Raw genomic sequence first — 56,978 nt, 5'->3', positions numbered from 1 at the left:
GCTTCGTGCGATCAACGTCCTCTGGCGCATAAACCAATACCTCCGCCTTCTCTATGAACGGGGCGTAATTCGTGTACACGTTAAACAAAACAGGCTCGGCTACCTTGCCATCAGAAAAACCAACGCTAGATGGCGCACTAACCGATAAATTAGGCGTGATAACCGCTGGATCTTCCGTTACCCATATCTTGCCCTTCTCCGGTAAATTCAAAACCTTATTCAACGGTCGGACAACCGCAGAACGACCATCTGCCGCTTTTCTTTCAGGCGGCACATCAGTCACTACGTCAGATGTTTGTGAGTTCGTATCTCTATCACCACGTCCAACTGGCTCGCGCCCTACAGTTTTTCCATCTGCCCCAGAGGGTGACGAAACCACCAGCGTAGACTGAACAGCGACATTTGGCTCACTCAATGAAACAACCTCTTGAGCATAGCCAGGCAATACGCCAGATGAAACCAATAAACACATTAGAACCGACAACTTCATTTTGTTAGAGTGCATTTTCAACCTCTTCTTTGTAAACAACCTGACATAATCGAAGAATAATCTTACAAAAAACTTACTCAACAGAATAAAATCGATATAATCACGTAGACTGTTGTAAAATTAATGAGAAATACCCTCAGATAAAATAAGTTTTAACAAACTTATTGCATATTTCAAACCATGCAACATCAAGTGAGTATGACAAAGCAAAGTGCCTGATAGCCCCAAGCGTATTGGCTGGATTACTGAAAACCCCTGAAGGTTTGGTTAATTGGCGCAAGGTGTATTAAACAAAATACTGCAAGCGAAAATAAGTAAACGCGTCACAGACCACAATCATAGTACGATGCCATCGAACAATTTTTTATAGAAGATATCCCCATGATTACCCCCACACTCAGCTGGATCAGTGCAGATCAGGTAGCGCTTGCAACGCCTCTGTTTGACGATTATCGTCAATTTTATAGACTACCTTCAGATTTATCACTGTCACATGATTTCCTACATGCCCGACTGAGCCAAAACGAATCGAAAGTTGCCATTGCACAAAATGAGCAAGGACACGCTATCGGCTTCATGCAGCTTTATCCTTTACTCTCTTCGCTGACTCAGAGTTTGGAGTTCTCTAAGGTTTGGCTGCTGAACGACTTATATGTCACCCCTGAAGCACGCGGACTGAACGTCGGAAAGGCTTTATTGGATTTCGCACAACAACTCGCTCACGACAGCGACGCCGCCGCTCTGATGTTGGAAACCGCAAAAACCAATATCATCGCACAATCGCTCTATGAAAAATGCGGTTGGCAACGTGACAATGAGTTTTACGTGTACCACCTCGACTGTACAAAATAGACTGCAAAAAACCACAAAACCAGTAAAAAACACTGGCAAAATCAAGTAATCTTGGTCAATCCGACGTTTAAATATTTTGGGTTGAAAATGCTTGTGCTATAATTTTGTGTTCTTTAGAACTTGATTTTATTGGTTTTTTTGAAATTTTCTTAACACAACAAAGGAATGGCAACATGGCAATCGAACGCACTTTATCTATCATTAAACCTGACGCAGTCGCTAAAAACGTCATCGGTCAAATCTACACCCGCTTTGAAAACGCTGGCTTAAAAGTCGTTGCAGCGAAATTCACCCAATTGACTCAAAGCGAAGCAGAAGGCTTTTACGCTGTTCACAAAGAACGTCCTTTCTTTAAAGACCTCGTGAAATTCATGATTTCAGGCCCAGTGATGGTAACAGCACTCGAAGGCGAAAACGCTGTTTTGAAACACCGTGATTTGATGGGTGCAACCAATCCTAAAGAAGCCGCTGCTGGCACCATCCGTGCTGATTTTGCTGAGTCTATCGACGCAAACGCAGTTCACGGATCTGACAGCTTGGAAAATGCTGCGATTGAAATTAAATACTTCTTTGGATAATTCAAAAAAAAGTAATCCTACTTTTTTGAGTCAACGTTAGCAAATTTTCACGGGCAAAGCTCGAAAAAATTGAACAACAACGACAAAAAAGCCCCAGATGAATACCAATTTATTGAACTTCGATGCCAAAGGCATGAACGACTATTTCGCTGAACTCGGCGAGAAGCAGTTTCGTGCCCGTCAAGTCATGCGTTGGATTCATCACTTTGGGGCGCAGCGATTTGACCAAATGACTGATTTGGCCAAATCATTGCGCACTCAGCTCGAACAAAACTGCTCTTTGCCTTTACCTGAGATTTTATTTGATAAGACCTCCATCGATGGCACACGCAAATGGTTGATTGACGTCGGCCAAAACAACGCGGTTGAGGCGGTTTATATCCCAGAAGCGAATCGCGGCACACTGTGTGTTTCATCGCAAGCAGGCTGTGCGGTCAACTGCCGCTTTTGTTCGACAGGTCATCAAGGCTTTAATCGCAACCTTTCGACAGCCGAAATCATCAGCCAACTCTGGTGGGCGAATCATGCCTTGGGCGCTGATCCAAAAGCTGAGCGAAAAATCACCAACGTGGTCATGATGGGCATGGGAGAACCACTGCTCAATTACAACGCGCTGGTACCTGCATTAAATCTCATGCTCGATGATAACGCTTATGGCCTGTCGCGTCGTCGTGTCACCGTCTCCACATCAGGCGTTGTGCCCATGATGGATCGACTCAAAGATGACTGCCCTGTCGCACTGGCGGTTTCGCTTCATGCGCCGAACGACGAGCTGCGCAACGAGCTTGTCCCTCTGAATAAAAAATACCCATTGCGCGAACTCATGGCCGCATGTCAGCGCTACCTCACGCGCGCACCTCGCGACTTCGTGACGTTTGAATACATCATGCTCAAAGACGTGAATGATAGCGTCGCACACGCCCGGGAATTGATTGAACTCGTGCGCGATGTCCCGTGTAAATTCAATTTGATTCCGTTCAACCCATTCCCAGAGTCTGGCTTGACCGTCTCGACACCCCAGCAAGTGCGTGTATTTGGCGAAATTTTGCTCGAAGCTGGCATCGTCACCACGATTCGCAAAACACGCGGCGACGACATCGATGCGGCCTGCGGTCAGCTTGCAGGCCAAGTGCTCGACCGTACACGCCGCAACGAGCGCATGACCGAGCAAGAGCTGAAATTCACACCTTATGTGAAAAAGGAAGAAACCCTCACAACCTCTGAAACGCAACGAGCGGTGATTTCGTTCGAACAAATGCAAGCACAAATTGAACAGCAAAACACCACTGAGGTGAAATGATGTGGCGCACTCTTTTTTGCTTCATCTGCTGTACCTCGATGCTGACCACAGAGGCCAAAACAGCCAAAGAGTCAAAATCACACGCAACCGCACGCATTCACTCTGAGTTAGCGGCTCACTACCAAACCGCAGGCCAAGTGGCTGTGGCAATTGATGAGTTAAACCTCGCGCTAAAAAGCCGCTCTGACTACGTGCCTGCGCACACGCTTTTGGGTATTATTTACGAACAACTTCGTCAAGACGAACCTGCCAACACACACTTTTTAGCTGCCCTGTCCAACGCGGGCAACCAAAAAATCAACGACACCGATATTCGCAATCATTACGCAAGATTTTTGTGTCGCGCGAATCGCGGTGATGAAGCTCTGGCTCAATTCACGCTTATTTTTAATGACCCAGTCTACCCCAATATGGGGCAAGCGCTAACCAATGCGGGCATCTGTGCCGCGCGTCTCGGCCGAGATGAGTTAGCACTCGCTTACCTAAATGCGGCATTGGAGCGAGACTCTGTCAATGCAGAGGCACGCATTTATCGCGGCCACGTATTCGTACGCTCAGCCCGATTTGACGAAGCACGTGCTGATTTACGCATCGTACAGACACAAAATAGCCATTCCGCCGCTGTGCTGTGGCTAGGCATTCGACTCAACCAGATTCAGCCTCAAAGCAACACCGACGGTATGATAGCAGAACTCATTGCCCAGTTCCCGACCAGCCCAGAAGCTGTGTGGGCACGTGAGCAGCAGTATCAATCTTTCTAAACACTAAGACAACAAATTAGAGCGCGCCATGAGACAAGATACACAATCCGACTTGAATTTAGAACCCCCATCGATAGAGCCCTTATCAGACAACATGACTGCTGGTCAGTGGTTGGTACACATTCGCCAGTCCAAAGGTCTAACCGCACAAGATATCGCCTCCCGCACCAACCGAGCCTTGGCCCAAATCATAGCATTAGAAGCGGAGGACTACAGCCGCGTCGGCGAAGGTGTCCTGCTACGCGCCATCGTTCGCCACTACGCAAAAGTCGTCGGAGCAGATCAAGACGAAGCCATCCGTCATTTGCCGCTCAAATACCAAGCAGCACAGCCCACATTGCCCGACGCCATCACAACAGAGCACCCAACACGCGGAACACCTCTCAAATCCCCCTGGATTGGCCGTATTTGGCTGATTTTGTTGGCATTGGTGGTTTTCGGTTTGCTCGGTTACTGGATGTTTGTGTCTCGTTTTTTACAAACCAACGAAGTCGCCCAAAAAGTCACAGAACCCAACCAAGTGCAAGTAGTCAGCCAACCTGCAGCACCCACAACCAACACAGAAACCGCCCCCCCTGCGACAGCACCAGCCACAGAGCCGCCCATGGTTGATTCAGACACAGCGGCACTGAATGCACCGACCGTCGCGCCTAATGCAGCCATTAATTCAGGGGACACCCTGACACTCAAGTTCAAAGCAGACAGCTGGGTAGAAATCAAAGATGCAGAAGGTAAAGTACTCCTCAGCGGCTCACAAATCGCCAACACCGAACAATCCGTATCTGGTAAAACACCACTTAAGGTCAAAATCGGTGGTGCGTCACAAGTAGACGTCACGTGGAAAGGTGCACCGTATGATTTAACGCCACTCATCAAGGGTGATGTTGTGCGCATCAACGAGTTGAACTAATCACGAAAACCATATGAGTCAGCACATCACCTCTCGCCACCACACACACACTGTTAAAGTCACTCATGCGGACCACACCGTCCACATTGGTGGCTCACACCCAGTGATCGTGCAGTCCATGACCAATACAGACACCGTTGACGCATTGGGCACAGCATTGCAGGTAAAAGAATTGGCGCAGGCTGGCTCCGAACTCGTGCGCATCACTGTCAACTCGCCCGAAGCGGCTGCGGCTGTGCCGTACATCCGCGAGCAACTCGATAAAATGGGTGTGTATGCGCCGCTCGTTGGCGATTTTCACTACAACGGTCATAAATTACTCACCGATTATCCCGACTGTGCGCAATCCTTGAGCAAATACCGCATCAATCCAGGCAATGTCGGCAAAGGCGCAAAAAAAGACGCGCAGTTTGCGCAGATGATAGAAGTCGCCGCAAAGTATGATAAAGCCGTGCGCATTGGCGTCAACTGGGGCAGCCTTGACCAAAGTGTGCTTGCCCGCATCATGGACGAAAATGCCCAACGCGCACAACCATGGTCGGCGCAACAGGTCATGACCGAAGCCCTAATCACCTCGGCTTTAGAATCTGCCCAAGCCGCGCGCGACATCGGTCTATCTGAGAACAAAATCGTCATTTCGTGCAAAGTTTCCAACGTACAAGACTTGGTCGCGGTTTATCAACAACTCGCACAACGTTGCCACTACGCACTCCACCTTGGTTTAACGGAAGCTGGCATGGGCAGCAAAGGCATTGTCGCCTCCACCGCCGCATTGTCTGTCTTGCTCCAGCAAGGCATTGGCGACACCATCCGCGTGTCATTGACACCAGAGCCGAACGGCTCACGCGCAACGGAAGTTGTCGTCGCGCAAGAGATTTTACAAACCATGGGATTCAGACAATTCACCCCCATGGTCGTCGCCTGCCCTGGTTGCGGACGCACCACCAGCACTGTTTTCCAAGAGCTCGCCGCCGACATCCAAACATACCTGCGCGAACAAATGCCAGTGTGGAAAACTAAGTATGCTGGCGTTGAATCGATGACCGTCGCCGTCATGGGCTGCGTCGTGAATGGACCAGGCGAATCCAAACACGCCAACATCGGTATTTCGTTACCTGGCACGGGCGAAGTACCCGCTGCACCTGTATTTGTCGATGGTGAGCGGACGGTGACGCTGAAAGGTGACAACATTGCCGTGGAGTTTCAGGCGATTGTAGATGCGTATGTGAAGCGGAAGTATGGTGGGTGAAACGGGTATGTGGTTTTGTAGTGTGTAATAAGCGCATCGCATTGCATCATTTTTTGAAAAATGGGCAAAGCAAAAACATGCGGCGTACATTACCGAAAAACGTTTATTGCGCACTACGGGTTCCGAGTAGCAAATTAATTTCAAGTGACGGGGAGTAACGTATTATGGATTTATACCCAGAAAGATTTAATGCTGGCTCTATTCAGTCAATTTATCTTGAAATATATTTTTCTGATGAATTACACAGAGAGTCGATATGCCGTAGTGGGACAGGTTTTTTAGTTGCCAATTCAAGCGAAAGTCCTAGAAAAGTATTTTTGGTGACGGCAAAGCATAATTTTACGGGGTTGGATTTTTTCACTAACGATCCTTTAGGCGATCAGCCAAGGTTAATAAAAATATTTTTACCACATCGGAAACAACTGAGGTGGAAGCCTATTGAAATACCGCTCTACAATAGGGAAAATAATCCACTCTGGATTGAGCATCCAACCAAAGACACTGATATAGCTCTATTAGAAGTACATTGTGACGAATTGCTGGAATATGGTTTGCCTTATGTTGATCATATTGTTGTTAACCCCAGATTAAATGTAACAGATTCGATAAGCGTCGTTGGTTTTCCTTTAGAAAGAAAAGGGCAATATTTGGCAATATGGACTACGGGCTTTGTCGCTACTGATCCTGAACTTGACTTCCACTTTAAAGGTGAGGAATATCCATTCTTTTTAATTAGCGCAAAGACTTGGCACGGACAGTCTGGTTCACCAGTTTATACAGGACCATTCGCTTGGTTTTCAAGGTCTAATGAGCGTTTCTATTGTGATAGTGGTGGCTTTATTCATTTGCCCCATATGTACTCAGGTCGTTTAAATCCAAAAGAAGACGGCAAAAGTTCAGATGTTGGTATAGTTTGGAAAAATACGGTAATTAGAGAGATTTTTCATCATGCCATAGGCACTACGTAGCCTAACTTGAGCCGTAGACAAAACACGGGTTACGTTTTTCTTCCTAATTGTTTATTTCACCCTACATGATATGATTTTATGAGTAAAGAAAAATTTAACGCCGTCAAAGGCATGAACGATATTTTGCCTGAGGATGCGGCTTTATGGGAGCACCTCGAAGAAGTGCTGCGCGGTTGGTTGAAAAGCTATGGTTACCGCAATATGCGCGCGCCGATTTTGGAAAAAACGGGCTTATTTGCCCGTGGGATTGGCGAGTTCACCGATGTGGTTGAGAAAGAGATGTTCTCGTTCATCGATCGTCTCAATGGCGATGATTTGACCTTGCGCACCGAGTTCACGGCTGGTGTGGTGCGTGCGGCGATTGAGTCGAATCTCACCTACAACGGCCCGCAGCGCGTGTACAGCATGGGTCCCGTGTTTCGTCATGAGCGGCCGCAAAAAGGCCGTTATCGTCAGTTTCACCAATTGAGCGTGGAGTCGCTCGGCTTCGGTGGCGCGGATATGGATGCAGAGCTGATTGTGATGTTGCGCGACTTGTGGGATGAGTTGGATTTACGCGGTGTGCGTTTGGAACTTAACACATTGGGGCAACCTGAGGAGCGTGCGGCGCATCGAGTGGCGTTGATTGCGTATTTTGAATCGCACAGTGAGTTGCTCGATGAGGACGCACGCCGTCGCTTACACGCCAATCCGCTGCGGATTTTGGATACGAAAAATCCTGCGATGCAAGCCATGGTGAACAATGCACCGCGTTTGACCGAGTTTTTGGGTGACGAGTCTAAGACACGCTTTGAGCAGGTGCAACGGTTGCTCAAAGACGTCGGGATTGATTTCACGATTAATCCGCGTTTGGTACGTGGCTTGGATTATTACAATCACACCGTGTTTGAGTGGATTGTCGATGGCGAAACACTCGGCTCGCAGGGTACAATATGCGGTGGTGGTCGTTACGATGGTTTGTTTGAATTGCTTGGTGGTAAGCCGACGCCTGCGGTGGGTTTTGCGATTGGTTTGGAACGTTTGATTTTGCTCACGCAAGAATCGCTCAAACTCAATTTAGATACAGCGTGCGACGTTTATGTATTACACCAAGGCGACGCAGCAGCACGAGCAGCATTTGCAAGTGCGAATCAATTGCGCCAAATGGGTTTGTCGGTGGTTTTACACTCGGGTGGCGCAGACGGCGCGGGCAGCTTTAAATCGCAGATGAAAAAAGCCGATGCCTCGGGTGCTGCCTATGCGTTGATTCTCGGTGAAGACGAAGTGAAAAATCAAACCGTGAGCATTAAATCTTTGCGTGGTGATGGTGGGCAAGTGAACGTCGCTGCGGCGGATGCCGCCAGTTACTTGATGCAAAAAATAGCAGGACAATAGAGACAATGGAGTGTGGCTAGTGCCACGCCATTTGAGTTTTAATATTTGATTTTAATTTTAAGGATGGTTATGGCTTTCGATTTAGAAGAACAAGAGCAGTTAGAAGCTCTCAAGGCTTTTTGGGCAAAATGGGGTAAACTCATCAGCGGCTTAGTTACGCTGGTTTTGGTGGTCGTTTTGGGTTGGCAAGGCTATGGCTGGTATCAGTCGAGTCAATCTGCCGCTGCCGCCAAAGTCCTTGACGTCTACAACTTAGCCATTGAAAAAAAGGATGGTTCTGAAGCAGCATCATTGACCCAACTGCAAAAAGACTACCCGACATCACGCTACGCTGCATTAGCCACATTCAATACCGCAACAATCGCCGCGACGAACAAAGAGTGGGACAAAGCCGCCACAGCCCTGCAATGGCTCGTGGCAAACAGCACGCCTGACAATCAATCAGCGGCACGTATTCAACTGGCTGATGTGCTGGTCCAGTCCAATAAAATAGACGATGCACTGAAAGCTTTAGACACCTTGCCTCAGTCCGAGTTCGCAGCGGCCTTTGCGAATAAAAAATCCGATGTCCTCATTGCCAAAAACGACATCTCAGGTGCGCGCGCCGCACTCGAAGAAGCCATTAAGCTCACCGAAGCACAAGGCGCCTCTGCGAAAACGCTGAACGAGTCTCTCAAAAGAAAGCTCAATTTTTTGCCAAAATAATTGGACAATCTGTCACACCAAAATAGATGGATACTCAAGCCAGCCTGAAAGCTGGCTTGTCTCACTCTGATACAGCAGTACGATAAGCGCTTGGCGTTTGAATCGCTTATCAAAACCTTTGAAAGAAACATCATGAAACCAGTCATCGCGCTGGTCGGACGCCCTAATGTAGGCAAATCGACTTTATTCAACCGCTTAACCCGTTCGCGTGACGCCATCGTCGCAGATTTTCCAGGGTTAACACGAGACCGCCATTATGGCCACGGTCGCATGGGCGATCGTCCATTTCTCGTGATTGACACAGGCGGTTTTGAGCCAGTCACTAAAGACGGCATCTACCACGAAATGGCCAAACAAACACGCCAAGCCGTGGTGGAAGCCGACATTGTGATTTTTATCGTCGATGGTCGAGCGGGTATGAATGCTCACGATCAAACCATCGCAGATGACTTGCGTAAAACAGGTCGCACCGTCATTTTGGCTGTCAATAAAGCCGAAGGGATGCGCCATGCGAATGTCACCGCAGACTTCTACGCCCTAGGCTTGGGCGAGCCTGTGGTGATTTCGAGTGCGCATGGCGAAGGCGTGCGCGAGTTACTTGAGTATGCACTCGACACCGTATTGGCACCTGCACAAGACGATTGGCTCGAAGGTGCGCCAGAGGCCAATGATCCGTTCGCGCATTTGGATAAATTGGCTCGTGATGCTGCCATCGAAACAATCCTCAAAGACAAAAATGGCGAAGCGGACGACAGCGATGAAGACAGTATTGATGTAGAAACCATGCAACATGCCATCAAAATCGCCGTGGTTGGCCGCCCAAATGTCGGCAAATCCACGTTGATTAATACCTTGATCGGTGAAGAGCGCGTGATTGCCTTTGACATGCCAGGAACCACACGTGATGCGATTGAGATTGAATTTGAGCGTCAAGGTCGTCAGTATGTATTGATTGATACGGCTGGTCTACGCAAGCGCGGTAAGGTGTTTGAGGCGATTGAAAAATTCTCTGTCGTCAAAACTTTACAAGCCATCTCAAACGCTAACGTCGTGGTGCTGATGCTTGATGCGTCACAAGACGTCTCCGAACAAGACGCCCACATTGCAGGCTTCGTGCTCGAATCAGGCCGCGCACTCGTCGTTGCGGTGAACAAATGGGATGCCGTCAACAGCTACGAGCGTGACCGTATCAAAGTCGATATTGTGCGCAAACTCGTTTTCCTCGACTTCGCCAAATTCCACTACACCAGTGCACTCAAAGGCAATGGTGTTGATGCCCTACTGGCCTCCGTACATGAAGCCCACGCAGCAGCGTTCGCCAAACTGTCCACGCCACGCCTGACGCGCGTCCTCTACAATGCTGTAGAACACCAAGCGCCACCGCGAAAAGGTAGTGGCGGTGCACGCCCAAAAATGCGTTATGCTCATCAAGGTGGCCAAAACCCACCAGTGGTGGTTATTCACGGCAACACCCTTGACGACGTCCCTGAGTCTTACCGCCGCTATCTCGAAGGACGATTCAGAGACGCCTTCAAATTGCAAGGTACGCCGCTGCGGATTGAGTTCCGCAGCACAAAAAATCCTTATGCCGATCGCAAAAAGCGCTAATCAGTCGGCTGCGTGGCGTTGAATTTTTGACACAACGCAGTAATCACAATAAGTAAAAATACTTACCTCGACTGGCTTTGGTGTATCCTTTAGGTCTGTTGTAAGTCTGGCACTTTTGCCCAAACTGGGTTATGATGACCAGTATTGATGTTTTATCTGGTTTTATTAACAATAATTTTTTTGCTACTTGGAGAATATAAAATGAACAAAGGGCAACTTTTACAAGATCCTTTCTTGAATGCATTGCGCAAAGAGCACGTTCCTGTCTCGATTTACTTGGTCAACGGTATTAAATTGCAGGGCAATATTGAGTCATTTGACCAATACGTCGTTTTGCTGCGCAACACAGTGACCCAAATGGTGTACAAACACGCCATTTCGACCATCGTTCCATCGCGCCCTGTGAATATTCAAGAGATTCAACAAGCGGCTGAATAATTCTATTTTTGCATCATTGCAAAAACGCCCGCTTTTTTAAGCGGGCAATTTCGTTTTTATGTGAACCATTAACGAAATATTTAACCGCACAATAAAAAAGGAACATCCATAATATGCGAACCATCATCGTCGGTTTAAATTTCGGTAAAGGCGACTTCGACGCCTCCATGGAAGAACTCCATCTACTCGTCAACAGTGCAGGCGGCGAAGTCCTCGCAGCCGTCGCAGGTACGCGTAAAGCCCCCGATGCCAAACTCTACATCGGCTCGGGCAAAGCAGACGAAGTCAAAGTCGAAGCCCAGATACATCGTGCAGACTGCATTGTTTTCAATCACGCCATCAGCCCCGCCCAACAACGTAATCTCGAAGAGTTTTTCGGTGTTCGCGTCATGGACAGAACTGCCTTGATTCTTGATATTTTCGCTCAACGCGCCAAAAGCCATGAAGGCAAACTCCAAGTTGAAATGGCGCAGCTCGAATACATGCAATCACGTTTGACAGGTCTGTGGACCCACTTGGAGCGTCAGCGCGGTGGTATCGGCATTCGCGGTGGTATGGGTGAGTCACAGCTTGAAATCGATAAACGCTTGATTTCAGAACGACGCATGAAGCTCAAAGCAGAGCTCGCCAAATTTGAGCGACAACACAAAACCCAACGTCTTGCTCGCACACGCGGCACAGGACTGAATATTTCGCTGGTTGGCTACACCAACGCAGGCAAATCCACTTTATTTAACCACCTGACCAGCGCAAAAACCTACGCTGCAGATCAGCTATTCGCCACACTCGACACCACTACACGAAAGGTATTTGTCGAAGGCGCTGGGCAGCTCGTGGTCTCTGACACCGTAGGTTTCGTGCGTGATTTGCCGCACCAGCTTGTGGCCGCGTTTCGTGCGACATTAGAGGAAACCATTCAAGCCGATGTCTTGTTACACGTCGTGGACGCCGCCAGCTCAGTGCGCATGGAGCAAATTGACGAGGTCAATAAAGTGCTCAAAGAAATCGAAGCCGAACACATTCACCAAATCCTTATCTGGAATAAAATCGACCTCACCGCCCACGAGGCAGGCATTGAGCGAGATGAAAACGGCAAAATCGCCCGCATTTACATCAGCGCGAAAACTGGCGAAGGTATGGCTCAGTTGCGTGAAGCATTAGTTGAGCTGGCAGAGAACCACACACCCGACTGGAAACGCGAACGCGAACAAGCCAATGAATGGGCGAACGATCCGAGGTTCCGTAGCAATTAATCAAGGCTGACAAATAACAAGCCGACAGCAGCACCTGTACTGATAAAGACTGGGAGCGAGGACAACAATGGCATACACACCCATTTGGCACTCTTTGAATGAGACAGGAACGCACAGCGCGCCCGTGTACAGTGAACACGAACGCTTTGAGATTCGTGGGCATTTTGCTTTCCCTCCCCAACATCTACTGGATATTGGTTGCGCTCAAGGCTCTGTCAGTGCAGCCCTTAAACGTGACTACCCCGAATTATCAGTATGGGGCATTGAGCTAAACACAGAAGCGGCTGATATCGCTCAGCAGCGACTCGATGTCGTTTCTCGTCTCCCCCTCACCGAACAGACACCGAACGAGCTAACTGAGTTGGCCAATATCGACACCGTTCTGTTGCTTGATGTGCTCGAGCATATGTATCAGCCGTGGCAAACGTTACAATTTTTGTCACATCATTTAGCCAAGCATGCCCAAGTCATCGTCATTCTACCCTGCGTGATGCACATCAATCTTTTGCATGATTTAAGTCATGGAGATTGGCAGTATCAGCAGTGGGGCTCACTGGATGTCACACATCTTCGCTTTTTCACGCCTTACGAAATGCGCAAGATGTTTTATGAAACTGGCTTTAAAGTCGAAAGTGTCAGCCACCAAGTGCTTCAAACCGAAGCAAACCAGTCGTTCAGCGCAGACAGCGTTTATCCACAATGGCTGGAGTTTGAACACATGAAGTTGAAGGTTCGAGATTTTGAGCACTGGTATGATCTTCATGCAGTCGGCTTGATTTTCCGCATTCGCATCGCGGATGACAACGAGCTGAGCGCGGATGAGTATGCGTTACGCCATAGCCCTCATCGCCCTACCCTTGCCTTCGGCGGTTGAAGCTAATTTTTTGTTTGATGTGACCACTCCCCAAGCACGTGTATCGATTCTCACTTTATGATCTCATCGCAATACATCCGCCAAATCAGCTTACGTCGAGACGCCATTGATGATTTCAACAGATATCCCTTTTCATTACCGGCTGTTCATCACTTAGACACCATCAAATTTCACCCCAAAGTGACGTATTTTGTCGGTGAGAATGGCTCAGGCAAATCAACACTGTTAGAAGCTATTGCCGTGAGTATGGGCTTTAATCCCGAAGGCGGTACTCGCAACTTTAATTTTTCCACCCGCTCATCGCACTCCCAGCTGAGTGATTATTTACGTGTGGCAAAAGGCTTGCGTTCGCGTGATGGTTTCTTTCTACGGGCCGAAAGTTTCTTTAACTTGGCAACGAATATTGAGGATTTGGACAATGCGGGCGGCCTCGGCCCTCCGATTATTAGCCACAACGACAACTCGCAGCAATGGCACGCATGCACCAACTCATTAAGCAGAACTCACAATTTATCATCGCCACGCACTCACCCATTTTAATGGCGTACCCAGATGCTTTGATTTACCAATTCGGTAGCGATGGCGTGACGCTGGTAGATTATAAGAGCACCGAGCACTTTAAAATCACTCGCGATTTTTTAAGCAATCCCAAGCGAATGCTTGACATGCTGTTTGAGGATGAATAAATCCCTGAGGTCTTGTACCTACCGCTTCTTTTCATTTCACCAAGCACATTTATAAAAGAGTAAAAGAAAAACCTGCTGAAAAAATCAGCAGGTTTTTTTGCATCGCTTGGTGCCCGGGGCCGGAATCGAACCGGCACTCCTTTCGGAACCGGATTTTGAGTCCGGCGCGTCTACCAATTCCACCACCCGGGCAACGCAGAACCGAGATTATGCCAAGGTTTACGGATTTTGGCAAGTCAAGTTTGATTGATTTCACAAAAAAATACGGTTAATTCGTAAGAACCGCTTTAAAGCGATGAAAGACAGAAGCATTTGAGCGTTATGTACCAATGACGCCATCAATCACAGACGTGAGAACTTGTTCTAAATGCTTCGTATGTTCATTAAGACAAGGAATGTAATGATACGTTTGTCCGCCCTCACTCATAAACTCTTCGGCAAGCTCGTGTTGAACCTCCTCAAGTGTCTCTAAGCAATCAGCGGCAAAGCCTGGGCAGAGAATATCAATACGCTTCGTACCAGCCTGAGCCAAGGCTTTCAACGTGGGGCTGGCGTAGGGTTCGAGCCATTTTTGCGCCCCAAAGCGAGACTGGTAAACAATGTGAGCTTGTTGCTGATCAATCCCCAACTCGGCAATGAGTGCATCAAAAGTGGCTTGGCACTGTCGCTGGTAAGGGTCGCCTTTGTCCACCAGTACCTTGGGGATACCATGAAAGCTGACCATGAGTTTATCACCCGCTAGCCAATTTGGCACCCCGACTTTAGCCCAATGTGATCGCACACTCTCAGCAAGTGCCTTTACGTATGATGGATGCGCATAATAGTCGGTGATGGTGGTGAGCTTGATGTTTTGACCACTGTAGGCTTTGAGACTGCGCTCGACTTCGTCAACAACAGACAAGGTCGTGGTGGTTGAGTACTGTGGATACATGGGCAACAAAACAAAGTGACGAATGCCATCTCGGTGCATTTGCTCAATGGCGCTCTCGATACTGGGGCTTTGATAGCGCATGGCCCAGTATACTTTGTGTGGCATCTCGGCAGCCAGACGAGCGGCTTGTTCCGCCGTAATGCGTTTGAGCGGTGCGCCATCAGCATGGTGCTCACCCCTCCAAATCGTTTGATACTTAAGTGCGACTTTTGCAGGACGGGTACGCAGGATGATACCATGCAAAATCGGTTGCCAGAGTATTGCAGGCAGATTCACAACCCGTTTATCACTGAGAAATTCTTTCAAGTAGCGTTTGACCGCGTCAGGTGTGGCCGCGTCAGGCGAGCCGAGATTTACAAGTAAAATACCAATAGATGCGCTCATAGGGTCAATACTCAATGTTCGTGGTTGTAGAGGTATGGCTCAGCACACGCGACAATATCTGTGCGGTGACATTGACCAAAGGAATCATTTTGTCATAAGCCATTCGAGAGGGGCCAATGACACCAAGCGTGCCAATAATCTGATTGTTCTCTGAGTACGGTGCAGAAATAATCGACACCCCGTCAAACGGCAAAACATCGGACTCACCGCCAATAAAAATCTGCACACCATCTGCCGTACTGGCCTGCTCAAGTAACTGCAGCAATCGTGTTTTTTCATCAAACAAGTGAAATGTCTGGCGCAATCGGTTCATGTCACTGGTCAGTTCATTGACGTTGAGCAAATGCCGCTCACCCTTGACAATTAAAGCATCTTCCAGCTGTGTGGTAGCATCCTGCACGGGCTGACTAATAGCCGCTTGCATGAGGTCTGCCACACGTTGCTGCAAATGCGACAGCTCCTGCTTGATGGTCTTTTGAATTTGAGACAAGGGTATGCCTGCATAATGGCTATTTAAGTAATTCGCCGCCTCAACCAATTGAGACGCGCTGTAGGGTTCTGCCACATGCAACAGACGGTTTTGTACATCGCCATCAGGCGTGATCACGATGACCAAAATACGTTGCGTGGACAACGAGAGGAATTCGATTTGTCGAAAAACTTGTTGTCCCGATCGTTTGGGTGTAGAAATCACACCAGCAAATTGTGACACCTGCGATAGCAAACTCGCAGCGGTGGCCACCAGACGCTGTGGTGTATCAGGCTGCAACTGGGCTTGTAACAAATCATCTTCCACTGACGAATACTGCCCCACCGTCATCATCGCATCCACAAAAAAACGATAACCCTGTGGTGTCGGTACACGCCCTGCAGATGTGTGAGGACTCACAATCAAACCCATGCGTTCTAAATCAGCCATCACATTTCGCACTGTCGCAGAAGACAGCTCCAAACCTGCATGCTCAATCAAGGCTTTAGAAGCAACAGGTTGCCCCTGCCCAATGTATTGGGCAATCAAGGACAGCAAAAGCTTTTTGGCGCGATCGTCAAGCATGGTTATGGTGTTTGTTTACAATGGGTGTATTTTAACTGAAATGCCACACACAGCCTTGTTAAATGAAAAACGGCGCCGATTTTTCGACGCCGTTTTTTTTAATGTGAAGAATAATCAACCTTCTTCATTAACCAGTACCTGTTTACCACGCAGTTTGAGCAATAAAGGCACCAAAACCCAAGCTGCTGAAATCACCAACAAAACACAAGACAATGGTCGCTCAACAAATGTCATCCAGTCACCTGAAGAACGCACAAGGGCATTGCGCATATTGTTTTCCATCATCGGCCCCAAAACCAGACCGAGCAGAACGGGAGCCAATGGAAAATCATTTTTCACAAGGAAATAACTGATAATCCCTGCTGTGAACAAAACCCATAAGTCAAAAATCGAATTTTGCACTGAGAACACGCCAAACACTGAAATGGCAATAATAATCGGCAACAGATATTTTGCAGGGGTGCTAATAATTTTGGCAAAAATACGCACAAGCGGCATATTCAAAACCAGCAAAATCACATTGCCGATGAACATACTGGCAATCAAGCCCCAAGCCACTTGTGGGTGCTCAGCAAACAACAATGGGCCAGGCTGAACATTGTACATAATCAATGCACCCATTAAAATGGCTGTCGTACCAGAACCAGGAATCCCCAATGTGAGCAATGGAATCATCGCCCCACCTGCGGCTGCGTTATTGGCAGACTCTGGTCCAGCCACTCCTTCAATCGCACCTTTGCCGAATTTTTCAGGATGCTTAGAGACTTTTTTTTCCATGATGTAGGAAAAAAACGAGGCCAACGTCGCACCAGCACCCGGCAAAATGCCAATAAAAAAGCCCAAAAATGAACCACGTACAATCGGCCCCGTACTCGCCTTAAACTCTTCCTTCGATGGGTACAAGTTGTTGATTTTAGCCAACTGAATGTCTTCTGTGGCCTGCTCCAGCACAGTTTTAAAGACTTCACCAACCGCAAACAAACCGACAGCCAGTGTCAAGAACTGAATCCCATCCGCCAAAATAGGCGACCCCATGGTGAAACGGAACGTACCCGACTGATCCACGCCAATGGTTGAGAGCAACAAACCAAACACAGTCATCATCAACGCCTTGGTCATCGACTTACCCGCCAAGCCACTCACAGCACACAACCCAAGCAACATCAGTGAAAAATACTCAGCATAACCAAACCTCAGAGCCAACTCAGACAAAGGCTCCGCCACCAAGACCAACCCCAGCAATGTGACAATCCCCGCAAAAAATGAACCCATGGCAGAAATCGACAACGCACTGCCTGCGCGCCCCTGCTTAGCCATTTGATAGCCATCCAATGCAGTCACCACTGAGGATGATTCACCAGGGGTATTGAGCAAAATCGAAGTGGTGGAACCACCATACATCGCACCGTAGTAGACGCCAGCGAGCAGGATAATCGAGCTGGTTGCAGCAGCCTCTGCATTCAGCCCCAAACCTTGGGTCAGTGTCGCCGTGACAGGAATCAGTAAAGCCACACCACTCATTGGACCGATGCCAGGCAACACACCAACAGCGGTTCCCAAAAACACCCCAACAAAAGCAAACAAAAGGTTGTACCACGTAAACGCCGTTGCAAAACCGTTGATTAGATATTCCATTGTAGACATGTCTGCTCCCCCTTAAATAAAGCTCGGCCAAGCAGGTAAACTGCCTTTGAGCAAAACCACAAACAACAAATAAATCCCCAAAGAAAACCCAGCCGCAATCAACAAGGTTTTAACGATACTGCCGCGCTCCATGGCCTGAAAACACACCACCAAAAATAAAAAAGTGGTGATGACATAACCAATCGGTTCAAGCAAAAGCACGTAAAAAAAACAAGCCAAAGCTATGACTGCAAAACGCTTGTAAAACAAAGGTTCGGGTTCTTTCTTAGCAGCAGCTGTTTTTTTCAGAGTTTCAATCATGAGTAAAGCAGACAGCCCCAAAAGCGCCCAACCAAAAACCAGAGGAAACGTTCCAGAGGTAATGCTGCTACCATAAACAGCACCAGCCATATCACGCGCCCCCATGACGAACAAGATACCAAGCGCCAAGAAAATCAAACTGGCGACGAAATCAAAACGATGGGACATTCTATTTGCTCCTATACGCTCAATGCATCATGGCACGAGTCGTTTTATCATCAAATAAGCACTATCAAAGAGAGCTTATCTAACTTTTATGTTCAAACGCGCTGCCCACGAAACACATCAGCAGACTTCTGAAAAAACGCTTGTCATCAGACAAGCGTTTTTGTTTGGATTACTTCGCCATTTGCAATGCAGTCAAGACATCTTTAATCAAAGTCTCTTGTTGAGCCAAGTATGCGGTGAACGCCGCTGCATCTTTGTAGTCAGCTGTCCAACTTTGTGCTTTGAGTTCAGCAGCCCACTCAGGCTTCGCACTCAAATCAGCCAAGGCTTTTGTCCAGTAAGTTTTAGCAACTGGACTCATGCCTTTAGGGCCGAACACACCACGCCAAATCGTGAACTCAGTATCAATCCCTGCTTCTTTGTAGCTCGGTGCATCAATACCCTCGATTTTTGTTGGTGACGATACAGCCAAAACGCGAACCTTACCCGACTTAACATATTCACCGACGCTTGATGCATCTGTTGCAATCGCTTCTAGATTACCACCCAACAATGCCGTCATCGCTTCGCCGCCACCATCGTGTGGCACGTATTTCACCTTGGTCACATCAACGCCAGCTTTGTACAAAGGCAACATGGCCAACAAATGATCCATACTACCGGGAGAAGAGCCACCTCCAATGGAAACTTTAGAAGGATCAGCCTTAACCGCATCAATCAAACCTTTGATGTCTTTATAAGGTGAGTCGGCTTTCACAACAATCGCACCGAAGTCTTTAAGTAAGCCAGCCAAAGGCGTGACATCTTTGTAGCCAACAGGACTATTACCCTCTTTACGCAAATTATTGATCAAAATTGGAGGAGAATTCACGAACAACTTGTTATTGTTTCCCACATCCTTGGTTGTGTATGTGGCCAAGAACTTAGCCCCAGAAGCACCTGGCACATTCTCAACGGTCATCGGCGCATCAACCAATTTAGTTTCACCCAACACTTTAACCACCGAGCGCGCTGTTTTATCCCAACCACCGCCTGCACCAGATGGTGCAACCATTGTCACGGCTTCTGGCTTATAAGTGGCATTGACATCTGTTTTTTTGTCACCGCAAGCGACCAGAGCTGTTGCCAAGGCAGTCATGGCCAATGTGGCGAGCCATTTTTTTGTATTCATGTACGTCTCCTAAGACTTAATATTGAGTAAACAATCTGTGGTTTTTAAAGAAATCATCGTGCGCTTTAATCGCGCCTTCTCTTCGCATTGTTCCATAAATCCTACACAAAGCGCAAGGCGTTTCATTGTTCTTTTTAATTGATTGGCATTGCACATCTCTGGTAAACAAAGCAACAGACAAACAAAAAGCCGCTAAATAAATTAGCGGCTAATGCGTCTCAACTCAATCAAACTGGTGCCCGGGGCCGGAATCGAACCGGCACGCCCCTTATTCAGGTAAGCGGCGGATTTTAAGTCCGCTGTGTCTACCAATTTCACCACCCGGGCTACACATGTCCAAATGGAGGCGGGGGTCGGAATCGAACCGGCGTCCACGGCTTTGCAGGCCGCTGCATAACCACTCTGCCACCCCGCCATTTTGGCTGGTACTCGTGAACAAACAACGATCAAGAGATTTAATAAATAAAAGAGGAAGCTGTTAGGCTTCCCCTTTCGAATCTGGAGCGGGAAACGAGGCTCGAACTCGCGACCTCAACCTTGGCAAGGTTGCGCTCTACCAACTGAGCTATTCCCGCGCTGCAAGACAGAAAACAATTATAGAGAACTTTACTTTAACCGTCAACCCCTTTTGTAAAAAAATTATAAATTCTTATTCGGCTCTGCATGGAAGCTATCTCTGCAAAGAGCAAAGAGGTTTTTCAAATCGCGCCGTATGAATGCAAACCCGACAAGAAAATATTCACGCCCAAAAACGCAAAACCAGTAATCAACAAGCCAACCAATACCCAGTATGCACTGAATACACCTCGCATACCTTTAACCAAACGCAAATGTAGCCATGCCGCATAGTTCAACCAAACAATCAACGCCCAAACTTCTTTGGGATCCCAACTCCAATATTTGCCCCACGCATCAGCCGCCCACAGTGCCCCAAGAATCGTTGCAATTGTGAAGAATACAAACCCAACCGCAATGGACTTATACATGATGTCGTCGAGCACAGCAAAGCCAGGCAAGGTCTCAGCCAATCGATGACGCAACATTAAAATTAAGCCAACGACAATCATCCCCACGGCTAAGTAAATCGCCCAGTACGTTGAGAAATAATCCACCGTCATATTCGGGCGAAACAACAGCGGCTCGATGAACAACAAGCTACCCAAGACCCACAACACAATGGTGGCCACGCGTGTCCGTTGGGCATGGATGGCCTTTTTCTGGCTTAATGACTGCTGATTGAATGCGGGGTCGGAACTATTCTGTAAACTTTCAGGCAACGATTCAAACGGCGTCCCCAAATACTTAATCAAATAAGCAAAACCCACCATCGCAGCCAATGAAAACGTACCGTATCCGATAAAGTTCGCTGGCACATGAATTTTCATCCACCATGATTGCAATGCGGGAATCAGCGGCTTGATTTCGTGCGCGCCACGTTCAACACTGTACCAAAGCAAAAACCCCACCGCCGCGCACACCACGAGCATCACAAATGCACCCAGCTGACGTGTACGATAGTGGTTTTCGTAATATAAATAAAACGCAGTGGTGAGCAACGCGAATAAAATAAATACTTCATACAAATTGGACACTGGAATGTGTCCGACATCAGTCGCAATCAAGTAGCTCTCGTGCCAACGCACCATCAAGGCCACGCTGCCAATTACAAGCGCCGCATACGCCAGTCGAGACGCCAGCCAGCCCAATGTATCTCGCGGTACAAATGCGTTGACCCAATACGCCAATGTTGATAGTACAAACAACACACTCATCCAAAGCACCGCTGGTTGAGAAGCGAGCATGTATTTAAGCCAAAACACTTTTTCGCCGTTATCCAAAGCACCCGCATAAGCCTGTACCGCCGCGAGCGATAATAAGGCCACGGCACCAAAGACCAGCTGAAGCGGACGCCAAAAACAACCCAACGCCACTACTGAAATGGCTGTGCCGGCCAAAATCACCTCTTCATACACATCCATCAAGGTACGGTTTTTTAACCCACCATAAACGAACAAGGCGACCACCAACAGAGCGAACAACCCATCACCCCACGATAGGCGACGATACCAAGGCACTGTGGGAGACAACGATGCGAGGCGTTTAAAAGATGAATCTAAATCAATAGTTTCCATGGAGTTTCCAAGTCATAACAATACAATTACAAACAAAAACAATCACAAGTTGAAAAGCTTTTAGAGCAACCTTTTAATCAATTCATTCTTATCAATTGATTAGTTGCACACAAAAGTCTCATCAACCCATACCACGCAAATCCGCCAGTACTTTTTGCCACTGGCTCAAATAGTCAAACGTCCGACGCGTGCTACTCGCAGCCACAGTGAGCACCTGCTCTCCGTGTTCATTCGGCTTAATGTGCAACCACAAACGTCTCTCTCGGATAAAGGTCATAGCCAACGTCCCCAACACAAGCATCAGAGACCCCAAGTAGACCCAAAACTGACCGGGTGAGCGCGTCATCTGAAATACTGATGCTTGCACTTGCTCAAAACCTTGTAGCTGGACATAAACAGGTGAGCCGTATTCCAAACTGTCTGAATAACTCACCATCAACATGCGCGCAAACTGTCGGCTTTGCTCGTTATCGGGCAGTGGCTTTAGGCCTTCAGCCACACGTGCCACATTCAGCAGCTCCCAAAGGTTACCTGCCAATGCTTTGGCCAAACTACTGGCCATTTGATCGCGCTGTTGCTCGGGCAAATCACGCTCAAGCAGTTGACCCAACTGCCCCAAACCACCTTGAGCAAAAACATCCAACATCTTAGTCGTACCGCTGACAAACTGTTCGGTATCCGCACCGCCGCCCAAAGTTAAAGCATACTGACGAATCGCCCGATCACGCAGTGCACTATTAGACAATGCGGCTCGTAGACGCATGAAGTCACCGATACTTTGCTCGCCATCTGCGGGAATACGCAAGTAACGAAAGTCTTCATCAGGGTTGGTTCGCACGCCACTTAGAATAACTGCTTGACTATCCAGCGTCACAGGAGATGTGTAGTTACGAAACTCAACACCTTGCCCCGTCTTATCCCTTAGAACGAACTGGATTGACGGCCCTAAACTCTCGAATTTTTTTTCCATGCCCGTCGGACGCATCGCATGCGCCAAAGGGGAAATGTCTTGTGCCGCTTTCGTTACCGTTCCGCTGATATCCTCAACGTTAATCGCTTTGAACTCGCGCCACTCAATGGTGTACTCATTACCAGCAACGGCGATTTGGTGATTTTTAAACATCACCGCATCAGCCATGGCTGGCTGCGATACAGTCCCTGTCATCGGGTACAAACCCAGCTTTAAACTCGAGCCACCATCCGTGAATGAGGACTGATAGATCGCCACGCCTTTATAGCGCAAAGGATGATTGACCTCAATCGTTTGTTTAAATGTCTCACCTGTGGTTTTATCCTGTACGGAGACATCACTGGCAAAGCGTTTGGGCATACCAGTTGAGTAATAGTCAATCGTGAATTTATCCAAATGCAGATTAAATGGTAGCTTTTGTACCAACTGGGTATTTTGATCATAGTCAAGTAACACATAATCAACGGTTTTACCCTCTGACACGCTAACATTACCGCGATAGCTCAATGTGTCATTCGACAAAATCCCATTGTCAGGAATTTGAGTCGCCACATTACTAAACGGCTGTTTGCCAAACAGAAGCACCTGCGCTCGAATCGACAACTCAGAGTCCAACAAACCACCAATACAAATCACGATAATCGCCAAATGGGTAAAAATATAACCGAGGCGATTGTAGCGACCACGCTTGGCTGCGAGATAAACACCGTCGGCATTTTTGGATGCTCTAACTTGATAACCGTGCTTTTGGAGGATCTGCGCAGCAGAATGAGTGAGTATTTGCACACTCTCTGTGCTTTGCCAGCGATCATGCTCGTGCAAATGCAGCAATGTGTTGGTGCGATTGTGATTTTTGAATTCACGCATGTCACGCAACATTTTAGGGGTATTGCGAATCAAGCAGATGCTGGTTGAAATCAACAAAATCACCAAAATCACCAAAAACCACGGCTGGTTGTACACATCGTACAAACCCAAGCTACCAAACCACGGCGCCCAAAAAGCACCAAACTGATTCACGTAGTTAATCATGGGCTCATTTTGCTTCACCATTGTGCCGACCGCACTGGCAATCGCCAAAATAGTCAACAGACTAATCGCCAAACGCATAGAGCCAAGAAAGTCCCACCACTTTTGAGAAAGTGGCATTTGACGCGGGGCAGATGAGATGTTTTTTTCAGTCATAGCCAATAAAAAATGAGCGGTGAATCACCGCTCATTATAGCTGATTAGACATGATACCGTTATGGCTTCGCAGGCGCTGCTGGTTTGGGCTCAGTCGAAGCTGGAGCTACGGCAGGTGCTACTGCATTTGCATTGAGACGCTTACCGGCCATGTAGTCAGAAACCGCTTTAATTTCATTGTCAGTCATGCGTTTGGCAATGTCGCTCATGATCGGGCTATTACCGCGCACATCCTCGCGGAATGCTTGCAGTTGAGCGACCATATAGTCAGAGAACTGGCCTGACACCATCGGAAAGGCATTCGCACCTGCACCAAGCTTACTGGCATTGAACATACCTTGACCTGTCGGGCCATGGCAGCCTGCACAAGCCGGCACACCTTTGCTCATCACACCACCGCGGTATATTGATTGTCCCAAACCGACGGTATCTTCATTTTTGGCAACGTCTGGCGAGTTATTTTTTTGTGATGCGAACCACATGGCCAGGCTCTGAACATCTTTATCAAATTCTTTTGGGTCCGCCGACAAACGCGCAACCTGAGCAGCCATTGTAGAGGTTTTGGCTTTGCCATCGGTCACATCAACCATGTTTTGGCGCAGCGCATTTTTACCTGGTTCTGCTGCTTTAAAGTTATACAGTTGTTTGGCAATATAACCCTCGTGCTGACCAGCCAATTTAGGCCACGCTGGTGCTGTGCTGTTGCCATCAGCTTGGTGGCACTCAGCACAAACACCCACCGCAATGAGCCTACCACGCTCTAAACCGACTTCCATGCCTTGAACGCTCTTGATGTCAAACAGCGGCATAGCGGCTGCAACTGTCGCATCGGGCATCGCCGTATTCTGCGTGGTTTCGGTTTTGGCTGGTTCAGCGGGTTTGGCTGTGTCTTTTTGTTGTTGGGCAATCGCAACCCCTGAGACTGTGGCCACCACGGCCAAGCCCGCGAGCAATAAAGAATATGAACGTTTCATGAATGCGCCTGTAAAAGGTGTTCGAGTTGTGGTGTAAATAACAGATAAATAATGGACGTCATTGTACAATAAGCGGGTTAATAAACCAAGATGTGCGACGCAGAACGACGTCTTCATCTTTTGAAAGCCTCTTATGTCACTTTTGCACCACAGTCAGTTTTTCACTACCGTCAATCATTTCAAGGACTTACCGACGGCCAACTTCCCCGAAGTGGCTTTCGCAGGTCGTTCAAACGCAGGCAAATCCAGCGCGATTAACGTGCTATGCAACCAAAAACGCCTCGCGTTTTCTAGTAACACCCCAGGACGCACACAACACATTAACTATTTTACAGTCGGCCGCAGAGAAGAAACCTACGGCTATTTGGTTGATTTGCCAGGCTATGGCTATGCGCAAACCCCACGCGACGTCAAAGACCACTGGAATCGCTTGCTCAGCCAATACCTTGAAGAGCATTCGCAAATCAAGGGATTGGTCTTGATGCTTGACATCCGCCGCGGCTTCACAGACCTTGATCGCCAGATGGTGAGCTGGTTTGCGCCACTAGCAAAACCGATTCACGTTTTGTTGACAAAGTCAGACAAAGTGACGCGAAACATTGCTCATCAAACGTTATTTAAAGTCAAAGCAGAGTTAAAAGACATGGCTGGCGACTGGGGAACCGCACAATTATTCTCCTCATCGAATCGCGTCGGCTTAGAAGAAGCGACTGAGGTCATCAGTAACTGGATTATGAGTGACCCTGTGAATGCCCACCGTCTTGAGCAACCTGCTCCTTAGTGTTAAGTACCAAAGTATGGGATTAGGGGTGCTTGAAAAAACGGAAAATACCCCCAAATCATTTGCTCAATATCAAATCCACTCTTCACTGAGAAACGACATTTCTCAACAGCATCCAAAGGCACACCATGGTTCCTCACCTGCGTACGGCACTGACAGGCCCTCTGTCTGAACTCGAAACCAAAATGCTGGGTGCCACCCCCATGATTGAGCGCTGGTTTCGCATGGAGTGGCAGGAGCACACACCGCCGTTTTATTCATCCGTGGATTTACGTAACGCCGGATTTAAGCTCGCGCCAGTGGATACCAATCTTTACCCCGGCGGCTTTAATAATTTAGCCGAGGAAATGTTCCCGCTTGCCACGCAAGCTGCACTCGCCGCCGTTGAAAAATACTGTCCTGACGCACGCAACCTGCTCATCATTCCCGAGAAACACACACGCAACCCGTTTTATCTGCAAAACGTCGCACAACTGTCCAAAATCATGCGTTTGACTGGTCTGAATGTGCGTTTGGGTTCGCTCGATGACACCATCACCCAGCCAACTCCGATCACACTGCCCAATGGCGAAACGCTGATGCTTGAACCGCTTGAGCGCAACGGGCGACGCATCACACTTGATCATGGCACGTTTGACCCCTGTACCATTTTGCTCAACAACGATTTATCTGGCGGCCAGCCCACCATTCTTGAAAACATCAAGGAGCAAACCTTACTGCCGCCACTTCACGCAGGCTGGACGGTGCGTCGCAAATCCACCCACTTCTCGGCTTATGATGAAGTGACCAAAAAATTCGCCAAAGCACTCGACATTGACCCGTGGCTCATCAACCCAATCCACACGCAAATTTCTGGCGTTGATTTCAACACCCAAACAGGCGAGGACGCACTCGCCACCGCCGTTGAAACCACACTCAAAAAAATCGCGAAAAAATACAAAGAATACGGCATCACCGAAAAGCCATTTCTCATTGTCAAAGCCGATGCGGGCACTTACGGTATGGGCATCATGACCGTGCGCAGCGCAGACGACGTGAAAGAACTCAATCGCAAACAACGCAACAAAATGGCAGTTGTCAAAGAAGGGCTCGAAGTCCACGACCTACTCATTCAAGAAGGCGTACCGACCATCGAAACATGGGGCGGCAACACGGCTGAGCCCGTGGTCTACATGATTGACCGCTATGTGGTGGGTGGTTTTTATCGCGTCAATTCTGAACGCGGCGTGGATGAAAACCTCAATTCCGCAGGTATGCACTTTGAAACACTGTCGTTTGTCAAAGAGTCCGAGCGACGCGCCGATGATTTAGGACTGTTGCACAATCGTTTTTACTCATACGGCGTGGTGGGGCGTTTGGCCATGCTCGCCGCATCACTTGAATTGGAAAAAACAGACCCATACCAAGAAATGTACGCCTAAGCCCCCTACTGCCCACATTAAACAAAGCGCCCATCATGCACCTTCTCTTTATCGCCGATCCGCTCACGCAGTTCAAAATCCACAAAGAAACCACCTACGCCATGATGCGTGCGGCGCAAAGTCGTGGTCACCACATTTGGGCCTGCACTTCATCGCAAATGTACTCGAATGCCATGATCGGCACGACGGCACAGCAGATTAAGTTGCTCGACTCGGCAACGCAAGCACACTGGTTTGATGTCGTCGAAACAAGCACCAAAGCACTCAAAGAGTTCGACGCGGTCATCATGCGCAAAGACCCACCGTTTGATGTGAACTACGTCACCGATACTTGGCTGCTTGATGCCGCTGTTCGCCAAGGTGCTGTGGTGTTCAACGCACCGACAGCGATTCGCAATCACTCCGAGAAAGTATCAATTTTAGAATTCCCAGAGTTCACTGCCCCCACGCTGATCACCAGCGACAAGTCGCTGATTAATGAGTTTCATCAAACGCACAAAGATATTATTCTCAAACCGCTTGACGGCATGGGGGGCGCAGGTGTGTTTCGTGTGACGGAGCAGGGCATGAACCTTGGTTCAGTGATTGAAGTGTTAACGCAAAAGAGCACGCGTCCCATCATGATTCAGAAGTTTCTCCCTGCGATTTCTGAGGGTGACAAACGCATTTTACTCATTGGCGGTCAAGTCGTACCCTACGCCCTCGCACGCATCCCGCAAAATGGTGAAGTGCGCGGCAATATGGCGGTGGGTGGCAAAGCGGTTGCCCAACCATTGTCTGAGCGTGATTGGCAGTTAGCCAATGCGCTTGCCCCTGTGCTGTGGTCGCGCGGTATTTTACTCACAGGTTTGGATGTAATTGGCGATTGCATTACTGAGATCAATGTCACCAGCCCGACGGGATTCCAAGAAGTTTTTAATCAAACAGGGTTTGATGTGGCTGGCTTATTTATCGAAATGCTTGAGCACGCCAGCAACTGATGAGACGATAAGATAAGCTCATCAGCCCTCAATCCCCATCGCAGGCAAGCTTAAAAAATACTTGTGTCCCCAAACCCAACTCACTGTGAAATGTTAATTGGCCTTGGTGATGGCGCACCACTGTCATCGCCATAATAAGTCCGACACTGAGGCTGCCTGCTGCATCAGGTTTTGCATGAGCAGCAGGCAGCATGTTTACACCCTGATTGAGTTGCTTCAATTGTGCGGCAGTCATACCGATACCATGATCACGAATGCAGCAAATCGCCTGATTATTATTCACTTGCAATGTAATCTCCATAACTGAATCAGATGGGCTGTAGCGAATGGCATTGGTCAACAGATTCACTAATGCTCGGACAATCATTCCACCGTCGGTGAGTACGTAGGCCTCATCAAACAACTCATTCATACCCTCATCCACCCGCAGCTCGATATTTTTCTCATGGGCTTGTGGCCAAACCTGCTGTGTTGCCGTATAAAGCAACTCGACCAAACTCAGCTCGGTCATGTGGTACACGTGTATTGAAAATCATAAAATTAGATCTAATCCCATAATAATGTTGCATGAGAATCATGTTTCTTCTGTTCATCATGCGGTTATAAAAAGTGGGGACATCGAAGTGGACTTCACAACAACCTTTTACGGACTTTATATTGTCACCAATCAGAAAAACGTCAATCATTGACACTTTCTTCTGTTGGTTTGAATGGTAAATCTTGCTGGCCAGCTTGTTTGGCGAGCATAGCTTTGAGCACTTCGATCCGTTGCTTGGGTGTGACTTGCGGCACGTCTTTGAGATTTTCGCGCGCGGCGTCGGATTCGTGTTTCATTTCTTTGACGAATCGAGAGACTTCTCGGTTTTCGAAGTCTCTTCCACGGCGGCGTTTTTGGCACCACGTGATGTGTAGACTTTTACGGGCGCGTGTGATGCCGACGTACATCAGGCGGCGCTCTTCTTCGATGCGTGTTGGGTCTTCGAGGGCTTCGTCACGTGAGATGTGTGGCAGTAAGCCTTCTTCTACACCGACGAGAAATACGTGTGGGTACTCTAAGCCCTTTGAGGCGTGTAGAGTTGATAAGCGCACGGTGTTTTCTTCGGCATTGCCTTTGTCGAGCATGGAGATGAGCACCATGCTTTGAATGACTTCAGAGAGCTTTTTGTCGTCTTCTTCTGCGCGGCGTTTCATCCATGCGACGAACTCATTGACGTTTTGCCATTTGTTCTGTGCTTGTCGCTCATCAAAATGCTCGTAGAGATACTGCTCGTAACCAATAGCTTTGATGAAATCATCGAGTACTTCTGGGGCTTCGTCTTTGGCGGCGCGTTCTTCGAATGTATTGATGAATTCAACGAACTCAAGCAGCGGTTCTAGCTGGCGCGCAGTTGAAACGCTGGCAAAACCCGCTTCAAAAACCGCTTCAAACAGCGGTATGCTGCGTCGCCCAGCGTACTGGCCGAGGTGTTCTAGCGTGGCGGCACCAATACCGCGTTTAGGTGTGGTGACGGCACGGATGAATGCGGGGTCGTCGTTGATGTTATTGAGCAGTCGGAAATATGCCATGATGTCGCGAATCTCAGCGCGCTCGAAAAACGACTGACCGCCTGACATGACATAGGGAATACGCTCTTTGCGCAGAGCTTGCTCAAACACGCGGGCTTGATGATTGCCGCGATACAGAATCGCATAGTCAGAGAATTGAGCGTTGTTGGCGATTTTGTGCGCTTGGAGTCGCATGACGACGTTTTCAGCTTCTTCCTCTTCATTCGCCATCGGGATGACGCGAATCGGGTCGCCTTGTCCGTACTCACTCCAGAGCTTTTTATCAAACAACTTCGGATTGTGCGCAATGACCGCATTGGCCGCGTTCAAAATTCGCTCTGTGGAGCGATAGTTTTGTTCCAGCTTAATCACCTTTAAACGGTGAAAATCTGTCTGCAATAATTTTAAGTTATCCAGCGTTGCACCACGCCATGCATAAATCGCTTGGTCATCATCACCCACTGCGGTGAACATCCCGCGCACGCCAGTGAGCAGTTTGAGCAATGCGTACTGGCAGCTATTGGTGTCTTGGTACTCATCGACGAGAATGTAACGCAGCTTGGCTTGCCAACGGTTGCGGACTTCTTCGTTTGATTGCAACAACTCGACAGGCAGGCGAATCAAATCATCAAAATCAACTGCTTGATAGGCCGAAATGGTGGCGTTGTAGTTCGCGTAGACGCGAGCGAATTGCAACTCTTGCTCATCCTTGGCTTCTTTTAAAGCCTGCTCAGGTGTGGTCTGACCATTCTTCCACAGCGAAATCGTCGATTGCATGGTTTTAATCAATGCTTTGTCCGTCGTCGCGCACAACTCTTGCAAAATCGAAAAGCAATCGTCTTGGTCAAGGATTGAGAATTTTTCTTTCAGTCCCAAATGCTTGGCTTCATCGCGCAAAAATCGCACGCCGAACGAGTGAAACGTCGAAATCGTCAAGCCTTTCAGATTCGCCGATGAGCCGCTCATGATTTTTGTCACGCGCTCAGACATTTCTTTTGAGGCTTTATTGGTGAATGTTACCGCGAGGATGTGTTTCGGCTCATAGCCACAGTTGTTAATCAAATGTGCGATTTTTTGGGTAATCACCCCTGTTTTGCCACTGCCTGCTCCCGCAAGCACCAAACAAGGACCGTCGAGATAATCAACGGCGGCTTGTTGCTGTAGGTTCAAACTCATTTTTTTCGGTGATGCGTGTGTGGCCATGGACTGCTTTTTTGAATTTCGATAGGGATAAAAAAAGCACTGCGCAGAGCGAAGTGCCTGTAGTGTTTCATGGGGTTATTGTACCGTCTATTCAATCCTGACGAGCCAAATTAACCCGTGTATTCAGCACAAGATCAAGTGAAAAAATGTCTGAATCGGCAGAGTGTCTCAAAAAAGCAGCATTCACAATAATAACCATAATTTTTATATGGATTTAGCTGAGGTCGGTGGGTTTTCAGATTTGACAGGCGTATATAACTGAAATAACCCATCAACAGAAGGAGGTCACAATGGCGGCAATCCCCCATCAAATCAGACAAATACACAACTCAATGGTCAATCCCCAAAGCCATCATCCGTCAATCAAACCAAAAAAAATCGCCACAAAAATACCACACGCCAACGCGCATTGACGAAACAGCCCATCACCAAGCAGGCAGAAGCTCTGCCGCAAGCAGTGCAAAACGACATCAGCGAGCGCCAAAATGCCGCGGTATATACCAATCTGCAAGCGGTCGGGGATATAGTGAACAATACCATCGCAGGGGAAATCGTCATGTTTGACCGCTCATGGTACAACCGCACGGGTGTTGAACGGGTTATGGGGTTTTGCAGCGATCAGGAATACACTGAATTCATGCGTCAGTGCCCTGAATTCGAGCGCAATTCGATGCGCAGCGGTATCATCCTCGTCAAGTTTTGGTGCTCAGTCAATCGCAATGTTCAGCGTCAGCGTTTCTCTGAGCGAAAAAATCACCCGCTCAAACAATGGAAGCTCTCGCCGATTGATATGGCCTCGCTCGATAAATGGGAGGACTACACAGCCACCAAAGAAGCGATGTTCTATCACACCGACACCGCTGATTCACCATGGACCGTGATTAAGTCTGACTGCAAAAAACACGCACACCTCAATGCCATGAGCCACATCCTGCAGCTTTTGCCATACAACAACAGAGATGTGCAGGTTGCAGTGCCCGTTGACGCGTTATTGGTCAGCCGCCCAGGCATGGGGCATGTGCTGGAAAATGGCAAGCGCAACGACACGTTTGATTAAAAAGAAACTGCTCTAAACGAAAAAGCCAGACATCTCGTCTGGCTTTTTCGTAATCATGATGATTATGTTTTTATGCAGCAGGCTCGCGCAGCGTCAACCCATGTGCAATGGTGCGTCGCGCCAAGACAATGAACACCCACATACACGCCGTCGTGAGCACAAGGTAACCTTGCATACCAAAATGCAAATACGTCCATTTATACACCTCCACCGCCACAGCCAAAACCGCCATAAATACCACGCTGACCGCCGCTGCTAAAATTCCTTTGGGTGCATCGCTGCCCGTGAGCGCGAATCGGTAATACACCGACATCGACAAACCATCGACAACCCCAATCAACGCTGTAATCAGTGCCAAAATCCACACCGCAGCACCGATAGTAAACACCAGACCGAGGCCGAGCAATGCAGCGCAAGCAGCAATCCAAAGCCCGATGTACAAGCTGCGCTGCAATGGCCAGCGGCCTGTGACATAAGCCAAAAATAAATTCGCCGCAATCAGGCAGCTAAACACAGGAATTTGCCACAAGGCAAACTCGCGACTGGACAGTCCAAAATCATTCATTAAAATCATCGGCCCCAACCCAATCCAGCCGAGCGTCGGGGTGATCATGAGAGCAGGGGTCATGCTGTTGCGCCAAAAGTTTTTGTCTTCGGCCAGTGCACGGTATTGATGAACAAGGTGTGATAAAAATCTCAGCAGATTCGGCGCACTGCGCATGGTGGATTGTTTGACCTCAAGGGGCAATGTTTCGGGCATGCAAAAGAACAAACCGACGAAAGCGATGAGCGCGAGACTGGCATTGATGGCGAAAATCGTCTGCCAGGGTGCCCACTCGATAATCCACGCACCGAGTAAAGGCCCCAGAAGTGGCGCGATGAGCGAAACATTCGCCATGAGCGCCATGATGCGGATGGCGCGTTTTTCCTCAAAGCCTTCTTGAATCGCCGCATAGCCGACCGCACCAATGAAGCTCATGCCCATGCCCTGCAACACGCGCAGCAGCATAAAGCCCTCAATGTGCGCGATGAAGTGAGTCGCCAAACACGCGAGGAAAAACAACGCCACACCCGTGAGCAACACAGGACGCCGCCCCACAAGGTCAGAGTACGGGCCAAGTAACCAGGTCAGCAACCCACCGCCAATCATAAACGCCGTCAGCGCCGTGGCAATCCACGCGCTGCTCACACCATGCTCCGCCACCACACGCGGCATGGCGGGCTGAATCATGTCGTTCGCGGTGTACACAGACACCTCAAACAGGACCAAAAAAATAGGGAACCAGCCCCACCAAACATGAGGAGCTTTGGTTTTTAATGAGATAGGCATAAAAGTCGCTTTGATGGGAATGTGCGTAAAGATTGGTCATGGCGGGCTTAGCTATTTGCCAGCGTCCACAATCTCCTTATCACTCATTCAGGTGTTTTTAAACCAGCGGTGACAAATCAGGATTCGCTTGTGTGATAATGCCGCCACCCAAGCACACCTCACCATCGTACAGCACGGCGGATTGGCCCGGTGTCACGGCCCATTGTGGTTCTCTGAAGTTCAGCTCAAAGCCCAACTCGTGCGTCGAAAACACACACGCCGAGTCGCTTTGACGATAGCGGCTTTTCGCCGCGATGTTGGTGCTCACTGGCGCGTGACCTACGACAAAGCTGACATCTTCTGCAATCAGCATGGAAGATTGCAAGGATGAGTGCTCGTGGCCTTGGGCGACATACAAAATGTTTTTCGCAATATCCTTGTGCACCGCAAACCACGGCTCGCCCGTGCTGTGCTTGTCACCGCCGATGCCGATGCCTTTGCGCTGACCCAATGTATAAAACGACAAACCGACGTGCTCGCCGACCACACGACCATCAAGCGTACGCATCTCGCCTTTGTGTGTCGGCAAGTATTGATTGAGAAAATCACGGAACGGGCGCTCACCGATGAAGCAAATCCCCGTGGAGTCCTTCTTCGCAGCATTTGACAGCCCAAGCCGATGTGCGATGTCGCGCACTTGGGTTTTCGGCATTTCGCCCAAAGGGAACAATGTTTTAGAGAGCTGCGCCTGATTCAAACGATGCAAGAAATAACTCTGATCCTTCGTCGCATCCAAACCCTTGAGAAGCTGAAACTCACCATCTACCTCGCGCACCCGCGCATAGTGACCTGTCGCGATGTACTCTGCGCCCAGACTCATGGCATGGTCGAGAAACGCTTTGAATTTAATCTCAGCGTTACACAACACATCAGGATTAGGCGTGCGCCCCGCGCTGTACTCGCGCAGAAACTCAGCGAACACACGATCTTTGTACTCGGTCGCGAAATTCACCGCCTCGATGTCCACACCGACCACATCGGCCACCGATGCTGCGTCGAGCCAGTCTTGACGCGTCGAGCAGTACTCGGAGTCGTCATCGTCCTCCCAGTTTTTCATGAATAGGCCGATGACCTCATAGCCTTGCTCTTTGAGCAGCCACGCCGTCACTGACGAATCCACACCACCTGACATACCGACCACCACGAGTTTTTTTGTCATGCCAAACTCCGTAAGTCTTTCACCAGTGTCAAATCAAGCCGTTGGCCATTGAGATAATCATTCAAACACTGTGCCACAATCGGATTGCGATGTATGTCACGCAACTCCATCACCTCGTCCGCCGTGAGCCACATCGCCTCAATAATCCCGTCATCCAAATCCGAATGAACAGGTGCATCACCCACCGTGCCGATGAAAGTCAGGCGCAGATACGTCACCGAATTATCCTCTTTTTCTGACACATAAATCCCGAGCAGAGCCGTCGGCAAAAACTCAAAACCAGACTCCTCAAGCACCTCGCGACGCACCGCATCGAGCAAAGACTCGCCAGCCTCCCAGTGACCCGCAGGCTGATTCAGCCGAATCCCATGGCGCGTGTGTTCACGCACCATTAAAAATCGGCCATCGCGTTCAACCACAGCGGCCACTGTCGCGTGTGGGGTCCAAACTGGTTCGCTGTGCGGCATCATAACTACCCAAAAATTAAAACATCTATTTTAGCACGAGACACAAAAAAGCCCAGCGCCAAGGCTGGGCAATCAATAAGTTTATCCATCAGACAAACCGATGGGTGTTACTCCACGCGGAATGAGATTTTGCAAATCGCGCCATAAGAGGTTACTTCACCGTTGCTCACGTATGCCTTAATGTCTGTACAGCCACAGATACGATTTATTTTTAGCGGTGTTCAATACCGTTGGTGCGGTTTTTTTGTTTGTCAACTTGAGTTAAGGGAATGGCGGACTGTGCCGGCAGGTACAACGCGATAGCTTAAGTTTGATTTTGAGCCTCCTTCAATACAATGACGGTATTAGCACAGGGCGAGATAGGTTGAAAGCAAGGACAACATGGGCTGTTTCTAAACGTGGGACGCACGATGAATATCTTGCTCGTATTCGTGGCTTAAAGGCTGATTTGGCGTCTTTGATATAATTCCCGTTTGCGTGATTTGTCTGAAAGCTGTTTCCGTTAGGTAACGGCTATAATCAATTTTCGCCACACCGTTGTTTTTGTGTAAGTTTTGCATCTTTTTTGCACTACTTGTTTTGCTTTACGGTGCAAAAAAATGCAAAGTAGTGCAAAAAGCCACCCGACGTTACAGTGACTGACGGCTGGCTGACGGAAGTGAAAACCTGACTCTTTTAAAGCAAAAAAACGGCTTACATTCTTGTAAGCCGCTTGTATTCTGGTGGCCTGGGGCGGAATCGAACCGCCGACACAAGGATTTTCAATCCAACCCGAACGGGTTTGACAACCTTTGATAAGGTTTGATTATACCGCATTAATTATAATTAAAACAACAGGTTATGAATTATCGTGCTACCATTTGCATAGATTTACCTTGATAACTTTTGATATTTACTGGCTACATGATGGCTACATGTAGCAGAATTATACAAAAGCATTTTGTTTAAACTCACATAATTAAAACCACCCCATGAGCAATAAAATTCCCTTTACAGAAGTCCGAGTGAGTTCCTTAACTTGCATCACAAACAAAGCCCAATCATTTTACTGGGATACTAAAACCCCGTGCTTAGGCGTTCGAGTCACATCAACTGGTGCAAAAGCCTACATCTTTGAGGTCAAACTTTTCGGTAAGACCATCCGAATTACCATCGGCAACACCGATAGCTGGGCACTAGGCCAAGCTCAAAACGAAGCTCGTCGTTTAAAAGTGCTGGTAGATGCAGGCATAGACCCCCGCCAAGAGAAAACGGACAAGCAAGCACAAGCCGAAGCCAAAGCAGCAGAAATCAAGCGGCAAAATGTCATTGTTGCTGACATGTGGACTGAGTATATAGAAGCCGGTAAAACCAAGTGGGGTGAGCTGCACTGTAACGATCATATTCGTTTAGCCAGTGCTGGAGGCGAAAAGAAACAACGAACCAAAGGGGTGCGCAAAGCAGGTGTCTTATCATCCCTCATGGGACTGCGATTTGTCGAACTGACCGAAGAGGTCCTTATCGCTTGGTTACAGAATGAAAGCATTGAGCGTGCAACGCAAGCCGCACTTGGTTATCGTTTATTGCGAGCCTTTGTCCGTTGGGCACATGAAGACCAACGTTACACAGGTATTGTAGACCCGCAAATTTTCGGTGTGCGCAAGGTCAAAGAGAAAGTGCAAAAGCCCAATGCCAAGAAAGACGATACCCTATCGCGCGAACATTTAACCGCGTGGTTTGATGCCGTGCTGAACATTCCAAATCATTCAATACGAGTTTATTTAATATCCTTAGTACTGACAGGAGCTCGACCCCACCAAGAAATGGCTATGCTCAAATGGGATGATGTGGGTTTTGAATGGGGTGGACGTTTGGTATTGCATGACAAAATCGAAGGTGAGCGCATCATTCCATTGCCTCCCTTTTTGGCGCATCTAATTAAACAATTGCCACGAATAAATGAATATGTTTATTGGAGTGAAACTGCTGAACACGGTCACATCACCAACGTGTACAACACCCACAGCAAAGCATTAAAAGCGGCAGGACTGCCACATGTATCGTTGCACGGTCTGCGTCGCTCATTCAGCAATTTGGCTGAATGGGCCGAAGCTCCCGAAGGAGTGATTAAACAGATTATGGGGCATGCACCGACCGATACGCATAATCGCGTTTACAAGAATCGCCCACTTGATCTGTTACGCCTGTGGCACCACAAAATTGAAGCATGGATATTAAAAGAGGCAGGTATAGAATTTATACCTGCCCCTGTACCCGCTAAAAGCCATCTGCGTGTGGTCAATGGCTAAAAGCGAATGAACCCTTTGCACGCCGCCACACTTCTCTTGCGGCGTGCCACCTCGTAACCCTCACGAGAGCCTTCATCATTGGTATTGCCCTCAATTGTCCAGATGGTATTGCCATCGACTTGCTGCACAATGCCCGTATGTCCCAAGCCTTTACCATAATCTAAAATCATGATGTCGCCCACTTTCGGTTGACTGTGACGGCGCGTGCTCGAAGTTTCATTCCACTGTCTCAGCACACCGCCCGTCTTAATCAACGGATTGACGATAGCTAACTCTTTGGCCGCTTCATGGAAACACCAATAGACGAATGCCATACACCATGAATAGCCTGAATTCAGTCCGACCGATTTTAAGTACTCATCAACTTGTTTACCACCGTTTGTGCCTTTGGGTGACTCAGCAACATTTAACTGGGTTTCCGCTTTTGCCAAAGCCTGTTTAGTAATTTCGCTCATAGGCGCACTCCTTATTTATAGTTGGTTGTGGATTGATGCCTGCCATGTGGCTCTTTGGTAGAGTCTCTTGAATGAACGCTTGTTGCGCGTAACAAATCTGAGCCAACGCTAAAACGATCCCCAATAGAGCAAATGCATCCAATAGGCGGCAGGCGTATTGACCGTATTTACTGAGAGCTTTCATGATCGCCTCCTGATTTTTGGCCTTGGGAACTAAACCAATCTTTGATCTTGTGCAAGGCCAAACCCTTGATCATCGGTGGAATGGCTTTGCCCGCATAACCATAGAACAGAGCAATCACGCCATTGAGGGATCGCATCAAATCTTTGTTGTTCAAATCATTTGGAAACAACCAATCATCCAACATCGAGGCTGTCAGTCCTGTGGCAAACAAACCAATGAACAAACCAGACAACAAGGTGATCGAATGGTCGGCTGGATTGAATTGGCTTTTGCGCAAGTCGTTAAGCACCGTAATCAAAACGCCCACGCCAGCCCCAATCACAGTCACCATCGGGACTTCCACCCCAAGCAGTAGGATCGATGCACTGGACATCACCACCCCAGTGATGGCTATGATTTTTTGTAATACGGCATCGCATGAAAGTGACATAAGTAAATCTCCTGTAAATTACGTAGTGAAATGATGACAGCTTAAAAAGTCAGTTCCTGTGGACTTTTCCAAAAGCAGCTACCGCATTTTCATTAAACGCAGCCAAACCACACTAAATAAGCAATTGATAGTAAGATGCCATGAGACTTTTATAGGGAGAGGACAGGATCATTTTTTATCCGTCTAATGGCCAACTTTGATTTAACTTATCTAAACTTATGAAGCTAATAGAACCAAAATACATTACTTGGCCACGCTTGCAAAAACGTAAAACACTTGAAATCACGAGCAATCAAGTCTTGCTCGACCAGCTAACGCTACGTCCAGTTTCCATCACCAGCACAAGCATCAAGGCTCCTTGGTACATTCCTCTTTGGTTTGGCTTTAATAGGTTATTAGTGGAGTACAAAACCACGGAAGAATCGCAAATCTTCACATTCTGGGATACGACAAGTAACATCACGCAAGCGAATGAGCAAATTCAGCAAGTTGTTCAAGCACAGTTGACCAATTTAATTGAAGAGCAACAGCAAACCATTCATGAGATTGAAGAGCGCAGAACTGCTTTATACAAACCATCACGGTATGTACGACACTCTCAAGCGCACCGTTTTGCTCTCAACGAAGTTCATGACCACAATCGCGCCAAAAGCATCACCGCAGACGTTAAACGACACCCGATGGTTACAGATAAACTCGAAAGCCTCATCAATGAGCTTCAGATGTATGTTGATATCCAAACTGCATCCATAAACAACACAGAGCCAACACGTCTGGCACACAATCAAACGTACCTCAAAGACAGTAAGAGAAATCATTCCGAATATTTTAGGAGTGTAGAAAGCAGCCCTTTAACCGATGAGCAGATTGATGCGGCACTAACCTTTGAAGACATCACGCTGGTGTCCGCTGCGGCAGGCTCAGGTAAAAGCTCGTGTATTGTCGGCAAAGTAGGTTTTGCACTCAAAACAGAATTGTTTCGGGATGATGAAATTCTCATTTTGGCATACAACAAAGATGCGGCGACAGGTTTGCAAGACCGCCTTAACGAGAAGTTAGGGCAATTGCTCAATCGCCCGATCAATGTGGCCTCTCGGACATTTCATAAATTTGGCTTGGACACCTTAATCGAGTACCACGGTGAACAATACAGACCCAAGGTTTTCAAAGAAGATGAAGACGAAGAAGGTAAAATGGTCAAAAAATTGATTGCAGACCTTCTAGCACAAAGCACACGCTTTCAGAACGCAGTCACTGATTGGTATGCCGCTGCGCTTTATGACGCACCCGAACCGATTGGTTGTCCTGATGATATTGACGATTGCGAAAAGAATTATGAGGAACTGTGCCAAAAACGCTTGCGTGAAAAGCGCGATACACCTGCACAAATAAAAGCAGACAATGCACGAAAGGTTTACCAAGGCACCATTCCGACGTTACGTTTAGGCCTGTATGTGCGCTCGTTTGAAGAAAGAGCCATTGCCAATTGGCTGTTTATGCGTGGCGTCAAGTTTGAGTATGAAGCAGCCGATTGGGGCGGGGCCAAACGCATGGGCAATCCCGTCAATAAAAACGGCAATAAAATTCCGTTAAGCCCTGACTTTACCTACACCCTCACGCGCACTTTGCCTACAGGCGAATCCAAAACCATCACCGTGATACACGAGCATTTTGCACTCAACCAAAAAGGGCAAGCCCCCGAATGGATGGGGGGTGATCAGTACGTCCAAAGAGCCAAAGACAAACGGCTCATGTACCAAAAATGGATGAAGGCTTCAAAAAACACCACCAAAGAAGTGATTTTCTTTGAAACCCGCAGCAGTCAAATACGCGATGGTAGTATTTTTGCATACCTCACGGAGCAATTGAACCTGCATGGTATTGAAATCGGATCAGTGGATGAGGAAATCCGTCAAGAAGCCCTTCTAAATTTTAGCAAAATCAACAGCGCAGAACGATTGATCAACAGCTTTGTGGTTCAGTTCAAAAACTCGGGCTTGAGTAAAGATGCTGTTAAAGAGCGGGCGATGCGATCTAATGATCGTTACCGTGCCCTTCTGTTTTTGAAAGTGGCTTTTATGGTATTTGACGCTTACGAAGCCGAGCTTAAAAAAACGGACAAAATTGATTTTGCGGACATGCTGCACAACGCCATGGAGTTATTACAAAGCCACAACGTCAAAACACCCTACCGCTGCATCATGGTAGACGAGTTTCAAGACATTTCTGGGTTAAGAGCTGATCTGATTAAAGCGATACTGGCACAGTCACCTGATGATTCAGTCGTGTTTTGTGTCGGTGATGACTGGCAAACCATCAACCGTTTTGCGGGTTCTGATGTGGGCATCTTTACGGATGTGGCGCAACATTTTGAACGTCATACTCAAAAGCTGGAGTTGACAACAACATTCCGCTGCGCACAGGGGATTGCTGACGTATCGCGTGCATTGATCATGAAAAACCCAAATCAAATGGATAAGCACGTCAATGCTTTTAACCCCGTGCCCAAACTGACCACAGGGGTGCGCCTTGTTTTACATGACTCTACTGAAAACGACCGTAAACAAGCTCTTGTCAGCCAGTTGGAGCATATTACCAAAATCGCCCCTTCCATCGGCTTACCACATCCCACTGTTTTACTGCTACGCAGAACCCGACGGGGGCCTTACACATTGGAGGGCATGCGAGACGACGAATACCTCGATGGTCTATGCAATGCGTTTAAAACGCGCATGGATATAAAACACATGACGATGCATGGCTCTAAGGGATTGGAGGCTGATTTTGTGATTGTGCTGGGTTTGGACTCAGGTGAGCGCGGTTTTCCGAGCAGTCTCCCACCCGAACCTCTATATGATTTGGTCTTGCCAGAGCAAAAAAGTCACATTGAAGAAGAACGCCGATTGTTCTATGTCGCATTGACACGAGCCAAGCATCAGGCCATTGTCTTGACCGATGCCCACAACCCCAGCCTGTTTATCCGAGAACTCAGTCGCATCAACAAAGACTTTGATGCCATCAGATCTGTGGATTTACGAGCCAAGGCAGAGGCTTAAATTATTCGAGTATCAGCGGGATTTTGCCAGAACCTTAGCCACCCCATGAATCGACTTGAGCAACACACCCAATCGCTCATTTTCAAACTTCCCGTGTTCTTTGTACTCGTCCGAATCGAACAAGCCCGCTAGCTCAGACAAGGTGCATTCATCGGCCTGCCTAAAATCCCAACCCAACTCAATCGCGGCGCGATGCCGCGCTTGTTTGAGCTTGCCCGCTAAGGCGTAGCGTCCACTCGGTAAAAAAGGCATCACGGCGAAATCGCGCAGGGTTTGGATTGCTGCCCCCTGCCTCCTGTTCATTGTCTGAATCGGTGGATGGGGCTGTGGGCTTGGATAAAAACACGATGCCATGGTCATCAAACCCGATGTTGAACAGATGCGCCAACTTGTCCAAGCCGTCAATAAACGCCACAAACAATTCTAAAAACGCACTTTCGGGCAAGCCTTCAAACACCTGCATCCGTGCCTCAAGCCACTCACCGTAGGCCTTGGGGTTTTGTGTGTAACTTTGCTCCGCTGGGGGCTGTTCTTTATCAGGGCGGTACAAGGCAGCAGCCATAAAGCCCAATATCCACGTGAACCGCTCGATGGGTCGTGTTGCCCCCATCACAATCTCAGCCTCCACCCCTTCGGCCATATCTCCCGTGATTTGACTCACCGCCCAATCATCGCCCGCGCATTGACCAAGATGAACAAAGTCCAGCTCGTGCTGTTTGCCCGTGAAGAAGTCCGCGTATTTCAAATGCCCAATATCAAAGTTCGGGTGTTCACCCACCATGGACAAGTATTGCCCTTCAATAAAGATGCGTTCCTGCACGGTCAATTGTTGCGGCGTGGCCGTCTCGCCCGTTTGATGCCAAATGAGTGATTCGGTAACTTTCTCGATTAATAGGGATTTGTCGCGTTCGATAAACCCTTTCTCTCGGTTGAGCAACGCCATGGCTGAACCAATCGACATCTCTTTAAGCCGAAAGGTCAGGCGGGCAGTTTTACTCGGTGCACTGGCAATACTCATTAACTCACTCCAAAATAGATTTTACGGATGTCGGCCTCATCCAATGCCGTCAATGTCGCCAAGGTAATCGACAATTCCAAACTGGCGTAATGACCGTTGCTGGTGCGCGGTGAAGTGATCGGTTCTGAAATGGATTCAATCACCATCGGGCTATAAGTGCGCCCTGCGTATTGGAACGCCACCAGACGTGGCGCGATCGAGGGCATCAACGCGTACACGGCAGCCTCTTTGATGCTTTGCTGCTCGGTTGATTTCATCAAACCCACAATCGCGCCGTCGGGTGACAGGCTTTGTGGCAAAGCCCATTGCAGCAATTGAATCAACGGGGCTTCAACTTCGAGCTGCGCATCGCGGTAGGCTCTGAAATACAGCTTGACGGGAATTTTGATGGGCGGCATGTCACTAAAGACTTGCGTAGAGTTCAACTTGGTCAAACCCGTTCGGCCTTTGAATAGATCGAGCATGCTGTTACCCTCTTGCCGTTGGGCTTCACTGGTTGTACCTGTCAGGGATTTGGTCATCTCAACCAGACCACTCAGATAGCCGCTTTGTAGCATGGCCAGCAAGGCAGGGGCTTTGCTGTTGGTACCCGAGTTTTCAAAGGGGGATTGCCAGTTGAACACGTATTCAATCTCACCACCGTCGATTAACGGGGCGTGCACGCTGGTGTTGCCGTCTTTCTCATACCGTTTGGATTCGCCCTCACCCACTTGCACCACAGGGTAAATGTGGGCAATCAGGTGTTTGTTGAGTCCCTGCCACGCCGAACCAACCGACAAATCAAGGCTTGCGCCCTCAATCTGTCCGCCACTGCTTGTGTCACCCGCCCATGCCATGGCCTACAGACCCATTTTCAGGCGTGTGTGGTTTGAGCGAGCCCGTCGAAACTTGGCTTGTGCGGTTTGTGCTTTGAGCTGCATGCGTTTGAGATTGGCTTTGACCTTGGCCGATAAACGAACCGTGCCACTGATGCGCACATTCTTGAGTACCTTGCGACCATTGCGGATGACGGTCTTTTTCTTATAAACGGCATCGAATAAAGCCTCTTGTGCCTGCTCATCGAACACAAAACCGTTCAGCTCCTCATCTGCCGCCTCACCATCAGGCATGCTGCCCGCCAAGAAATCCAGCACGCGATCTGCCGCATCACTGTCCCAATCATCGAGCAATGCACAGGCATCCTCATCCGACACACCTTTACTGGTTAAGTAATCCGCGCCCGCATCGAGCAAGGCTTCGGCAATGGTTTGCTCATCGTCCGACAATTCGCCATCTTTGTCCCCATCAATCACACCAATGAACATGGCCTTGAGTCGATCCGCCAAGGTTTCACCTTCGTCCAGATCATCGGTTTCTAACCAAGTGGTGATAACATTGGTTGCATCGCGCTTGAATGCTTGTTCGTTGAAGGTGGTTTGAGCGGTGGATGCGCCACTCTCGACACCATCCAAATAATGTCCTCTTTGAAGTGGTGCTTGAGGAGTCGGCTTGGGTTGCTCTTGCCGCCCCATACCTGCCTCTTGATAAACGCCGAGTATGTCGAAACTCATGTTGCTCCTTTCAATTGTTTGTCTGTGTTTTGTGTGTTTGGTAATTGGTGTGGCATGTCGGTTCTTTACAGCGTCACTGTGACTGTGATGTGTACCTGTCGCGCCACCCCTTCGGGTCGGCAGATGATGTAAACCAGTAACGTGTCGGTCGGGCGCATTTCGCTTTTGACGATTTGCACCTGATACGGTGCACCGCCGAGTTCTTCAACGGGCAGTAACCACTTTGAGCCGTAGCAAGCTTTGAGCATGAGCTCGACTTGTTGCGTCCCGCCTTTGATGCCCTCGTCCATGCCCTTGAGCACCACAAACGACTTGGCGATCTCAGCGGCCATGTTTTCAATAGAGGTGATGATCTCAACCGCCGATGACAAATTGAAATGGCTGTTGCGCTTCTTCGACAACGTACACACATCCAAAAACGCGTAACGTCCACCGCCAATATAGGACTCATACACGCACGGTGTGATGCCTGCATCCGCGAGCAATGACAATTCTTCTTGCTTTGGCATATAGGTTTGCTTCATGCGTGGGCGCGACACACCGTAATCTCGTCCCGCAATCGGTTGGTGTTTTCTGGGCAAGCCGTAACCATTGACCATGGCATTACGGGCGCACGCATACGCAATCCGCAAATGCCCCGCACCGTAATAGCCCATGCCGTTGATGCCCGTCTCATCCAAAGCCTTGACGGGATGCCAGATCGCAGTAAGCAGCTTTTGATCTAAGTTGAGCTGATTGACCCAAATTGCTGCCTGTTCGGGCGTGAAGGTCGGCGGCACATCAATTGCGCCCGTGGTGTTGGTGTCGTACACGAGCTGATTGAGCTTGTAGACCAGAGCCACTGACTCACTCATCAATGACGATACATAGGTATAACGATACGTTGAGTTGGTCAAACCGAATACCGCTTCATCGTACTGCGCCATGGTGTAACCCGTACCACCTTCATCAAAAGCAAACAGCACCTCAGACAAGGCTTCTTTTTGTTGGCCGAGTTTGTTTTTACCGTAGGCGTTGTTTTGTGGCAAGATTTGTGACGAGGTGGTGAGTAGTAACTCGACATCGTCGGGTAGATAGTTTTCGGCAAACGCGGCGATGTGGTTCGGTAAACCATCCTCATCTTCACTGTGCAAATCCAATGAGCCCGTGATGGTGTGCAATAAGTTTTTGCGATTGTCATATAAGTTGATGGTCACCACCGTCGCGGGCAAACCCGCACCACCGATGTCAGAAACAGCAGGCGCGGACAAGCCCACACGGATACCATCATTGAAACAGCCCAGATGCTTGATGGCAAAAACAAAATCCTCTGCATCGGTCGGTGCATCGTCTTGTACGCTGTAGCGTATTTCGTTCGTACCGTCCTCATCGTATTCATTCTTTGCCACAATCCATTTGATGCGTGCCCCTGCCCCGACCAGTCGCCACACCACGGCAGCCTTCGCCCCTTTGCTCAATGCCTCACGTAAATTACGCTGGGCAATGTTGAGTGGATTAAGACGAATCGGCTCAGGTGTGCCAATCACCTTGTCCATGTTGCCCTTGTGCACCAAGATCGGCTGACCAATCTGACCACGTTTTAAACGGCACATGGCTGCAAACGATTGCTCACGCGTGGCATCAGTGGCAAACCGTTCAGAACGATCTTGCGTTGGGTTAAGCTGTACACCAACCTCAGAACCAAGCTGGCGCGTAAATGCGGTGTTGCTCATGCGACCGCCCCTGCCTGCTCAGACTCGTTGCCTACTGGAGCTTTTTTAGTGGATGCGGCTTTTGTGGTTTTACTGGGCTTGGGCTCTGGTGGCGTTTCGACGGCCTCTGATGAAGCGGCAGACGCGCCCTGTGGTTCTTGTGCATCATCTTGTGTTCTCTCCATTTGGGTGGCTGTTTCAATCTCTGCCTCGTCAATGTCAGACGGTGTTGGCGTGGCTTCTGGTTTTTCAACAGTGATCGCATTGACCCAGCCATTGATTTCACTGATCATTTCAATGTCAGTGGCAAAACGGTTCAACTGATCGCTGTCCCGAAACACAAATGTGCCTGTTTTAGAATCACTTGAATTGCTGCCCAAAGCCACCCCCGCATCACCAAACACCAAGGGCACGGGGACACGACTGGTCAAGATCAGTGTGAGTGGATAGGTCTCAGCGGCAAATGCCCCTTTGACCAGAGTATTGTTGTCTTTGCCCGTGAGTGACGGTGCACCAAGATTGATTTTCTGATTGTTTGTCATGCGATTCCTTTTAATGGTTGCGGGTTGAATGGTGTCGTTTTGTCCAACCGCTGTGTAAATGAGACTGCATCAAAGCCTGTGCAACTTGTGGTCTAAACACCACCAAGACACTCGGAAACGGTGCCGAATTTTTAGCCCCGCCAAACTTCACTCGGCCTTTTAAAAATGTCACCTCGCCATGTATGCAGTAGTGATGCCACCATTTCGTATCGACACGAGCGGGCAAGAGGCACACCACGGTTGCTTGATGGGTCTGCGTGCTTTCAAAGGCTTTCTTGATCCATTGATTAATGGTTCGGCCATAAGGCGGGTTCATCCAACATGTGCCTGACCACACTTGCAACAATCCATTTTGAGCTGGCGTAAAGAACCGCTCGCACTTGGCATTCTCAGGCACAGCACAAACATCTGTTTCAAACTTGAATACAGCGTTAAGCGCATCAAACAGAGCTTGTGGCGTTGCCCAATCATCGCTGTGACTGGAAAATAAGGCTTTGGATACCATCGTTTTGTCCTAACTTAAATGGCGTTGAGAATATCCACCACCCCGCAGCTTTTGGCGTACTGGGCAAATGGGTTGGGTTGAATCACCGACGAGCCTGTCATCAAATACACCTGATTGGCGTTGTCAAACTGCTTCACAGTCGGCGCATACGGTGAGTAGGCAACAAACGGGTTGAAAGAGACTTGCTCTTGATTCGCACCAACCATCACAAGTCGGCCATTGGTGGGTGGCAAGCCTTTACCTTTACCACCCATGTGCAACAGGCCATTGCCCGCAAAGTAGACTTCATATTGGTTATCCAAACGCCCCAAGCGGTAGACGTAAGGACGTTTGGGTAAACCCGAGGGCACAAAGATGGTGCTGTCAAGAGACGCCAAAAGCGCGGCGGCTTTCTCATCGGCATAAAGTATGTTGCCGCCGTGTGAGCCGTTGTCCATGGCCATCTTCTGTGACATCTGATTGAGCGTGACCCGTAAGTCTTTCATGATTTCCGAGGTGGTCTTTTGGTTCATCTGATCGGCTGCGTTGAAGTTAAAGAGCATGTAATTGCTGTGCAAACCAATCACCATGGCATCTTTGATGGCGGTGTAATGATCTTCAATCAGGGCTTGGCGTTGCGCAGCAGCCATGCCGTCGGTCGCAGGATCAATACCGATTTCGTTTTGAAACTGTTTGCGTGACTCTGGCGTGACTTCGACAAACAGACGGTATGGCACGGCGTAAATGCTTTTCTTTTGTGCACTCACACCAATTTGTGGTGTGTAGCGCATGTCTTTGTCTTTTTCCATATCCACAAACCCCACCGCTTGCACAAGCGTATTCTCAGGCAAGTCTGGTATGAATTTGGCACTGACCTCGCCCGTGTCCATAGTGATACTGCCACTCACAGCGTAAAGATCTGTGCCAATCTTGAACGCATTAGAAAACACTTCGACATTCGACTCTGATGCCGAAGTCGCTACCACCACGCCATTGACGCGAATCTGGGTTCGGTTTTTGAGTAAGGGCACCACCATACCGTCAGGGTCGCACTGATACGGTGTCACCATGTTGGCCGTGATTTTGCCATTGCCGTTTTCATCTAAGAGGGTGACGCGCTGCGGTGAGACCAAACGTTTGCCCGCGTTCGCGCCGTCGATGTTGCCGTTTTCTGGGTACAGGCCAAGGGCTTTGATCGCATCGTGTGACGCAATGATGATTTTGCCTTCGTTTGAACCGATGTCCTGTGGCAGATAGGCTGCAAAAGGGACGGCCGTTGCCACTGATACGCGGGTGGCGACGATGGCGCGGTTGGCCTGCATGGAAAGGGAATTGTGTTCTGTGCCAGAAACGCTATCACCTGCGACACTGTCCAAATATCCTTGACCTTGTTGGATGGCATGACTGATGACATCAGCGGTTGGTGAGCGGCCATGGGCGGTGATGAATGCGTCAACCCCTTTGCTCAAGGCCTGTGCCACACTGTCTCGGGCACGTTCGCCGTTGCCTGTGGCCGTGGCGACACTGTCGATATAGGCCTCAATGGTTTCGGGTACGTTTGGGTTACTCAATTGCTGGCTGAGTCTGTCGGTATCGACTTGGGGCGTTGTGGGCGTGATGCCCACTGAATCCATGAAGTGCTGCACTTCGGTATCGGTGGCATTGGTGTATTGCGGCATGTCTGTCCTTTGTCTTTGAAATCAGTCTGTGGGCAAATGGCCTCACATGCCGCAGATTATCAAACACAAAAAAACAGGCTCGGCTCGGTTTTTCCAAAACCACGCTTTGCCTGTTGACGACCTATTGACTGCCTGATGACTTTTCTTGAACCTATGCCGCTGCCAGCTTGCCCTGCACCTCGGCAATCGCTTCATCCAGTGCGGCGATTTGCTCGATCAGTTGCGCTTCAATGGTTTTGACCGTGCTTTTTAAACCTGCCTCTGCTGGGGTTGCGGCCATGGCTTTGGCGAGCTTGGCTTGAAAGGCCGAACGACCCCCCGCCAAACGGTCTGTGATTTGGGCAATCGCTTTGAGCTGATCATCTTGTGCACGAATCGCCAAGTCTTTGCCATTGAGCTTGACCTTAAAAATGTCACCGCTGGACTTGATCTGAAAAATGACGTTCTGCGAATCAGCAAAGGTCAATGACATTTCCCGATACGACACGCCACTGGTGCGCTTGGTGGTTGAGACGTTGGCTGATACAACGGGACATGAGGCCTGCGCAAAATACTTGACCACGTTTTTGGTGGCCGCATCTTTTTGCGTGCCCATTTTGTCAAAATCAAAAATGAAGTTAGGCGATGGCATACTGGTTCTTCCTGTGTGTTGTGTGGGTAGTTATTGTGGTGAGTTGGTGGTGGACTTAAGCCCCGTTGTTGCCGTCTGAATCTGTCATCGTGCCGTCTGCTTTCATATTGCCCGTGCTTCTGATGTTGCCCTGAACAATCAAGTCACCGATAATGGTGGTAGGCGCGGTGATTTTGGTTTGAGCGGCGGCGATGTTGAACTGTGCATCAGCGGCCATTTCAATGTTGTCGTGGTGTAGGCGGCGATAGCCTTTGGCTGTGCCTGTGTTTTTGTTGCGAAACCCAACCACAAACGGCTCATTGGGATTGCCGTTATTGAACTCAACCCACACCGCATCACCTTTGAGCAGTCGAAAATCGGTGTGTGCGGGCTTATCACCCAGCGGAAAACACACTTCGGCCTGTGGCTGCACATTGGCACCATCGGTGTAACCGTCGATGCTGACACGACAAATCTTGCCGTCCCATGAATGGATGGTGGCGGGGATTTTGTTCATACGCGTGCCCCTGTGTACAACTCACCCAGCCAAAAACGTGAACGGTCGGTGACTTGCAAACCATGACCGCCTTGAATGCGTTGGTGAGCGGCAGTGATGACCACGTGGTTTTTACCCGCGACGTCGATCAGGTGGCCTGCGGCGATTTTGGGATTGTAGCGGGTGGTCCATACTTTCTTTTGTAACAAGAAGGTTGATAGGTTGTTGAGCATTTGTTGGTCCGCACTCAAATAGAACTGCGCAGAACGATTGCCCTTGTTGCGGCTATTGGCTAAACTGGCATCATCCTTGGCTGAGAAGTAAGACGGTGCACCATGTCGCTCAAGAAACTGACTGGTCAAGGTTTGCGTGGTGTCCACGGGCAAACGTTCAACAGGCTCCGTCTTGAACATTTCGGCCAAGCGTTGCACACGCACTTGACTGCCTGTCCAGAACAAAGCGGCGGCTTCTTCTTGCAAAGCACGCGCAATCGCAAAGCTCGGGGCTTGACCCACATAGCAGTAAAAACGTTTGACGCGAATATCGCTGCTGATTGAACACGTCGCCCCTGCGGCGCGGTAAATGTCGGTCAGCGGGGCGTTTTCTTTGATGATGGCGGCGTTGCGAATGAAGGCGACTTTGTGACAGGATTCGAGCAAGGCGATGATTTTGTGAAACCCCATCAGACGGTTGCCCTGCACTTGTGCCCCGTCAGCCATGCGGCGGTTGTGAATGATGGTGTAGGCAGCATGCTCATAGCCTGCTGTGATGGTTTGGCCTTCTGCCAATAAGGGCGCAAGCTTATCATCCAATCGCACAACCACCTCTAAGGTGGCTGGTACGGGCGACAGGTCTGTGCGCAGGGTGACACAGGGCGTTAAATCGGCTCGCAGCCATTGGCCGTTCGACAGTTGAATGTCCATACTTCACCTACACCGTGACAATCGCAAAGTCAAAGGCCAAACCTTTGAGCTCATCTTCTTTGATGCTGATGTCACTGGCGATTTCGCTGGACGAACGACCGTATAACTCCACCCCATAAATGCTGGCAGATTCCAACGCGGTGGCATTGGCACGCTCAACATACAGACGAAACAAGGGCATGATTTGTGCCCACTCGGACTGACTGACCATGCTGTCGATGCTCACCATTTGCACATCGGTAAAGTCATATTGGGCGTGGGCAGCATAAAGTCGATAAACATCAACCGCTTGCGTCTGCACCGTGACCTCATCAATCACCACCCCGACCGCACTGGCAATGTACTCAGCGACCCATTCGGCCAAGTTTTGGCGATAAGGCTCAATCGATGTAGCAAGCGTTGTGTCCATGAACCTCAATACCCTGACAGCAATTTACGATTACCCATTTCTTGACGGCCATAGTAGTGATAGCTGATGTCCCCTTCAATCAACAACACTTCGGTATTGCTCGACATATCGGTTTGCGTGCCCGCCGACAAGGCAATGTGCGCGTGACGCAGGTACATGCGATAAGTGTAGTTTTGAGGGTCACCATGATACGCCCATGCATTGAAGTACCCTGCTGGACCACCTGCAATGCCAACAGTGGCAATTCGTGCAATGGTGTTGCGCACATAGGCATCGACGGTTTCCATAAACGTCACCGAACCTGTGAAATAGGTTTTGTTCTGCACAGCCTCACCGCGTTGACCACCCAGTGGCAACGGAATTTCAATCGTGCCTTGTGAGGCCGTCGTCGGAATCGGAAAACCCTTGGTGCGCAGGTACAGTGATTCAGCCCCAATAATCTCTAATGTGAAGTCACTGGTGACGGCATCCGCCCCAAGGGCTTGGGTTTGGTCGTGGAATTGCTCTAAGTATTGGGGGGTATTTAAGGCCATGTGTCCTACTGTGGTTGCATTGGATGATGCAACGATTGTAGGGGGCTTATTTTTAAGGGCGGCTGGGTTTTTCCAAAAACAAACAGACCACAGTTGGGGGATATCAATATGACCGTACTAAAAAGCAGAGTCGCTTGTGCATTTTTTACGGGTGTGAACTTTTACACCCCGTGATTCATACTAATTAAAGTGCTTTAATCGCTCACATCGGCACCTATCAATAAACTAGCAGCATTGGTGGCGAATGACGTACCTGTATCACTCATCACTCAATAGACGAACCAAACCACAACAACTGGAGAAATCGATATGAAACAACGGGACTATACTGTTCTCATCACCGTCTTGCTGATTGCCACTTTGCAAAAGACACACCAATTTGACGGTCAGCTCAATATGCAACACAACGCACAAAGCAAACACACTTCGACATCATTGCTGTGGCATTACTCAAGAGAGTAAAAAGTCGTGGGCATTGAGTTCAACAAAATCATTGCTAATCACCACTCCGTTAGAGACAGACATTAAAACCCAATGACCGTTAAGCCTGCTGTTTCGGCCTGCGCTTTGACTTTATCCAGCAACACATTGGTATGCGAGTCTTTGAGTTCTTGTGGGTCTTGCTTCCCATATAGAGCGATGGTGTCTTTGGCGACAGTGAGTGTGGGCGTGTTGTCCATTAACAGCCATTCGTACACAGGGCTGTAATTGGGTTGGTTGCTGCACACGCGCTGATAACCAGGCTTGCCTGCCACACCGTAAGTTTGGCAGGTGTATTGCCAGTAGGTATCGACTTTTTGCAGCGTACCGATTTTGGTCAGTCGAAACGGGCCGTCATCAGGTTTGACTTCATACACACGCAAAGTCTCGGCATAACGGTACTGACGAATCAGCGGTTTGGCTTCCCCCTGCTTCTCAAAGTTCATCGTGAATACCGCTGGTGCAAAAGCATGGGTCGTTTTTCTATTGGCCTCATTGATTTGCTTGAGCTGGTTGTCGTATTCAGACGACAACACAAAATAGCCCTGTTTGCCATTGGCTTTGACCTGCTCGGGTTGTATGGCTTTGGGGCCAAAAAGTGCACAGCCCGTCAGAGACAAGGTCATCACTGCCAGCATCATTGTGCGCGATGTGGCGTTTGAAAGGGTTGGGTGGGGATTTTTCATGCGAGGCTCGGTGCTGGTTTGAGGGCATTAAACAATGAAGTGATTTTACAACGCTTCGGTAGTTCGATGTCGGACTCAGAGACAAAACTACTCAGGCTGCCATTGTTTAATAAGTCGCCGAATTCGCATGAACCGCACCTCTTTTTTAAGTATCCCCATTTGTTTGGCTAAGTCCTCATCGGGCAATGTACCCAGCATCGACAGATATTGCTCTGACCAAGACTTTGGTTCTGAGGGCATGGTTTTTGGTGTGGGTTCGGACGGCATTTCTAAAGAATTGGTTTGGGTATTAATAGGCTGGGCTTTTTTGCCATAAGGGGTAATGCCCTGCGCATGGCGTTTAAGACAGACCACTTTAGTGCCAATACCAAACTGTTTGGCCAAAGCACGATCCGTGTCCGTTCCCAGTTTATTGAGCATGTCATCAGTCCAAATCGTTCTGGTCCGTGCTTTGGGTGGTTTAACATGAGGCGGTAGATACGCCTTGATGCCAAGCAAGCGGCGTTTGTCACCCACACAAGCATGGTGAATGCCCAACTGTTTACCGATGGCAGCATCAGAGTGTTTGCCCAATAATGCGATCGTCTCATCCGTCCATTTAAATGCAGGGGCTGTGGCATGTGCGGCCTTGATACCTAATTGCGCACGCTTCTTATGAACAACGGTGTGTGGCAAGTTGAGTCGAGCAGCAATGACACTGTCCGCATCTGTGCCTAAGACGGCCAGCATCTCTGATGTCCAGACGGTGTTGGGGGATTTTTGATGATGGGCAGGGATTCCGAGTCTTTTGCGCCTTGTGCTGACCTTGTGGGCAGGAAAGCCCCACTGATTGGCTAACTCTTTATCGGGGGCTGTTCCCAATAACGCCAATTTGTCAGGTGTCCATTCGGGTGTTGGGCAAGCGGGAATGTTTAGCTGCGTGCGTTTGGCTTGGATGCGGGTACCACTCACACCCCATAAACGCGATAAGGAAGCATCAGACTGTGTACCCAACCTAGACAACATCTCATCAGTCCATTGTACAAGTGGTGCTGGCTGTTTGAACGGGGCTATCCCCAACTCTTTGCGCTTAAGTGCAATGGGGGTGTGAGCGATACCGAAACGTTGACTAATTTTTGCATCAGATACTTTACCGAGTAAGGACAGGATTTCGTTTGTCCACTCAATTCGGTAGATGGGTTTGAACGCTTCAATGTTCAAACGCACTCGCACGTTACTGACATGACTTTGACTCACGCCAATTTTACGTGCAGCATCGGCATCGCTCATGGTCCCAAGCAGTGCCACGTCAGCCGCCGTCCAAACGTGCGAGGGGCGGCGTTTCCTGATTTTAGGCTTCACTTTGCGTTGAGGTACGCGTGAGAAAATTAATGGAGAAGTTTCTTTACGTCGAGGCATTTTTTCGTGGATTCGAAGTTTCTCTTTTCGGCTATGATGGCAATTTAGTCTATGACAATCTTACAAAGCTGTGTGTGGCTCATTGTGCTAATGGTTATTGCTGTTGGGTTAAAGTACTGGCTTTACTCAAAGAACAGAATCACACCACCATTCAAACGAACAAAGCTCAAACAAAATATCACTCATCATGAATCATTGGTGATTCACAGCAGCGCACCCAAACCCGCTTGGGTAAAAGATGAGCTGATTCGTTTGAAAGCCCTGATGCCCAATGCAGGCTGTCGGTCACTGTCACTAACATTTAATCGACTCCACGGCAAATCATCACACCACGTGACTGTCGGCAAATCGTTTGTCGCACAAGTCATCAAGAACCATCAATACCAAATCACCATCAAACGCCGAGAAATACGTCGCCGTCCACCACGCCCAGTAGTTATCAATGACACATGGGCTTTGGATTTAACATTTTACCAAGATGCAGGACATGTGCAGTGTTGTGCGCTGGGCATCATTGAACATGGCTCACGCACTGTGGTGCAACTCAAGGCATTGGTTAATCGCCGTTCATGGACATTATTGGGCTACCTGTGTTTAGCGATTGGGCAGTACGGCAAGCCAAAGCGAGTACGTTCTGACAATGAGCGTGTCTTTACAAGCTGGACATTCAGAACGTTTCTCAAGCTAACAGGCATTCATCATCAAACCATTGACACTCATGCACCGTGGCAAAACGGCAAAATTGAGCGGCTCTTTGGTACACTAAAACCCTTGATACGTCAGTTACGCCTCCACGGCAATCTGCAGTTTCAAGCCGCTTTAAACGAGTTCACAGCATTTTACAATCATGTTCGACCACACCAAAATCTTAGTGGACAAACGCCTATAGAGGTATTGCGACAAAACGGGCGTGTCAAAATCAAAAATCAACCGTTCCCAAATAAGGAATCAATTCTCATATCTGCCATGGATGGATTGCTCACGGGGTTTTATATACCACCTGAGTAAAACAGCTTGTTGAACATCACCAAAAAATGCTTGGTGTGTCCGCACTGGCAAGGCATTTGGCTGCCCGTTAATCACCCAATTTGCACGATTCAATCGATTGGACTGTATCGCGTATTAAAAATGCAGTGTAAAACGAGCCAGTTTTAAATGGCTCGTTCTCAATCAAGCAAAATTTTATGAAAATTTCAGAGAAAATCTGATGGCTTTTTAGTGTCCATATCGTGGACGGGACAGCGTGTATGAACCGCCTGACTAAAAACATGACTCACAACTCAAAAACACAATTCAGAAAAACAAATGCTGTCCGAACCAGTAGCACACAAACTCACCTAAAATCCTAAAATAGACTCAAAACCAAACAGCAAAAGAATAATTTACTCAGCCAATTATGGCTCGCCCAGCCTTGGCGGGGCTAAATCAAAACCTAAAATCTTCAAAAATTACGAATTTTGAAGATTGAAATGGTACGGGTGCCACTGGACATGACAGCTTCGCTTATTGCACACTACCGCGCTTTGAAAAAACTTTCCGAATTATTATTTCAGTAAGTGAAACTAACAACCATAAAATCGTAGCCCAAAAATAGCAAATTACGATAGCTATTCCTCCATAAGGCAAAGTTGGTAATACGTGATTAATAATTTTAGCGTTGTTAAAGGTCAAATTATCTTGCTGATAATCTTTATACAAACCAAAAGATAGCAATATCAAAAGAATAATTGAAACAACGCCCCAAATGATAAATGCATTTCTTTTGAAAATTTGATTCGCTTTCAGAGACATCTTATATTCCCACTATAAAAAATGCTTTTTCACAAAGAGCATCATAAAAAAATTGAAAACCAAGTCATCAAATTAGTCTGAAGAGTTAGTCTTAAAAGATATGGGAGCTTAACCAAAAATCAAAACTCTCAGTGTGACAATCACCCAAAAAATATATATTACCGTTAGAAATATTAGGAACCGAATAAATTGTTTTTTCATAGTTTCTTTCTTTAAGCAAAGTTACTTTTGCATTTAATTTCCTAAATCTGGCCAAAGAGACTTGCCAAGTCTGTCTCGCACATTTTTTCTGACATTGGCATCTAAATTTCGGAATAAAGGTATGCCTGCGACGGTATTAAATGTTGCAACAGTACTTGCACTAGCGGTTACTAAACCAACAATAGACCGTGGTTGATTTACACCTTCGCCTATTGTGAGAATTTTCACATCACCATTTGGTGTCACCATGATGCTTCTTTGAATATATCCATCGTGAAAAGTATGATTTTCATAAGTTCCGTTGACCACAGTCATACCTGATCCTGATAAATATTGAGTAATAACATTTCCACCGAGCAGAGCGTGAGCGGTATTTATACCTGGTTGTGTACAGGCAGATTGTCCTGGTGCAGAATTGCAAGCAAGTTCTGCTTTTACCGCATCCAAACAACCTGAATCTTTATTAATGTTACACATAGCTGGACTTGTTAGTTCATATTTATGATATCCAGGTTGAGTTCTATCCCACTTTTTCGATGTGCACTCGCTTGCTAAACAGTTATTCACCGCCGCATTATACCCCGCCGCCCCTGCTGTGACGGCATCTTCAAAGCTGCCACCTGTCGCCCCACCGACAAGTGTTGCTGCGAGTGTTGAGATGGCTCGGATGTCTTCTTTCTCTGCGGTGGTGAGCTGGTCGGATGTTTTGCCATCGTATCTGGTGTTGATGATGATTTGAGCGAGGGCTTCGCCTGTGACAGCACCTGCTGCGCCTGAGGCAGCGTCGTTGCCTGATAGGTAGGCGACGGCGGCTCCGACGGCGGCGTGGGTGAGGAGACGTGCGGCGTTGTTCGCTTCGGTGTCGGGTTGGCGGTCGAAGTAGTCACCGACTTGGCTGGCAAGCAGTGGCGCGGCGGCGTTGGCGATGCCTTGTTGCAAATTGCCGCCTGCGGCACTGGCGAGTAGGCCTGTGATGGCTTGGGAGGCCATGTTGTATTTGCCACCGGGTGCGAAGTCTTTTTGGCCGTCAATGTAGGCTTGATTGGTTTGGAAGTAGCTGCCCAATGTACCATTTCTGGACAGTGTTTCAAACACGGCTTGCTTTTGGCTTTCGGTGGGGTTCTCACCTAAGG

Annotated in this window: 53 protein-coding genes, 4 tRNA genes and 3 pseudogenes; 22 read left to right on the top strand and 38 right to left on the bottom strand. The window is 48.5% G+C overall.

The annotated features are described in order from the left end of the window. Window positions 1-505, bottom strand: a 505-nt coding sequence (locus IE082_RS10170) for a hypothetical protein (protein ID WP_189493804.1), incomplete at its 3' end; no start/stop codon positions are given. 366 nt (window positions 506-871) lie between these two features. Here IE082_RS10170 and IE082_RS10165 point away from each other — a divergent pair. From IE082_RS10165 to IE082_RS10100, 14 genes and pseudogenes are all read left to right on the top strand, one after another. Next, window positions 872-1,342, top strand: a complete 471-nt coding sequence (locus IE082_RS10165) for a GNAT family N-acetyltransferase (protein WP_189493803.1) — start codon at window positions 872-874, stop codon at window positions 1,340-1,342. Between the two features lie 173 nt (window positions 1,343-1,515). Beyond that, the gene (gene ndk / locus IE082_RS10160; protein ID WP_189493802.1) at window positions 1,516-1,920 is read left to right on the top strand and encodes a nucleoside-diphosphate kinase; all 405 of its coding nucleotides are present in this window, start codon (window positions 1,516-1,518) and stop codon (window positions 1,918-1,920) included. Between the two features lie 97 nt (window positions 1,921-2,017). Continuing rightward, window positions 2,018-3,079 (top strand): annotated as a pseudogene (gene rlmN, locus IE082_RS10155) (dual-specificity RNA methyltransferase RlmN); the annotation flags it as partial. Between the two features lie 179 nt (window positions 3,080-3,258). Further along, complete coding sequence (locus IE082_RS10150; RefSeq protein ID WP_189493800.1) at window positions 3,259-3,981, top strand: tetratricopeptide repeat protein; 723 nt, start codon at window positions 3,259-3,261, stop codon at window positions 3,979-3,981. A 28-nt stretch (window positions 3,982-4,009) separates the two neighbouring features. After that, on the top strand, window positions 4,010-4,891 hold the full coding sequence (locus IE082_RS10145) for a RodZ domain-containing protein (protein ID WP_189493799.1): 882 nt from the start codon (window positions 4,010-4,012) through the stop codon (window positions 4,889-4,891). 13 nt (window positions 4,892-4,904) lie between these two features. After that, a complete protein-coding gene (gene ispG, locus IE082_RS10140; protein WP_189493798.1) occupies window positions 4,905-6,140 on the top strand; it encodes a flavodoxin-dependent (E)-4-hydroxy-3-methylbut-2-enyl-diphosphate synthase in 1,236 nt (411 codons plus the stop codon). A 164-nt stretch (window positions 6,141-6,304) separates the two neighbouring features. Beyond that, window positions 6,305-7,108 (top strand): trypsin-like peptidase domain-containing protein, encoded by an 804-nt coding sequence (locus IE082_RS10135; protein ID WP_189493797.1) that lies wholly within the window; start codon window positions 6,305-6,307, stop codon window positions 7,106-7,108. Window positions 7,109-7,186: 78 nt separating this feature from the next. Next, window positions 7,187-8,482, top strand: a complete 1,296-nt coding sequence (gene hisS, locus IE082_RS10130) for a histidine--tRNA ligase (protein WP_189493796.1) — start codon at window positions 7,187-7,189, stop codon at window positions 8,480-8,482. Between the two features lie 69 nt (window positions 8,483-8,551). Beyond that, on the top strand, window positions 8,552-9,187 hold the full coding sequence (locus IE082_RS10125; protein ID WP_189493795.1) for a YfgM family protein: 636 nt from the start codon (window positions 8,552-8,554) through the stop codon (window positions 9,185-9,187). Between the two features lie 132 nt (window positions 9,188-9,319). Then, window positions 9,320-10,795, top strand: a complete 1,476-nt coding sequence (gene der / locus IE082_RS10120; protein WP_189493794.1) for a ribosome biogenesis GTPase Der — start codon at window positions 9,320-9,322, stop codon at window positions 10,793-10,795. A gap of 201 nt (window positions 10,796-10,996) precedes the next feature. Beyond that, window positions 10,997-11,233 (top strand): RNA chaperone Hfq, encoded by a 237-nt coding sequence (hfq, locus tag IE082_RS10115; protein ID WP_189493793.1) that lies wholly within the window; start codon window positions 10,997-10,999, stop codon window positions 11,231-11,233. Between the two features lie 113 nt (window positions 11,234-11,346). Continuing rightward, window positions 11,347-12,486, top strand: coding sequence for a GTPase HflX (gene hflX / locus IE082_RS10110; protein WP_189493792.1), 1,140 nt, complete (start codon window positions 11,347-11,349; stop codon window positions 12,484-12,486). A 67-nt stretch (window positions 12,487-12,553) separates the two neighbouring features. After that, window positions 12,554-13,360 carry a class I SAM-dependent methyltransferase gene (locus IE082_RS10105; RefSeq protein ID WP_189493791.1) on the top strand — a complete coding sequence of 269 codons (807 nt, stop codon included), beginning with the start codon at window positions 12,554-12,556 and terminating at the stop codon, window positions 13,358-13,360. A gap of 57 nt (window positions 13,361-13,417) precedes the next feature. After that, window positions 13,418-14,046 (top strand): annotated as a pseudogene (locus IE082_RS10100) (AAA family ATPase). 107 nt (window positions 14,047-14,153) lie between these two features. Here the strand turns inward: IE082_RS10100 and IE082_RS10095 are convergent. The 12 genes from IE082_RS10095 to IE082_RS10040 form a co-directional block, all read right to left on the bottom strand. Then, window positions 14,154-14,238, bottom strand: a tRNA-Leu gene (locus tag IE082_RS10095). A 127-nt stretch (window positions 14,239-14,365) separates the two neighbouring features. Further along, window positions 14,366-15,361, bottom strand: coding sequence for a ferrochelatase (gene hemH, locus IE082_RS10090; RefSeq protein WP_189493790.1), 996 nt, complete (start codon window positions 15,359-15,361; stop codon window positions 14,366-14,368). Between the two features lie 4 nt (window positions 15,362-15,365). Beyond that, a complete protein-coding gene (hrcA, locus tag IE082_RS10085; RefSeq protein ID WP_189493789.1) occupies window positions 15,366-16,415 on the bottom strand; it encodes a heat-inducible transcriptional repressor HrcA in 1,050 nt (349 codons plus the stop codon). A gap of 114 nt (window positions 16,416-16,529) precedes the next feature. Further along, a complete protein-coding gene (locus IE082_RS10080) occupies window positions 16,530-18,059 on the bottom strand; it encodes a tripartite tricarboxylate transporter permease (protein WP_189493788.1) in 1,530 nt (509 codons plus the stop codon). A gap of 12 nt (window positions 18,060-18,071) precedes the next feature. Further along, window positions 18,072-18,527: a tripartite tricarboxylate transporter TctB family protein gene (locus tag IE082_RS10075; RefSeq protein WP_189493787.1), complete on the bottom strand. Its 456-nt coding sequence runs from the start codon at window positions 18,525-18,527 to the stop codon at window positions 18,072-18,074. 169 nt (window positions 18,528-18,696) lie between these two features. After that, window positions 18,697-19,698, bottom strand: coding sequence for a tripartite tricarboxylate transporter substrate binding protein (locus IE082_RS10070; protein ID WP_189493786.1), 1,002 nt, complete (start codon window positions 19,696-19,698; stop codon window positions 18,697-18,699). A gap of 233 nt (window positions 19,699-19,931) precedes the next feature. After that, window positions 19,932-20,025, bottom strand: a tRNA-Leu gene (locus tag IE082_RS10065). A gap of 14 nt (window positions 20,026-20,039) precedes the next feature. Beyond that, a tRNA-Cys gene (locus tag IE082_RS10060) sits at window positions 20,040-20,113 on the bottom strand. An 84-nt stretch (window positions 20,114-20,197) separates the two neighbouring features. Then, window positions 20,198-20,273, bottom strand: a tRNA-Gly gene (locus IE082_RS10055). 123 nt (window positions 20,274-20,396) lie between these two features. Then, window positions 20,397-21,830 (bottom strand): c-type cytochrome biogenesis protein CcsB, encoded by a 1,434-nt coding sequence (ccsB, locus tag IE082_RS10050; RefSeq protein ID WP_189493785.1) that lies wholly within the window; start codon window positions 21,828-21,830, stop codon window positions 20,397-20,399. 121 nt (window positions 21,831-21,951) lie between these two features. Further along, a complete protein-coding gene (locus tag IE082_RS10045) occupies window positions 21,952-23,949 on the bottom strand; it encodes a cytochrome c biogenesis protein ResB (protein ID WP_189493784.1) in 1,998 nt (665 codons plus the stop codon). Between the two features lie 95 nt (window positions 23,950-24,044). Continuing rightward, a complete protein-coding gene (locus tag IE082_RS10040; RefSeq protein WP_229809819.1) occupies window positions 24,045-24,959 on the bottom strand; it encodes a c-type cytochrome in 915 nt (304 codons plus the stop codon). A 133-nt stretch (window positions 24,960-25,092) separates the two neighbouring features. Here IE082_RS10040 and yihA point away from each other — a divergent pair, with 133 nt between their 5' ends. From yihA to gshB, 3 genes are all read left to right on the top strand, one after another. Further along, on the top strand, window positions 25,093-25,740 hold the full coding sequence (gene yihA, locus IE082_RS10035; protein ID WP_189493783.1) for a ribosome biogenesis GTP-binding protein YihA/YsxC: 648 nt from the start codon (window positions 25,093-25,095) through the stop codon (window positions 25,738-25,740). Between the two features lie 128 nt (window positions 25,741-25,868). Further along, on the top strand, window positions 25,869-27,161 hold the full coding sequence (gene gshA, locus IE082_RS10030) for a glutamate--cysteine ligase (RefSeq protein WP_189493782.1): 1,293 nt from the start codon (window positions 25,869-25,871) through the stop codon (window positions 27,159-27,161). A gap of 35 nt (window positions 27,162-27,196) precedes the next feature. Further along, window positions 27,197-28,141: a glutathione synthase gene (gene gshB, locus IE082_RS10025; RefSeq protein WP_189493781.1), complete on the top strand. Its 945-nt coding sequence runs from the start codon at window positions 27,197-27,199 to the stop codon at window positions 28,139-28,141. Between the two features lie 28 nt (window positions 28,142-28,169). On the opposite strand, the gene IE082_RS10020 is transcribed toward gshB, so the two are convergent. Then, the gene (locus IE082_RS10020; protein ID WP_189493780.1) at window positions 28,170-28,652 is read right to left on the bottom strand and encodes a sensor histidine kinase; all 483 of its coding nucleotides are present in this window, start codon (window positions 28,650-28,652) and stop codon (window positions 28,170-28,172) included. 167 nt (window positions 28,653-28,819) lie between these two features. Further along, entirely contained in the window at window positions 28,820-30,889 is a 2,070-nt protein-coding gene (locus IE082_RS10015) for a UvrD-helicase domain-containing protein (RefSeq protein ID WP_229809818.1), read from the bottom strand. Between the two features lie 544 nt (window positions 30,890-31,433). Between IE082_RS10015 and IE082_RS10010 the strand changes: the two are divergent. Then, window positions 31,434-31,946 (top strand): annotated as a pseudogene (locus tag IE082_RS10010) (polyphosphate kinase 2 family protein); the annotation flags it as partial. A gap of 70 nt (window positions 31,947-32,016) precedes the next feature. On the opposite strand, the gene IE082_RS10005 reads toward IE082_RS10010, so the two are convergent. From IE082_RS10005 to IE082_RS09995, 3 genes are all read right to left on the bottom strand, one after another. After that, entirely contained in the window at window positions 32,017-33,276 is a 1,260-nt protein-coding gene (locus IE082_RS10005; protein ID WP_189493779.1) for an MFS transporter, read from the bottom strand. 97 nt (window positions 33,277-33,373) lie between these two features. Continuing rightward, a complete protein-coding gene (gene mnmA / locus IE082_RS10000; protein ID WP_189493778.1) occupies window positions 33,374-34,474 on the bottom strand; it encodes a tRNA 2-thiouridine(34) synthase MnmA in 1,101 nt (366 codons plus the stop codon). Continuing rightward, window positions 34,471-34,944, bottom strand: a complete 474-nt coding sequence (locus IE082_RS09995; protein WP_229809817.1) for an NUDIX hydrolase — start codon at window positions 34,942-34,944, stop codon at window positions 34,471-34,473. The genes mnmA and IE082_RS09995 overlap by 4 nt, the downstream gene beginning before the upstream one ends. A gap of 1,001 nt (window positions 34,945-35,945) precedes the next feature. Between IE082_RS09995 and IE082_RS09990 the strand changes: the two genes are divergently transcribed. Beyond that, the gene (locus IE082_RS09990; protein WP_229809816.1) at window positions 35,946-37,229 is read left to right on the top strand and encodes a tyrosine-type recombinase/integrase; all 1,284 of its coding nucleotides are present in this window, start codon (window positions 35,946-35,948) and stop codon (window positions 37,227-37,229) included. Here the strand turns inward: IE082_RS09990 and IE082_RS09985 are convergent. The 3 genes from IE082_RS09985 to IE082_RS09975 are packed head-to-tail and all read right to left on the bottom strand — an operon-like array spanning window position 37,226 to window position 38,298. After that, complete coding sequence (locus IE082_RS09985) at window positions 37,226-37,684, bottom strand: CHAP domain-containing protein (RefSeq protein WP_229809815.1); 459 nt, start codon at window positions 37,682-37,684, stop codon at window positions 37,226-37,228. The two genes, IE082_RS09990 and IE082_RS09985, sit on opposite strands and share 4 nt — an antisense overlap. After that, window positions 37,668-37,868, bottom strand: a complete 201-nt coding sequence (locus tag IE082_RS09980; protein WP_189493776.1) for a hypothetical protein — start codon at window positions 37,866-37,868, stop codon at window positions 37,668-37,670. Before IE082_RS09980 ends, IE082_RS09985 begins: the two co-directional genes overlap by 17 nt. Beyond that, entirely contained in the window at window positions 37,852-38,298 is a 447-nt protein-coding gene (locus IE082_RS09975; RefSeq protein ID WP_189493775.1) for a hypothetical protein, read from the bottom strand. Before IE082_RS09975 ends, IE082_RS09980 begins: the two co-directional genes overlap by 17 nt. Before the next feature lie 257 nt (window positions 38,299-38,555). On the opposite strand from IE082_RS09975, the gene IE082_RS09970 reads away from it, so the two are divergent. After that, on the top strand, window positions 38,556-41,354 hold the full coding sequence (locus IE082_RS09970; RefSeq protein WP_189493774.1) for a UvrD-helicase domain-containing protein: 2,799 nt from the start codon (window positions 38,556-38,558) through the stop codon (window positions 41,352-41,354). Window positions 41,355-41,366: 12 nt separating this feature from the next. Here the strand turns inward: IE082_RS09970 and IE082_RS09965 are convergent, their stop codons facing one another. The 13 genes from IE082_RS09965 to IE082_RS09905 form a co-directional block, all read right to left on the bottom strand. Then, window positions 41,367-41,609 carry a hypothetical protein gene (locus IE082_RS09965; RefSeq protein ID WP_189493773.1) on the bottom strand — a complete coding sequence of 81 codons (243 nt, stop codon included), beginning with the start codon at window positions 41,607-41,609 and terminating at the stop codon, window positions 41,367-41,369. Then, window positions 41,533-42,372: a hypothetical protein gene (locus IE082_RS09960; protein ID WP_189493772.1), complete on the bottom strand. Its 840-nt coding sequence runs from the start codon at window positions 42,370-42,372 to the stop codon at window positions 41,533-41,535. Before IE082_RS09960 ends, IE082_RS09965 begins: the two co-directional genes overlap by 77 nt. Beyond that, window positions 42,372-43,208: a hypothetical protein gene (locus IE082_RS09955; protein WP_189493771.1), complete on the bottom strand. Its 837-nt coding sequence runs from the start codon at window positions 43,206-43,208 to the stop codon at window positions 42,372-42,374. The genes IE082_RS09960 and IE082_RS09955 overlap by 1 nt, the downstream gene beginning before the upstream one ends. A 3-nt stretch (window positions 43,209-43,211) precedes the next feature. After that, window positions 43,212-43,922 carry a hypothetical protein gene (locus tag IE082_RS09950; protein WP_189493770.1) on the bottom strand — a complete coding sequence of 237 codons (711 nt, stop codon included), beginning with the start codon at window positions 43,920-43,922 and terminating at the stop codon, window positions 43,212-43,214. A 65-nt stretch (window positions 43,923-43,987) separates the two neighbouring features. Next, the gene (locus IE082_RS09945; RefSeq protein WP_189493769.1) at window positions 43,988-45,634 is read right to left on the bottom strand and encodes a hypothetical protein; all 1,647 of its coding nucleotides are present in this window, start codon (window positions 45,632-45,634) and stop codon (window positions 43,988-43,990) included. Further along, the gene (locus tag IE082_RS09940; RefSeq protein ID WP_189493768.1) at window positions 45,631-46,155 is read right to left on the bottom strand and encodes a hypothetical protein; all 525 of its coding nucleotides are present in this window, start codon (window positions 46,153-46,155) and stop codon (window positions 45,631-45,633) included. The genes IE082_RS09945 and IE082_RS09940 overlap by 4 nt, the downstream gene beginning before the upstream one ends. A gap of 10 nt (window positions 46,156-46,165) precedes the next feature. After that, complete coding sequence (locus tag IE082_RS09935; RefSeq protein ID WP_189493767.1) at window positions 46,166-46,660, bottom strand: DNA N-6-adenine-methyltransferase; 495 nt, start codon at window positions 46,658-46,660, stop codon at window positions 46,166-46,168. Between the two features lie 14 nt (window positions 46,661-46,674). After that, complete coding sequence (locus IE082_RS09930; protein ID WP_189493766.1) at window positions 46,675-48,318, bottom strand: hypothetical protein; 1,644 nt, start codon at window positions 48,316-48,318, stop codon at window positions 46,675-46,677. A gap of 151 nt (window positions 48,319-48,469) precedes the next feature. After that, window positions 48,470-48,949 (bottom strand): defense against restriction DarA-related protein, encoded by a 480-nt coding sequence (locus tag IE082_RS09925; RefSeq protein WP_189493765.1) that lies wholly within the window; start codon window positions 48,947-48,949, stop codon window positions 48,470-48,472. Window positions 48,950-49,004: 55 nt separating this feature from the next. Then, entirely contained in the window at window positions 49,005-49,445 is a 441-nt protein-coding gene (locus IE082_RS09920) for a hypothetical protein (RefSeq protein WP_189493764.1), read from the bottom strand. Then, window positions 49,442-50,347: a hypothetical protein gene (locus IE082_RS09915; RefSeq protein WP_189493763.1), complete on the bottom strand. Its 906-nt coding sequence runs from the start codon at window positions 50,345-50,347 to the stop codon at window positions 49,442-49,444. Before IE082_RS09915 ends, IE082_RS09920 begins: the two co-directional genes overlap by 4 nt. A gap of 7 nt (window positions 50,348-50,354) precedes the next feature. Further along, window positions 50,355-50,756 (bottom strand): hypothetical protein, encoded by a 402-nt coding sequence (locus IE082_RS09910; protein WP_189493762.1) that lies wholly within the window; start codon window positions 50,754-50,756, stop codon window positions 50,355-50,357. Between the two features lie 5 nt (window positions 50,757-50,761). Continuing rightward, a complete protein-coding gene (locus IE082_RS09905; RefSeq protein WP_189493761.1) occupies window positions 50,762-51,289 on the bottom strand; it encodes a hypothetical protein in 528 nt (175 codons plus the stop codon). 309 nt (window positions 51,290-51,598) lie between these two features. Here IE082_RS09905 and IE082_RS09900 point away from each other — a divergent pair, with 309 nt between their 5' ends. Then, the gene (locus tag IE082_RS09900; protein WP_189493760.1) at window positions 51,599-51,751 is read left to right on the top strand and encodes a hypothetical protein; all 153 of its coding nucleotides are present in this window, start codon (window positions 51,599-51,601) and stop codon (window positions 51,749-51,751) included. A 62-nt stretch (window positions 51,752-51,813) separates the two neighbouring features. Here IE082_RS09900 and IE082_RS09895 read toward each other — a convergent pair whose 3' ends face one another. Both IE082_RS09895 and IE082_RS09890 read right to left on the bottom strand, forming a co-directional pair. Further along, window positions 51,814-52,455, bottom strand: coding sequence for a hypothetical protein (locus IE082_RS09895; RefSeq protein ID WP_189493759.1), 642 nt, complete (start codon window positions 52,453-52,455; stop codon window positions 51,814-51,816). Window positions 52,456-52,542: 87 nt separating this feature from the next. Further along, window positions 52,543-53,724, bottom strand: a complete 1,182-nt coding sequence (locus tag IE082_RS09890; protein WP_189493758.1) for a hypothetical protein — start codon at window positions 53,722-53,724, stop codon at window positions 52,543-52,545. A 180-nt stretch (window positions 53,725-53,904) separates the two neighbouring features. Here IE082_RS09890 and IE082_RS09885 point away from each other — a divergent pair, with 180 nt between their 5' ends. Then, complete coding sequence (locus tag IE082_RS09885) at window positions 53,905-54,861, top strand: integrase core domain-containing protein (protein WP_189493757.1); 957 nt, start codon at window positions 53,905-53,907, stop codon at window positions 54,859-54,861. Between the two features lie 495 nt (window positions 54,862-55,356). On the opposite strand, the gene IE082_RS09880 is transcribed toward IE082_RS09885, so the two are convergent. Together IE082_RS09880 and IE082_RS09875 are read right to left on the bottom strand one after the other, a co-directional pair. Continuing rightward, window positions 55,357-55,644 (bottom strand): hypothetical protein, encoded by a 288-nt coding sequence (locus tag IE082_RS09880; protein ID WP_189493756.1) that lies wholly within the window; start codon window positions 55,642-55,644, stop codon window positions 55,357-55,359. Window positions 55,645-55,878: 234 nt separating this feature from the next. Further along, window positions 55,879-56,978, bottom strand: a 1,100-nt coding sequence (locus IE082_RS09875; protein ID WP_189493755.1) for a VENN motif pre-toxin domain-containing protein, incomplete at its 5' end; no start/stop codon positions are given.

This window comes from Formosimonas limnophila, assembly GCF_014652675.1.
Taxonomy (GTDB): domain Bacteria; phylum Pseudomonadota; class Gammaproteobacteria; order Burkholderiales; family Burkholderiaceae; genus Hydromonas; species Hydromonas limnophila.
Note: the sequence above shows the minus strand (reverse complement) of the source record. Positions and strands in the feature narration are given on the sequence as shown.

Coding starts and splice junctions, on each gene's coding strand:
- IE082_RS10165 (WP_189493803.1), top strand. CDS start 872: ATGATTACCCCCACACTCAGCTGGATCAGTGCAGATCAGGTAGCGCTT.
- ndk (WP_189493802.1), top strand. CDS start 1,516: ATGGCAATCGAACGCACTTTATCTATCATTAAACCTGACGCAGTCGCT.
- IE082_RS10150 (WP_189493800.1), top strand. CDS start 3,259: ATGCTGACCACAGAGGCCAAAACAGCCAAAGAGTCAAAATCACACGCA.
- IE082_RS10145 (WP_189493799.1), top strand. CDS start 4,010: ATGAGACAAGATACACAATCCGACTTGAATTTAGAACCCCCATCGATA.
- ispG (WP_189493798.1), top strand. CDS start 4,905: ATGAGTCAGCACATCACCTCTCGCCACCACACACACACTGTTAAAGTC.
- IE082_RS10135 (WP_189493797.1), top strand. CDS start 6,305: ATGGATTTATACCCAGAAAGATTTAATGCTGGCTCTATTCAGTCAATT.
- hisS (WP_189493796.1), top strand. CDS start 7,187: ATGAGTAAAGAAAAATTTAACGCCGTCAAAGGCATGAACGATATTTTG.
- IE082_RS10125 (WP_189493795.1), top strand. CDS start 8,552: ATGGCTTTCGATTTAGAAGAACAAGAGCAGTTAGAAGCTCTCAAGGCT.
- der (WP_189493794.1), top strand. CDS start 9,320: ATGAAACCAGTCATCGCGCTGGTCGGACGCCCTAATGTAGGCAAATCG.
- hfq (WP_189493793.1), top strand. CDS start 10,997: ATGAACAAAGGGCAACTTTTACAAGATCCTTTCTTGAATGCATTGCGC.
- hflX (WP_189493792.1), top strand. CDS start 11,347: ATGCGAACCATCATCGTCGGTTTAAATTTCGGTAAAGGCGACTTCGAC.
- IE082_RS10105 (WP_189493791.1), top strand. CDS start 12,554: ATGGCATACACACCCATTTGGCACTCTTTGAATGAGACAGGAACGCAC.
- hemH (WP_189493790.1), bottom strand. CDS start 15,361: ATGAGCGCATCTATTGGTATTTTACTTGTAAATCTCGGCTCGCCTGAC.
- hrcA (WP_189493789.1), bottom strand. CDS start 16,415: ATGCTTGACGATCGCGCCAAAAAGCTTTTGCTGTCCTTGATTGCCCAA.
- IE082_RS10080 (WP_189493788.1), bottom strand. CDS start 18,059: ATGTCTACAATGGAATATCTAATCAACGGTTTTGCAACGGCGTTTACG.
- IE082_RS10075 (WP_189493787.1), bottom strand. CDS start 18,527: ATGTCCCATCGTTTTGATTTCGTCGCCAGTTTGATTTTCTTGGCGCTT.
- IE082_RS10070 (WP_189493786.1), bottom strand. CDS start 19,698: ATGAATACAAAAAAATGGCTCGCCACATTGGCCATGACTGCCTTGGCA.
- ccsB (WP_189493785.1), bottom strand. CDS start 21,830: ATGGAAACTATTGATTTAGATTCATCTTTTAAACGCCTCGCATCGTTG.
- IE082_RS10045 (WP_189493784.1), bottom strand. CDS start 23,949: ATGCCACTTTCTCAAAAGTGGTGGGACTTTCTTGGCTCTATGCGTTTG.
- IE082_RS10040 (WP_229809819.1), bottom strand. CDS start 24,959: ATGAAACGTTCATATTCTTTATTGCTCGCGGGCTTGGCCGTGGTGGCC.
- yihA (WP_189493783.1), top strand. CDS start 25,093: ATGTCACTTTTGCACCACAGTCAGTTTTTCACTACCGTCAATCATTTC.
- gshA (WP_189493782.1), top strand. CDS start 25,869: ATGGTTCCTCACCTGCGTACGGCACTGACAGGCCCTCTGTCTGAACTC.
- gshB (WP_189493781.1), top strand. CDS start 27,197: ATGCACCTTCTCTTTATCGCCGATCCGCTCACGCAGTTCAAAATCCAC.
- IE082_RS10020 (WP_189493780.1), bottom strand. CDS start 28,652: ATGACCGAGCTGAGTTTGGTCGAGTTGCTTTATACGGCAACACAGCAG.
- IE082_RS10015 (WP_229809818.1), bottom strand. CDS start 30,889: ATGGCCACACACGCATCACCGAAAAAAATGAGTTTGAACCTACAGCAA.
- IE082_RS10005 (WP_189493779.1), bottom strand. CDS start 33,276: ATGCCTATCTCATTAAAAACCAAAGCTCCTCATGTTTGGTGGGGCTGG.
- mnmA (WP_189493778.1), bottom strand. CDS start 34,474: ATGACAAAAAAACTCGTGGTGGTCGGTATGTCAGGTGGTGTGGATTCG.
- IE082_RS09995 (WP_229809817.1), bottom strand. CDS start 34,944: ATGATGCCGCACAGCGAACCAGTTTGGACCCCACACGCGACAGTGGCC.
- IE082_RS09985 (WP_229809815.1), bottom strand. CDS start 37,684: ATGAGCGAAATTACTAAACAGGCTTTGGCAAAAGCGGAAACCCAGTTA.
- IE082_RS09980 (WP_189493776.1), bottom strand. CDS start 37,868: ATGAAAGCTCTCAGTAAATACGGTCAATACGCCTGCCGCCTATTGGAT.
- IE082_RS09975 (WP_189493775.1), bottom strand. CDS start 38,298: ATGTCACTTTCATGCGATGCCGTATTACAAAAAATCATAGCCATCACT.
- IE082_RS09960 (WP_189493772.1), bottom strand. CDS start 42,372: ATGAGTATTGCCAGTGCACCGAGTAAAACTGCCCGCCTGACCTTTCGG.
- IE082_RS09955 (WP_189493771.1), bottom strand. CDS start 43,208: ATGGCATGGGCGGGTGACACAAGCAGTGGCGGACAGATTGAGGGCGCA.
- IE082_RS09950 (WP_189493770.1), bottom strand. CDS start 43,922: ATGAGTTTCGACATACTCGGCGTTTATCAAGAGGCAGGTATGGGGCGG.
- IE082_RS09945 (WP_189493769.1), bottom strand. CDS start 45,634: ATGAGCAACACCGCATTTACGCGCCAGCTTGGTTCTGAGGTTGGTGTA.
- IE082_RS09940 (WP_189493768.1), bottom strand. CDS start 46,155: ATGACAAACAATCAGAAAATCAATCTTGGTGCACCGTCACTCACGGGC.
- IE082_RS09935 (WP_189493767.1), bottom strand. CDS start 46,660: ATGGTATCCAAAGCCTTATTTTCCAGTCACAGCGATGATTGGGCAACG.
- IE082_RS09930 (WP_189493766.1), bottom strand. CDS start 48,318: ATGCCGCAATACACCAATGCCACCGATACCGAAGTGCAGCACTTCATG.
- IE082_RS09925 (WP_189493765.1), bottom strand. CDS start 48,949: ATGCCATCGCCTAACTTCATTTTTGATTTTGACAAAATGGGCACGCAA.
- IE082_RS09920 (WP_189493764.1), bottom strand. CDS start 49,445: ATGAACAAAATCCCCGCCACCATCCATTCATGGGACGGCAAGATTTGT.
- IE082_RS09915 (WP_189493763.1), bottom strand. CDS start 50,347: ATGGACATTCAACTGTCGAACGGCCAATGGCTGCGAGCCGATTTAACG.
- IE082_RS09910 (WP_189493762.1), bottom strand. CDS start 50,756: ATGGACACAACGCTTGCTACATCGATTGAGCCTTATCGCCAAAACTTG.
- IE082_RS09905 (WP_189493761.1), bottom strand. CDS start 51,289: ATGGCCTTAAATACCCCCCAATACTTAGAGCAATTCCACGACCAAACC.
- IE082_RS09900 (WP_189493760.1), top strand. CDS start 51,599: ATGAAACAACGGGACTATACTGTTCTCATCACCGTCTTGCTGATTGCC.
- IE082_RS09895 (WP_189493759.1), bottom strand. CDS start 52,455: ATGAAAAATCCCCACCCAACCCTTTCAAACGCCACATCGCGCACAATG.
- IE082_RS09890 (WP_189493758.1), bottom strand. CDS start 53,724: ATGAGCGATGCCGATGCTGCACGTAAAATTGGCGTGAGTCAAAGTCAT.
- IE082_RS09885 (WP_189493757.1), top strand. CDS start 53,905: ATGACAATCTTACAAAGCTGTGTGTGGCTCATTGTGCTAATGGTTATT.
- IE082_RS09880 (WP_189493756.1), bottom strand. CDS start 55,644: ATGTCTCTGAAAGCGAATCAAATTTTCAAAAGAAATGCATTTATCATT.